Source organism: Anabaena sp. CCY 9402-a (genome assembly GCF_963920945.1).
GTDB classification, from domain to species: Bacteria; Cyanobacteriota; Cyanobacteriia; order Cyanobacteriales; family Nostocaceae; genus Trichormus; species Trichormus minutissimus.
In genome coordinates this window covers 1-57671 of sequence record NZ_CAWUDL010000031.1, presented here as the reverse complement: position 1 = coordinate 57671, position 57671 = coordinate 1, and the positions used below count along the sequence as shown (strand labels likewise).

The 57671-nt window shown below is 38.3% G+C and carries 56 protein-coding genes (1 of these 56 running past the window's edge); 15 read left to right on the top strand and 41 right to left on the bottom strand.

What is annotated here, in order from left to right:
• The 3 genes from ACM0OR_RS13525 to ACM0OR_RS13515 form a co-directional block, all read right to left on the bottom strand.
• Positions 1-408 carry the 5' portion of a PEP-CTERM sorting domain-containing protein gene (locus ACM0OR_RS13525; RefSeq protein ID WP_414576699.1) on the bottom strand. It extends 252 nt beyond the left edge of the window, so the window shows 408 of its 660 coding nt (coding positions 1-408); it begins with the start codon at positions 406-408; its stop codon lies off the left edge, out of view.
• 476 nt (positions 409-884) lie between these two features.
• A complete protein-coding gene (locus tag ACM0OR_RS13520) occupies positions 885-1472 on the bottom strand; it encodes a YdcF family protein (protein ID WP_414576698.1) in 588 nt (195 codons plus the stop codon).
• A 106-nt stretch (positions 1473-1578) separates the two neighbouring features.
• On the bottom strand, positions 1579-2118 hold the full coding sequence (locus tag ACM0OR_RS13515; protein WP_414576696.1) for a WcaF family extracellular polysaccharide biosynthesis acetyltransferase: 540 nt from the start codon (positions 2116-2118) through the stop codon (positions 1579-1581).
• A gap of 83 nt (positions 2119-2201) precedes the next feature.
• Here ACM0OR_RS13515 and ACM0OR_RS13510 point away from each other — a divergent pair, with 83 nt between their 5' ends.
• Both ACM0OR_RS13510 and ACM0OR_RS13505 read left to right on the top strand, forming a co-directional pair.
• Positions 2202-2423 (top strand): hypothetical protein, encoded by a 222-nt coding sequence (locus tag ACM0OR_RS13510; protein WP_414576694.1) that lies wholly within the window; start codon positions 2202-2204, stop codon positions 2421-2423.
• A gap of 805 nt (positions 2424-3228) precedes the next feature.
• A complete protein-coding gene (locus ACM0OR_RS13505) occupies positions 3229-4890 on the top strand; it encodes a hypothetical protein (RefSeq protein WP_414576692.1) in 1662 nt (553 codons plus the stop codon).
• A gap of 60 nt (positions 4891-4950) precedes the next feature.
• Here the strand turns inward: ACM0OR_RS13505 and ACM0OR_RS13500 are convergent, their stop codons facing one another.
• The 21 genes from ACM0OR_RS13500 to ACM0OR_RS13400 all read right to left on the bottom strand — a co-directional run bounded on the left by ACM0OR_RS13500 (position 4951) and on the right by ACM0OR_RS13400 (position 26323).
• Positions 4951-5391, bottom strand: a complete 441-nt coding sequence (locus ACM0OR_RS13500) for a YdcF family protein (RefSeq protein ID WP_414576691.1) — start codon at positions 5389-5391, stop codon at positions 4951-4953.
• A 132-nt stretch (positions 5392-5523) separates the two neighbouring features.
• Positions 5524-6519, bottom strand: coding sequence for an SGNH/GDSL hydrolase family protein (locus tag ACM0OR_RS13495; protein WP_414576689.1), 996 nt, complete (start codon positions 6517-6519; stop codon positions 5524-5526).
• Positions 6519-7304, bottom strand: coding sequence for a glycosyltransferase family 2 protein (locus tag ACM0OR_RS13490; RefSeq protein WP_414576687.1), 786 nt, complete (start codon positions 7302-7304; stop codon positions 6519-6521). The genes ACM0OR_RS13495 and ACM0OR_RS13490 overlap by 1 nt, the downstream gene beginning before the upstream one ends.
• A gap of 28 nt (positions 7305-7332) precedes the next feature.
• Entirely contained in the window at positions 7333-7980 is a 648-nt protein-coding gene (locus ACM0OR_RS13485) for a class I SAM-dependent methyltransferase (RefSeq protein ID WP_414576686.1), read from the bottom strand.
• Positions 7981-8069: 89 nt separating this feature from the next.
• Positions 8070-9272 carry a glycosyltransferase gene (locus tag ACM0OR_RS13480; RefSeq protein ID WP_414576684.1) on the bottom strand — a complete coding sequence of 401 codons (1203 nt, stop codon included), beginning with the start codon at positions 9270-9272 and terminating at the stop codon, positions 8070-8072.
• Between the two features lie 158 nt (positions 9273-9430).
• Entirely contained in the window at positions 9431-10780 is a 1350-nt protein-coding gene (locus ACM0OR_RS13475) for an O-antigen ligase family protein (RefSeq protein WP_414576682.1), read from the bottom strand.
• 11 nt (positions 10781-10791) lie between these two features.
• Positions 10792-11910, bottom strand: a complete 1119-nt coding sequence (locus ACM0OR_RS13470; RefSeq protein WP_414576681.1) for a glycosyltransferase family 4 protein — start codon at positions 11908-11910, stop codon at positions 10792-10794.
• 142 nt (positions 11911-12052) lie between these two features.
• Positions 12053-13000 carry a hypothetical protein gene (locus ACM0OR_RS13465; protein WP_414576679.1) on the bottom strand — a complete coding sequence of 316 codons (948 nt, stop codon included), beginning with the start codon at positions 12998-13000 and terminating at the stop codon, positions 12053-12055.
• 202 nt (positions 13001-13202) lie between these two features.
• Positions 13203-14330, bottom strand: a complete 1128-nt coding sequence (locus ACM0OR_RS13460; protein WP_414576677.1) for a glycosyltransferase family 4 protein — start codon at positions 14328-14330, stop codon at positions 13203-13205.
• A gap of 196 nt (positions 14331-14526) precedes the next feature.
• Complete coding sequence (locus ACM0OR_RS13455; protein ID WP_414576675.1) at positions 14527-15411, bottom strand: FkbM family methyltransferase; 885 nt, start codon at positions 15409-15411, stop codon at positions 14527-14529.
• 276 nt (positions 15412-15687) lie between these two features.
• Complete coding sequence (locus tag ACM0OR_RS13450) at positions 15688-16665, bottom strand: hypothetical protein (RefSeq protein ID WP_414576674.1); 978 nt, start codon at positions 16663-16665, stop codon at positions 15688-15690.
• Positions 16658-17548, bottom strand: coding sequence for a putative capsular polysaccharide synthesis family protein (locus ACM0OR_RS13445; RefSeq protein WP_414576672.1), 891 nt, complete (start codon positions 17546-17548; stop codon positions 16658-16660). Before ACM0OR_RS13445 ends, ACM0OR_RS13450 begins: the two co-directional genes overlap by 8 nt.
• Positions 17549-17612: 64 nt before the next feature.
• Complete coding sequence (locus ACM0OR_RS13440) at positions 17613-18563, bottom strand: glycosyltransferase family 8 protein (RefSeq protein WP_414576670.1); 951 nt, start codon at positions 18561-18563, stop codon at positions 17613-17615.
• A gap of 33 nt (positions 18564-18596) precedes the next feature.
• Entirely contained in the window at positions 18597-19250 is a 654-nt protein-coding gene (locus ACM0OR_RS13435; RefSeq protein WP_414576669.1) for a sulfotransferase, read from the bottom strand.
• 30 nt (positions 19251-19280) lie between these two features.
• Entirely contained in the window at positions 19281-20105 is an 825-nt protein-coding gene (locus tag ACM0OR_RS13430; RefSeq protein WP_414576667.1) for a glycosyltransferase family 2 protein, read from the bottom strand.
• A gap of 141 nt (positions 20106-20246) precedes the next feature.
• A complete protein-coding gene (locus ACM0OR_RS13425; protein ID WP_414576666.1) occupies positions 20247-21206 on the bottom strand; it encodes a polysaccharide pyruvyl transferase family protein in 960 nt (319 codons plus the stop codon).
• Between the two features lie 110 nt (positions 21207-21316).
• Complete coding sequence (locus ACM0OR_RS13420) at positions 21317-22564, bottom strand: ABC transporter ATP-binding protein (RefSeq protein ID WP_414576664.1); 1248 nt, start codon at positions 22562-22564, stop codon at positions 21317-21319.
• A 90-nt stretch (positions 22565-22654) separates the two neighbouring features.
• Positions 22655-23209, bottom strand: a complete 555-nt coding sequence (gene cysC, locus ACM0OR_RS13415) for an adenylyl-sulfate kinase (protein ID WP_414576663.1) — start codon at positions 23207-23209, stop codon at positions 22655-22657.
• Positions 23210-23306: 97 nt separating this feature from the next.
• Positions 23307-24149 carry an ABC transporter permease gene (locus ACM0OR_RS13410; RefSeq protein WP_414576662.1) on the bottom strand — a complete coding sequence of 281 codons (843 nt, stop codon included), beginning with the start codon at positions 24147-24149 and terminating at the stop codon, positions 23307-23309.
• 47 nt (positions 24150-24196) lie between these two features.
• Positions 24197-24625 (bottom strand): hypothetical protein, encoded by a 429-nt coding sequence (locus tag ACM0OR_RS13405; RefSeq protein ID WP_414576660.1) that lies wholly within the window; start codon positions 24623-24625, stop codon positions 24197-24199.
• A 348-nt stretch (positions 24626-24973) separates the two neighbouring features.
• A complete protein-coding gene (locus ACM0OR_RS13400; RefSeq protein ID WP_414576659.1) occupies positions 24974-26323 on the bottom strand; it encodes a glycosyltransferase family 4 protein in 1350 nt (449 codons plus the stop codon).
• Positions 26324-27511: 1188 nt separating this feature from the next.
• Between ACM0OR_RS13400 and ACM0OR_RS13395 the strand changes: the two genes are divergently transcribed.
• Positions 27512-29689 (top strand): GumC family protein, encoded by a 2178-nt coding sequence (locus ACM0OR_RS13395; protein WP_414576658.1) that lies wholly within the window; start codon positions 27512-27514, stop codon positions 29687-29689.
• Positions 29690-29712: 23 nt separating this feature from the next.
• On the opposite strand, the gene ACM0OR_RS13390 is transcribed toward ACM0OR_RS13395, so the two are convergent.
• The gene (locus ACM0OR_RS13390) at positions 29713-30534 is read right to left on the bottom strand and encodes a 2OG-Fe(II) oxygenase (RefSeq protein ID WP_414576657.1); all 822 of its coding nucleotides are present in this window, start codon (positions 30532-30534) and stop codon (positions 29713-29715) included.
• 307 nt (positions 30535-30841) lie between these two features.
• Here ACM0OR_RS13390 and ACM0OR_RS13385 point away from each other — a divergent pair, with 307 nt between their 5' ends.
• A complete protein-coding gene (locus ACM0OR_RS13385) occupies positions 30842-31738 on the top strand; it encodes a class I SAM-dependent methyltransferase (protein ID WP_414576656.1) in 897 nt (298 codons plus the stop codon).
• A 136-nt stretch (positions 31739-31874) separates the two neighbouring features.
• Here the strand turns inward: ACM0OR_RS13385 and ACM0OR_RS13380 are convergent, their stop codons facing one another.
• Complete coding sequence (locus ACM0OR_RS13380; protein ID WP_323266409.1) at positions 31875-32702, bottom strand: glycosyltransferase family 2 protein; 828 nt, start codon at positions 32700-32702, stop codon at positions 31875-31877.
• Between the two features lie 550 nt (positions 32703-33252).
• Positions 33253-33462, bottom strand: coding sequence for a hypothetical protein (locus ACM0OR_RS13375; RefSeq protein ID WP_237993427.1), 210 nt, complete (start codon positions 33460-33462; stop codon positions 33253-33255).
• A 239-nt stretch (positions 33463-33701) separates the two neighbouring features.
• Here ACM0OR_RS13375 and ACM0OR_RS13370 point away from each other — a divergent pair, with 239 nt between their 5' ends.
• The 3 genes from ACM0OR_RS13370 (at position 33702) to ACM0OR_RS13360 (ending at position 36815) form a co-directional block, all read left to right on the top strand.
• Positions 33702-35858, top strand: coding sequence for a Tex family protein (locus tag ACM0OR_RS13370; RefSeq protein WP_414576653.1), 2157 nt, complete (start codon positions 33702-33704; stop codon positions 35856-35858).
• Positions 35859-36100: 242 nt separating this feature from the next.
• Positions 36101-36496, top strand: coding sequence for a phage holin family protein (locus tag ACM0OR_RS13365; protein WP_323266406.1), 396 nt, complete (start codon positions 36101-36103; stop codon positions 36494-36496).
• Between the two features lie 127 nt (positions 36497-36623).
• The gene (locus tag ACM0OR_RS13360; protein ID WP_323266405.1) at positions 36624-36815 is read left to right on the top strand and encodes a YqaE/Pmp3 family membrane protein; all 192 of its coding nucleotides are present in this window, start codon (positions 36624-36626) and stop codon (positions 36813-36815) included.
• A 121-nt stretch (positions 36816-36936) separates the two neighbouring features.
• On the opposite strand, the gene ACM0OR_RS13355 is transcribed toward ACM0OR_RS13360, so the two are convergent.
• A complete protein-coding gene (locus ACM0OR_RS13355) occupies positions 36937-37737 on the bottom strand; it encodes a histidine kinase (protein ID WP_414576652.1) in 801 nt (266 codons plus the stop codon).
• Between the two features lie 354 nt (positions 37738-38091).
• On the opposite strand from ACM0OR_RS13355, the gene petJ reads away from it, so the two are divergent.
• From petJ to ACM0OR_RS13335, 4 genes are read left to right on the top strand one after another with little or no spacing between them, the layout of a single operon-like run.
• Entirely contained in the window at positions 38092-38424 is a 333-nt protein-coding gene (gene petJ / locus ACM0OR_RS13350; RefSeq protein WP_323266443.1) for a cytochrome c6 PetJ, read from the top strand.
• 43 nt (positions 38425-38467) lie between these two features.
• Positions 38468-39487, top strand: a complete 1020-nt coding sequence (locus ACM0OR_RS13345) for an aldo/keto reductase (RefSeq protein ID WP_414576713.1) — start codon at positions 38468-38470, stop codon at positions 39485-39487.
• A 45-nt stretch (positions 39488-39532) separates the two neighbouring features.
• On the top strand, positions 39533-39973 hold the full coding sequence (locus ACM0OR_RS13340; RefSeq protein WP_323266403.1) for a VOC family protein: 441 nt from the start codon (positions 39533-39535) through the stop codon (positions 39971-39973).
• Between the two features lie 10 nt (positions 39974-39983).
• Complete coding sequence (locus ACM0OR_RS13335) at positions 39984-40274, top strand: hypothetical protein (protein ID WP_414576711.1); 291 nt, start codon at positions 39984-39986, stop codon at positions 40272-40274.
• Between the two features lie 124 nt (positions 40275-40398).
• Here ACM0OR_RS13335 and ACM0OR_RS13330 read toward each other — a convergent pair whose 3' ends face one another.
• Positions 40399-42000: a peptide ligase PGM1-related protein gene (locus tag ACM0OR_RS13330; RefSeq protein ID WP_414576709.1), complete on the bottom strand. Its 1602-nt coding sequence runs from the start codon at positions 41998-42000 to the stop codon at positions 40399-40401.
• A 256-nt stretch (positions 42001-42256) separates the two neighbouring features.
• Between ACM0OR_RS13330 and ACM0OR_RS13325 the strand changes: the two genes are divergently transcribed.
• Entirely contained in the window at positions 42257-43195 is a 939-nt protein-coding gene (locus tag ACM0OR_RS13325; RefSeq protein WP_414576650.1) for a phosphoribulokinase, read from the top strand.
• Between the two features lie 98 nt (positions 43196-43293).
• On the opposite strand, the gene ACM0OR_RS13320 is transcribed toward ACM0OR_RS13325, so the two are convergent.
• Positions 43294-43569 carry a hypothetical protein gene (locus ACM0OR_RS13320; RefSeq protein WP_414576708.1) on the bottom strand — a complete coding sequence of 92 codons (276 nt, stop codon included), beginning with the start codon at positions 43567-43569 and terminating at the stop codon, positions 43294-43296.
• A gap of 274 nt (positions 43570-43843) precedes the next feature.
• Between ACM0OR_RS13320 and ACM0OR_RS13315 the strand changes: the two genes are divergently transcribed.
• Positions 43844-44023 carry a hypothetical protein gene (locus ACM0OR_RS13315; RefSeq protein ID WP_242039488.1) on the top strand — a complete coding sequence of 60 codons (180 nt, stop codon included), beginning with the start codon at positions 43844-43846 and terminating at the stop codon, positions 44021-44023.
• A gap of 218 nt (positions 44024-44241) precedes the next feature.
• On the opposite strand, the gene ACM0OR_RS13310 is transcribed toward ACM0OR_RS13315, so the two are convergent.
• The 3 genes from ACM0OR_RS13310 to ACM0OR_RS13300 form a co-directional block, all read right to left on the bottom strand.
• Positions 44242-44679, bottom strand: a complete 438-nt coding sequence (locus tag ACM0OR_RS13310; protein WP_414576649.1) for a DUF6918 family protein — start codon at positions 44677-44679, stop codon at positions 44242-44244.
• Positions 44680-44838: 159 nt separating this feature from the next.
• Positions 44839-45474, bottom strand: coding sequence for a hypothetical protein (locus ACM0OR_RS13305; protein WP_414576647.1), 636 nt, complete (start codon positions 45472-45474; stop codon positions 44839-44841).
• A gap of 229 nt (positions 45475-45703) precedes the next feature.
• A complete protein-coding gene (locus tag ACM0OR_RS13300; protein WP_414576645.1) occupies positions 45704-46834 on the bottom strand; it encodes a D-alanine--D-alanine ligase family protein in 1131 nt (376 codons plus the stop codon).
• Positions 46835-47045: 211 nt separating this feature from the next.
• Here ACM0OR_RS13300 and ACM0OR_RS13295 point away from each other — a divergent pair, with 211 nt between their 5' ends.
• Complete coding sequence (locus ACM0OR_RS13295; RefSeq protein WP_414576643.1) at positions 47046-47894, top strand: lysophospholipid acyltransferase family protein; 849 nt, start codon at positions 47046-47048, stop codon at positions 47892-47894.
• Positions 47895-48166: 272 nt separating this feature from the next.
• On the opposite strand, the gene ACM0OR_RS13290 is transcribed toward ACM0OR_RS13295, so the two are convergent.
• Positions 48167-48406, bottom strand: a complete 240-nt coding sequence (locus ACM0OR_RS13290; protein WP_190709134.1) for a hypothetical protein — start codon at positions 48404-48406, stop codon at positions 48167-48169.
• A gap of 308 nt (positions 48407-48714) precedes the next feature.
• On the opposite strand from ACM0OR_RS13290, the gene ACM0OR_RS13285 reads away from it, so the two are divergent.
• Positions 48715-51438 carry a cation-translocating P-type ATPase gene (locus tag ACM0OR_RS13285; RefSeq protein WP_414576641.1) on the top strand — a complete coding sequence of 908 codons (2724 nt, stop codon included), beginning with the start codon at positions 48715-48717 and terminating at the stop codon, positions 51436-51438.
• 81 nt (positions 51439-51519) lie between these two features.
• On the opposite strand, the gene ACM0OR_RS13280 is transcribed toward ACM0OR_RS13285, so the two are convergent.
• From ACM0OR_RS13280 to ACM0OR_RS13250, 7 genes are all read right to left on the bottom strand, one after another.
• Positions 51520-51690, bottom strand: coding sequence for a hypothetical protein (locus tag ACM0OR_RS13280; protein ID WP_323266396.1), 171 nt, complete (start codon positions 51688-51690; stop codon positions 51520-51522).
• A gap of 724 nt (positions 51691-52414) precedes the next feature.
• The gene (locus ACM0OR_RS13275) at positions 52415-53158 is read right to left on the bottom strand and encodes a cobalt-precorrin-6A reductase (protein ID WP_414576640.1); all 744 of its coding nucleotides are present in this window, start codon (positions 53156-53158) and stop codon (positions 52415-52417) included.
• A 65-nt stretch (positions 53159-53223) separates the two neighbouring features.
• A complete protein-coding gene (locus tag ACM0OR_RS13270) occupies positions 53224-53607 on the bottom strand; it encodes a DUF1636 family protein (protein WP_414576638.1) in 384 nt (127 codons plus the stop codon).
• A gap of 130 nt (positions 53608-53737) precedes the next feature.
• Positions 53738-54025 (bottom strand): PAAR domain-containing protein, encoded by a 288-nt coding sequence (locus ACM0OR_RS13265; protein ID WP_323266393.1) that lies wholly within the window; start codon positions 54023-54025, stop codon positions 53738-53740.
• 50 nt (positions 54026-54075) lie between these two features.
• Positions 54076-56043, bottom strand: a complete 1968-nt coding sequence (locus ACM0OR_RS13260; protein ID WP_414576636.1) for a VgrG-related protein — start codon at positions 56041-56043, stop codon at positions 54076-54078.
• A 70-nt stretch (positions 56044-56113) separates the two neighbouring features.
• Complete coding sequence (locus ACM0OR_RS13255) at positions 56114-56638, bottom strand: hypothetical protein (RefSeq protein WP_190709154.1); 525 nt, start codon at positions 56636-56638, stop codon at positions 56114-56116.
• Between the two features lie 79 nt (positions 56639-56717).
• Positions 56718-57671, bottom strand: a 954-nt coding sequence (locus ACM0OR_RS13250; protein ID WP_414576634.1) for a hypothetical protein, incomplete at its 5' end; no start/stop codon positions are given.

Below are 57671 nucleotides of genomic sequence, written 5' to 3'. Positions count from 1 at the left end.
TGTACCGCCTTTCAAGCTGATGGCGAAGGGTCCAATTAATGCTGGGTTTGCACTCCAAGTTCCTGTCTTCGCAGCAGAAAAACCATCAAAACCGACATTTGTTTGATTCCCATTCTGTTCATCTTTGCGAACAAAAGACCAGTTATAGTTTGTGCCAAACAGATTATTCAATCTACTCAATAATGGGTCGCCAGATCCTGTTACATCGTTATTAAAAGGCCAATCTGTGGAATTGGTTTCCAATTCACCTGTACAAGCTGTGGCATCAATCGCACCACCATTTAAATTATAATTAACATCTGAGGTTTTGCATACACCAATATTAACAGCATGAGCGGGTGCAGCAGAGGTAACAACAGCAACGCTAGCTCCTACTAACAGAGCAGAAAAAACTGAAGTATGTTTCATAATTCACCAAAAACTGAAAGAACAGCGTGTAATAAATATACGACTATCTTGACGGTAAATCAACGTATTTACATACAATCTTTATGAAATATTTGTATGGTTATAGTGTTGAATAGGTAAAATAATATTACTTATTTTCTATTTGCTATTAAGAAAATTCAAAAGTGATCAAATAGTCACTCAAATCGCTTCTGTTAGGCTTATTTCTTAAAACTATCCCTTGTGTTTGAAGCCAGTATAAAGATAACTTCAAGTAATTGTGAAGGTCTTACAATAAGAGTATAAGAAAATATAAGAGAAAGGTGGTAATTAGACACTCAACCACACAGCAAAAATCCGCTTACATAAGTTTGATAAGCTGAAGTCAAAGAATATCACCGCAGAAATTTAGTATTTTAGGCGCAATTCATCGCGTCTCTAAAAAATGATGGCCGTTGGGCTTATCTCAATTGTATGGATTGAGCAACTAACAATAATTAAGCTGAGAAACTTGCACCTGTCCTACCTGTGAAAATCCACAGTAAAGAACGCAAAACGTCACGAACAATTAATTCATCAGGTTCTTGAGGACGATTCGAGGCTACAGACACCGGGGTAAAAGCAATACCTTGACTACCTAAAACAATAAAAGCGATCGCCTTAGCCCTACGCATATGAAAATCCGAGGTAATAACAAATAGGTGCTGGATACCGTGATTTTTGAAATCTGAAACCAGGGTAGTAAAATTAGTGACGGTATCAACAGCACGATAATCTAGATAAACACGCTGGCGCGAAACACCCTCAGCATCAAAAATCTTTCGTACTAGCCGAGGTGAATCACCAGAAGAAATCCACACCTTTAAAGCCGGATACCACCGGGCGATTTCCGCCGCCGCCTGTTCCCTTTCCATCCCACCACCAAGAGAGAGTATAGCTTGGGGTTCAGGAGTCTGGTTGTAGGCGATCGCTAAACGAATGGGAATTAACAAGAGTAAAGACAGGATAAAACCTATCAACGCGTAAGACCAATATTTTGTCAACCTATACAATAAAAACTTCACCGATGCACCTTTCGTAATCACAACTTTAGCCGTAGATTTTCAGTCTACGGACAACCAGATAAAATTCATCATATGGGTCAATGCGGCCTTATTGTTAGTGGTGGGTTAGTATTACAATTTTTCATGATCACAACTTTCTTTCCTTAATTGGTTGCGCCGGATTCCCTGCATAAATAGTCATCGCCTCCAATGATTTAGCAGCCACTCCACCTAGAGTTAACACAGCACCTCTACCAACAATAACCCCAGGGCCAATTACTGACTTAGCTGCAATCCAACTACCCTCTTGAATATGAATTGGAGCAATTTTTAATTTAAAACTAAGGTCATTCCAGTCATGATTGCCGGTGCAGAGATACACACCTTGAGATATGCAAACATGACTTTCTATTGTGACATGAGTGAGGTTATCAATCCAAGCGTCTTCACCAATCCACGCATAATCACCGACAGTTAACCGCCAAGGAAACTTAACGCGCACTCCAGGCTTCAAGCGAACACCTTGACCAATTTTTGCCCCAAACCAACGTAGCACCAAAACTTTTAAGCCCGAAATGGGCAACCAACGGCTTTCTACTAAAGGTGATCCGAGAAAGTACCACGAAAGTTGTTTCCAAAAGGATGCGCCAGGAGTATAGTTGCCGACTGTATATTTATCTAGGTGCATTGAGGGATTGGGAAAGACAATTTTTGAAACTTGATTGTAGAATTTTACCGTGATTAGCTGTCATCAACAAGGGAAATTCAACATTGTCAGAGGGCTGTGCGATCGCAATGGAAAAAGTAGCAACTACCTATAATCAGGCTGATCTATCGACTCCCATACAACCTGTGAAAACCCACAGTAGGGAGCGAAACATCACAAGCAATATGGTAGGTCAATTCTTGGTAGCTGTTAGAGACTATATAGTAAAAGCGATATCTTTAAAATCTAATCGTAGCGATCGCTTTATATCTCTGCATTATGTATAGTATTTTTTTGATTAATTGACTTTATTTTTTTCACAAACTTATTGTATTTATGTAATATTTGATTTCAGTAACACCACTGAAGGCATTAACTTTTTTCAAGAATAGACTTATAAGCGTCAATGATACGAATTAAAGGCATCTACCCAACGATTTTATTCTTGAATTGCATGATGTTGTTAACAAAAATACTTGCAATTTTAAGCTATTAGTGCAACCAAGAATCCCAACAAGAGGCATGAAATAATTAATTGTTGTGCTACAACCACTAAGGAGCTAAATGTGCTATGGGTTAAGCAAAACTTATTCATATAGCAACACAAGAGTATAAATACTAATGAGCAAAGCTAACTATTTGCCAGACCTGCGTGTATCATACTCTAAGCTGTTGCTGGCTTATCCAAATTATTCTAAGTAGCTAACAGATTAGGCAACTATTGAGTAATAGTTTGCTTGGCAACGCTTTTCTCTATAAATTCACCACACCCCTTTTTTACCAGAGTTTTTATGTTATGGGGTGTCAAGTTTGCGTGAAAATATAGTCCGTTAATCGAATCTTACACTCAAAATAATTTTGGTTAGGGATCTTAAACTTTTCTTAATATTTTTTCCCTGCACCAAAGTTTCTAACTTCTTGTTAGCAGTTTCTATCCAGGAGCAACAATTCTCAAACAGCCTCTCAATCAGGCTAAATCTTGTTGGCTTTTAAGACCTCAAAACTCCATAGAGATTGTCAACTCCTTCAAGTTGAAGCGTTGCAAAAACGAACCAGTCAAATTAGTACTACCAGATCATCAGGAGACATTTAATGAAAAAGCTTCATCTACGTTCAATTAGTTCAACCCTTTCTTCAGCATTTATTTACGGCATGACGCTGAGTTTGGCCTTTAACGCCCCACTATATGCTCAAACTATCCAAATCAATGAGCAATCAACTCCCTTAGATCATCTGAAGGCTATGCCTCGACCCAAATTTAAACAAGGCACCACACTACTGCTTCCTTTGGGTCAATCAAATTGTGGGTTACATCCAGATATTCACACTGAGTTAGCTAGTAACTGGGGATTTGGACTTGAGATCAGCGATAGGAAATTAGACCAAGTAGCAAGGGCTAATCCTGGGCGATATCAACTGATGGTAAATCAAGCAAGTATATATAGAATCTACAATAACTATAAGGGTGATGTGGTAGGACTTCCGGTTCTACCTCCTAATACTTGGTTGCGTGATAAAGACGGAAATATCATTTTAAGGGGTAAACATCAAAATCCAATAGTAAGTCCAGCAGCACCAGATGAGGCATTCAAAATTATTGGTGATTATCTCGGTCAAAGGATAAGTAAATTTGAAACAAATGCAGGGCAACCAATAAAGGTCATATTAAATGAAGGTGAATCTGGGCTTGATCTTCCTGCATCCCTAGGTGGTCGAAACATGGCGCAGTTTTTGGGACAAGACGCGGCGGTACTAGCTGATTTTAATAACTCTGGTTTTACAGGGTGGTATGATTATGTGTCTCACAACAAAGCTCGACACGAAAGCTTAATAAAAGAAGCATTATTTAGCCAATTACAATCTAGACCCGTTTACTCCTTGTTTGGATCTGACCAATATGGTACTGAGCGCGGGCGCTGGGGTGGATGGCAAAATGCTATGTTTCTGTACGAGCATTTTCTCAATTCCTCTTTCAAGCCTTTAGTTTCTGACTATACAGCATCAGAGATGTACTATCATTTCCATAACTCCGGCTGGAGTGGTATACAAACTGGTAATCTAGTACCATATGATGCGTTGACACAAGCACTCAACAACATCTCTGGAGCGATCCGTTTGGGGCAAAGGTTCGCTTATCCTTGGGTAAGCATGGGATGGGAAGGACGCAAAATTTCCACCCCAGAAGAGTTTATGGGTATGATGAAAGCTTACTACACTGCGGGTGCTATTGGGTCTGTGGGTGGTTATTTTATATGCAATGGCCCCATATGGACCGCACTTTACCACAATAGAGCCATCGGCACGACAACTCCTACACTCATTCAGCAATATGCCATACAAGGTCATGTTCATGCACTATTCTCACATTTAGAAGAGTACTTGCGTAACGGCGACCTCCTGCCAGGCCCAAATCTGCATCCTTATAAAACTTCAACTCAAGTATTGCCAGCAATGGAATTGCCAGCAGAAGGAGAGACACAGGAAGTTCAAGTTGGTAACTGGAGTGCTACGATGCCTACCTCTCGCGTGCTTGCACGTAAAATTCGTGGTGAAGACCGTTGGCTAGTTATTGCTTGGGCTAATGTAGGTGATGAGCGAAATGTGAGAGTAAGAATTGATGACAAACTCGGTACTCAGACTTTACGTGCAAGGAAAGCTGGGACTATGTATATTTTCAAAATTGTAAATGGTCAAATCCAACGCACCCTTATAGATATTGATCCTATGAACCCGACGAAGAATTTGTCTTCTTAATAGATAGCTGTATTCTTAATAGATAGCTGCCGTATGACCTGTCGTATAATCTGTGCAAATTCAAAGTAGAGATTGCCCTAGATCGCGAATACTAGGAACGATACTTTCTTGTTTGAATTGATCTGATGATACGGAAATTGGAGTAAAGGCAATACCTTGGCTTCCAAGAATTAAGGTAGCGATCGCCTTGGCTCTAGGCATATGGAAATCCGAGGTAATCAGGAATAAATGCTGAATTCCGTGTTTTTTGAAATCTGGAATGAGTGTAGTAAAATTAGTCACTGTATCAACAGCACGGTAATCTATATACAGGCGGCTATCTAAAACGCCCGCAGCTTGAAAAATGGGTCTTACTAATTGAGGTGGAGTCCCAGAAGAAACCCAAACTTTTAAAGAGGGATACAAACGGGAAATTTCAGCCGCCACTTCTTCCCTATCTGTCCAACCACCAAGGGTGAGGATCGCTTGCGGTTGAGGGGACTGATGGTAGGCGATCGCCAACGTAAAGGTATGAAAAATATAAGAATAAGAATGAAACTAAAAATAGCACGTATTAAATATTTTTTACATTGGCTATATAAGCGTTTTTTCAGTGAACTAATTCCTTGATAAAAAACTTTATTTGATAGATGGTTACAAAGAACAACCTTGAATTTTTTTTTGACTACAAAGTTGTTTGTAAATTAAAGTAGCAACAGACTCGTTACCTTTTTCATTTAAATGAACTTCGTCTCTGTAGTAGCCATTAACAACATTTGTAGGTAGCTTAGACCAAGCTTCGTAAGTATCAAACAACGGTACTTGCAGAGACTTAAGCACTTGCATAAATTCTTGTTTATGGGGTGGAGTTATAGGTTGAGGAATTAAGTCATCACGATTAGGCGTAAACAGTACGTAAATAGGTATCTGTTTCTCTCGCACAATATTTACTGCCATTGTAAGACTTTTCATGTTTTCCTGAAATTGTTGATCTTTTTGCATTATTTCAATTTGAGGAATCTCTTTGTTAGAAACCGGATTTAAGTTCAAATCTCCAAGTAATCTGGGTATTATATATCGAGTCAAAGCTTCTTGAATTGCTAATAATGGAGGATGTTCTGGGTAGTTGGGATCAAGTCCAATACGTTCGCTTGTACTAGTTGGTTGAGTAATATCGTGCGTACCAATTTGCATAATTATTATATCGCTCTCAAAAGTACCAAATTTTTTTAAATACCCTAATTGATTACCAATTCCCCAAGAACCAGCAGAAGCATTTAAGACTTCAGCTAATTGTTCTGAAGTTTGTATTTTGGTTTTTAATAATTCAGTAATTATTTGTTTCTGGTCTGTAGGATTACCTCCATTGAGAACCGAATCTCCGAGCATTAAAATCCTGAACTTCCCTTGAGGCTTTTGTGGTGTAATGGGTGCAGAACGCTGAGAATATTGATTATATTTAATAATTTTGCCAAAGCGAAATATTTGTTGGTTTGGTTGAAAACGGTAGCCTGTGTAATTATCTGCTTGGCTTAAAACAGGATGACCTAGCCCCAATAAAAATCTTAAAGTAATTTCACTAGTTACTAAAGTAACGATTATAGAAATAATTATTCTAAATTGACGGGATTTTATGAATCTTTTATTCATCAGCTTTTAAAATTTTGATTATGATAAAATTTTTCATATTCAATTAAGCGGATTGATAATATGATTTCGGCTAGCATTCGCTGTAAAGCATAATACCACCCTGCCCATCCATCTAAGATTCCTCCTTTTAAAATTAAACAATAAAACAGGATAATAAAAGGAGCAAGAATCTTTTGTCTGCGGATGCGATCGCCTTTGCTCAGTTCATTGTTAGGAGTTTCTAATAGTTTATTGACTTCCAGTAGCATATAACGATCCTGCGCCCATAACCAACGGCTTAAAGGTTTGCGATCATCGTGGTGAATGTACCCAGAAAACATCCCAGAATTGCCTTCTACATAAACTCGGTGAGCGTGTCCATCATCTTTATAAATTGCCTTATCTCTTCTGTAGATTACCTTACGCGGTGGCAGGAGAGTACCACGCAAAGGTTTACCAAAGACACAATATTTAAATCTGACTTTGTAGCTATTTATGCCAGCTTCTGTTGTCAATACTTTAAGTTCATCAATTAATTCATTTGTGACAATATAATCTGCATCTAACGACAGTACCCATTCACTTGTAATTCTTTCTAGCCCATAGTTACACTGCGATGCAAAAGAATCAAATTTTCTTTGAAATATTTCCACTTGAGGATAAGAGTGGAGAATACTTAAAGTTTCGTCGGTGCTATAACTATCGATAACAACAATTCTTGTAGCCCAAGTGAGTTGTTCAAGTGTACGAGCAATGTTAGGCTCTTCATTATAAGTCAGAATAAGTGGAGTAATTTTTGCCAGCATATATATCAAGCAACTTATTAAAATCGAATCAATTCTTAACTAAAGTACTAGAACAAAGCATAGACTTCCAAAGATAGGGTAATCTACCACTAAATTTGAAAATAGTTCTATCAAATCCTTCCTCTTTTAGTAGCTTGGTGAGAGTGACTACAGAAAAGAATTTAATATGCCCACCATCCCATAGCACAGTATAGTGAGAATCCATTTTGCCCAAAATAGCAATAGCTAAATTTTTCCAATAGCCATTGTAGGGGGTTGTAATAATAAGACGACCTTCTGGTTTCAAATATCTTTTAGCAGCCCTTAGTAGTTCTCTAGGGTACAATAGATGCTCAATTACCTCCGCAGCAATAACTATATCAAATGACTGATTTAGATGGTTTTCAGGCAAATTATAAATACTTGCTTGTACGAAACGACAATCAGGAAAGTTTTGACTAGCTAACAATATTCCTGATTGTGAATCATCAACTCCAACCACTTCATATCCTTGTTGAGCAATTTTATGGCTCAGGTTGCCGCTACCACAACCCAAATCGAGTACTCTCAATTTTTGGTTTGGGTTGATTTTTTGCTCTGCTATCAAATCCAAAAGTGGAGATAACAAATAACTATGATGATGTTCGGCATTACTATCTGTGTAAGAATATTCGTATTTTTCTGTATTTATTTGCATGATATTTGTGACCTTTTTACTTTTTATAATTTATTATCAACAATCAGGTTAACATAACTATTTGGATTAAAAGGAAACCAATACGTCTGTTAAGGAATATGCAACTTTGTCCGGTACTCATCTTGTTTGATTATTTGGTTATATTTTTCAATTAACTGATTAGAAATATGATTCCATGTATAATTATTAGAAATTAGTTTTTGTGCGTGATCGCCCATTTTTTTAGCAAGCTGAGGACTATTAAAATAATCTTCTAAAGCATTAGTAATCGCTAATACATTCATATCTGGAACATAGCCTAGTTCGTTTTCTCTGACAACGGAAGCTAGAGCCACACCAGGAGTAACTAAAACTGGAACACCTACAGCTAATGACTCCAAAACTGAAACCGCAAAATTTTCAGAGTGAGAGGTGAGAACAAATAAATCTGAACCTTGCATTAATATATCTTTAGTTTCATCTTCAACAAAGCCCACAATCCGGGTGCGATCGCGCAATCCATGAGAAACCAGCAAAGATTCTACCTCGTCTTCATAATCAGGAGTTCCACTACCTGCAAGGATGAAAGTAAAGCGGTGATGAGCCAGATTAGCAAGAGCAGGAATAAGATAATCTAACCCTTTTTTATGATGCAACCGAGATAAGAATAAAATTACAGGTTCGTCTATTGGAATATTAAACTTTTGTCGTAGACGGTAACTAGCATCAGAAATTTGGTTTGGGAAGGATAACCCAAGGGGTAATACAAAATTAGCTGCCTGTAACCCCAGTAAAGACACTTCTTGCTGTTCTTTTTGGGAAGTAAAGTGAATCACTTGGCTTTTGTTAAGATTTGCTTGTTCTACAAATTTAAGATAAGTCTTTTTTTTACGTGTGCTTTGTTGTAAAGACCACTCACATAGTAAACCATGTGGAGTAACTATATAAGGGATATTTTTGCACCGGGCAATCAGCATTGCAATAGTAGATGGATATGAAAATAAAGCATGAATGTGTAACAAGTCATACCCAGAAACATTTTGCCAAAGCCATTTCGTCATTTTTCGAGAAAACGCAAATTCTTTGATTACCTTTATATCGGGTGAAAAACGGTTAAAAAACCACACTGGTACACGAGCGTACTCAAGGCATTTTTCTAATGAAACATCAAGTAAGCTATCACCATTATCGTTGGTAGTGGCAATCTCAGCATCGACATTGTTCATTCGCAATGCCTGAACCATATCTAAAACAGCCTGACTAGTACCACCACGAACTTTAGCTACAGAAGGAATAACGTGGAGAATTTTCATTCATTAATCAAGTAATCAGTAATTAAGTATCAATAGGCGTATGTTTTTTTCAGAGCGGATATTTTACTTTATAGAAAAACATTGCAATTTTACAGTACATATTAAAACCTTAAAATACATTTTAGCTATAAACGCAAATCATTTATATCTAGATGATATTATTTAATTCCATATAGATTAGCTGAAAAACCATATACCTTTTCTTGATAATTCAAGTCTAGTAAATATTTGCCTAATGATAAATAAAACATTAATGCAATTACAGGAAATGTAAGGTTTGCCAGTAAAAAAGGCTCTCCAAAACTTCCTACTAAAAGTGCCGTCAAGCCGGAAATCACTGTACTAGTATGGAGAAAGTAAACAGGTTTTGTAGTACCTAGATGATGAAGTTTAAGCATCATTTTTAAGCATTCTAATCCCATCATAGTTAGAGGTATCAATCCAAGCAATCCTGTAGTAGCGGCAATAGCTAACCATGAACTTTCACCAAATCCTAAACGTTCCCCAATTAAAGGACTACCAAAGAAAGGATAATTAAGGAAATTAGTCCACATTCCTTGCCAAGCACCTTCCCTTGTGTTCTCACCTAAGACGTATCTATTAGATAAAAAAGTATAATTATTAGTTAACAAGTCTGGACTTACAAATGAAAATCCAATACCTAAGATCAAACTAATGAATAAACAAAAGCGCAGAAACATACCTATTCTATTGCGATAAAATAGCAGAATTGAAGTTATGCCCATGAGCATACCAGTGCGGGAACCTGTTAAAAATAAAAAGTAGATGTTAACAACGAGAAAACCTATCCAAAAAAATTTCATCCAATCCCAACGCCTGCGAATTTCAATCATAAACATTAAACAAGGGATAATAATTGATAACAAAGTTGAAGCATGTATTGGGTTACCAGTAGTTCCCAGAAATCGTCCATGATGAAACGTCATAGCATACATATTAAATATCCCTTGGTAGGTGCAGATGGTCACAAATATTACCCCTGTCATTGCTAGAGAGCAGATGCCTAACTGAACATTGTTTTCATTCTGCAACCATCGAGAAGGCCCCAACTTTACCATTAACATCACTGCTCCAAAGGTAATTGCAGCTTGAAGGGCAAACATTATGTTTCCATAAAAAAATATTTTGAAAAAAATAACAACCTGAACTAATGCCAGATAAATAAGAGGTTGTGGTATTACATTTCGACGCCATCCATTTTTCGTCTGTAATGCCAGTAGCAAAAGCACAGCTAGCAAAAGAATAGTTAAAGGGCGACCCACATCACGCATCTGTTGCAAAGGAAAAACTAGAGGTGGTGATTCCTCTACCCATTTATCTTTAAACTTCCCTAGTGAAGCAGCATAACAGCATAGTGAGAATAACAGCCAACGTATTCGAGTTGAATGCCTAGCTTTTTCTAAAACTATTAGACCTATAAAAATACTTAATATTCCGTAAGGACTAAACAAGAAATTAAAAAGTTTATGAATATAGTCTGAGTCCATGCTTTAAAATTTTATGATAGATGTTCAGCAATCAAATTATTGGTGTTTTGCTTAACTGTTTTTAATTGATTTACATTGTGTATCACTTCTTGCCAACGCTTTGCCCAAATATTGGCTGCATAGGGCGCAGCTAACTGTTGCGATCGCTTGCCCCATGTGGATAAATCTGCATATTGTTGATGTAAAGTTAACATCGCCTTAGCCAAGGCTTGGGTATCTCCTTGAGGAATAATTAAGCCATTATACCAAGGACGAATGACCTCAACGGCTGAACCACAGGCATCGGTACAGATGATAGGTAAACCAGCAGCCGCCGCTTCTACTAATGCCAGTGGCCAAGGGTCAAATCTACTCGGTAATATAAAAGCCCCAGCTGACTGCCATATCTGTTGCATTTCTGTCGGCTGTAAAAATCCTCGATTATCAATTCCCGGTTGTCCTTGAAGTTGTGATTCTAATGGGCCTTGTCCACAAAATATTAACGTCCAAGGATTGGATATCTGGGATCTGTAAATTTGGTAAGCTTTTACCAGCACATCAACTCCCTTTATGGGAACATAGCGACCAACGAATAAAAATGAACGTGGCCATTCAGACTGGAGACGCTTTTCCCAAAGTGAAGACCAAGCATCATAGTCAATACCATAAACTCCACGAGCAATATTTGCTGGTTTAATTCTTAATCGTGAAGCATATTGCCAGCTACGTTCTCCAGCAACGACAACACTATCCATGCGTTGCAAGTAGGAGCGTAAAAACCAGGAAGCTAGGTGCTGTTTCCACGTACCCCACCAAGGAGTATCCATCGTCATGACTAAGGCTGTTTGACTGAATTCCGGGGCAAATGCCAACTGACGATACGGTTTATGTAACCAACCGCACAGTACAAGTACATTTGGAGATTCTGCCAACACCAAGCGGTTGATGAAATTGCTATCCTGCCTTTCTTGGAGATCCAAAAGCCTACAGGGAATACCCTGCATTAATTTGTCAGAAAATGCTGTTTCTGTACGAGCTTGGAAGGCGATGATAAATATCTCTATATCCGAACAAGATTGTAATTCTCGCCAGCAAGCTGCCATGTACCCAGAAATATCAGACCAGCAGAATACAATTTTTTTAATACTCATGTTTATATGGCTTTAGTCTCTCATAATAGCTATTCCCAATTAAATCAGATAAACCCTATCCTCTAAAAACTAGCCTGTAGCCTCCCAGATATAATCTCTGGACTCAAGAAGAGGTACAGCACTAAAATTGGGAATGCTATAGCTATCTGTAACGTTGAATTAAGAGGCGTAAAAAAAGCTTAAATTTTTCTATTAAATTTTCAGAAGGTAATGAATCAAATTTTAATATCTCTGGTTCTTTATTTTGATTAAATGAATCAGGATGAATAACATTACCCATAATGGGTTTAATCCAGGGTTTACCAGGTCCGGCAAAGTGAATCACTTTCGCACTACCAATAATTTCTTTAATATATTCTATGTCCTCAATCTTCTTGGCTCTGGTAAAATACCGAGTTTGGTTATTTCTAACATCATTTAAAGTTCTTTTTCTAATGCCGCTTACTATGGCAACAGAATCTGGAGAAAAAACTTTCACATTCTCACAAAGATGTCCAGCGATTAAAGCCCAGCAAGTTTGTTCACTCCACCAATTGGTTTTTCCTTTATTTAAAATAAATTTTTTGGTTATATTTTCAATAAAATCTAAGTCAATATTCTTAGGACGAAAAATTAAAAATCCGGCATTAAGCCCAGTCAATATTTTGGTCTGAAAAGCAACTATTGGATCAGCAGAATATCCTGGCACTTCATCTACACAAAAGGCAAAATCAGGTAATGTAGATGGTAATTTAATTGGAGCAGTTATGCCTATATCCGTATCAATACTAACAATATAATCATAGTTGTAAAAATAAATGGAATAGTCAACAATACGCCTATAAAAAACACACAATTCTCGCTGTTTAGAAATAGCTGGATACTTTTGTAAAACGGATGTTAATTTTGATTCATCTAACTCTGTATTAATAAATTTTCCCCCGCTCAAAAGTTCGATTTTGGCTTTTTGCTCTGAATTTAACGTTCCATCTGATACAAAGTATTTATCAAGTTCTGTTAAATAATACTTCCAAGTTCCAACGCATAGTGGAAACCAGTCTTGCTTACTAGAGTAAGCATTACAAAGAGAAACAACTGCTATTTTATTCATAGTACCTGGGTTAATATTCTTGGCTCTTCAGTTCATTTTATGGAACATCATAAAAAATCAAACCTAATCATAGGCTGCATCTCTTGCTGTGAGTGGCTTTTAGCTTTTTAAGACTTTCTATAAAACTGCGATTTTAATTTTTAATGCTTTACCATAAAACCAACGCAAGAACCATAATCCTTTCTGTAATATTAATTTGGTGTTAAGCAAATTTCTGTAAAGCAGTGATTACCCGGTCTGTACACTGTTGCCAAGTATATTGTGCTGCACGTTTGCGCCCTCGTTCTGCGTACTCTGCTGTTAGATGAGAATTTTCTGCAAAGTTTAACAGTATTTCCACTATGGCATCAGTTTCTTCTGGATTAACAATAATCCCAGCATCTCCAACGACTTCTGGGAGAGATGCTCTGTTTGCAACAATGGCGGGAATACCTACAGCCATTGCTTCGAGTGCAGGAATACCAAATCCTTCATAGAGAGAGAGTAATAAAAGCGATGATGCTCCTCGTAGCAATCGGGGTAAATCCTCATCTCCAACAAGACCCAATAAAGTGATATTGGGTAAAGTTTTAGCGGCTTCAACGTAATCTGCTTCCGATTCACCAGCTACAACAATATTTAAACTACTTTGGCTCTTGAACAAGGCTTCTGCGACTGCAAGGACATTGTTACCCCCTTTTTTCTGACGCAAACCACCGATTACAAGCGTATATGGTGCTTCCACGGGACGCTTTAAATTTGCTGGGTTAGTTGAGGCCATATCAAAAAAGGATTGATCAATACCATTACCAACTACCACAATCTTTTGTGGATCACCTCCTAATAATTCCACCATCCTCTGCTTAGAAAACTCTGAGACAGTGAACACAATCCGACATTCAGACAAAGCACGACGCACCCAACGTCCCCACTTATAGCGAAACAACTGATGCTGCCAAGTATGTGACCAAGGTAAATTGACTTCAAATGCTTGTACATCATGAATTGTCACAGCAACCGGACATTTTGATACTGGAATGTAAGTTTCCATCGGTGCGTAGAGCCAGTCTATTTGATCTGGTAAATATTTATCCATACGCGGATACCCGAAAAGCTTCCATGTTCGTTCAGTAGCATTTTCTGGTGTCGAGAAAGTGCGCTGGGGTAGGTTACGTAGTGGACAAAGAGGGTCAAGCTTACCATCGTTTCCCAACCACTGTTTTGAGAAAAATAACTCTAACTCTATTCCGTCGAGTTGTGCCAATCTCAGTAGAATATTATTCATGTGTCGCCCTACTCCTGTACAGGGAATGTAGGTACGGATAGGGTGAATATAGGCAGCAATTCTCATAAATTTTTATAACAATTGCCTCTAAAGGAGAAAAGGATAAATCAGTATATACTTCAAATCTGTAAGTATCACTCAATTTGAGCAGGCGAGCGCACTGAATCATTCAATGGAATCAAAATCAGGCGTAAATCTGGGTTGAAAGCGCAGTAACTATTTACACCAGATTCATTTGTTACAAATATTGTTCAAAATGGTATTACCTCTTGGAAGCAGGGATTAAACTGATGCTAGAAGTTTTTGAACTTTGTGCAACTATAAGACCATCAGGGTTCCAAGATTCACTGATACGATAATGATCTATAATTTTATACTCTGCCTCTTTCAGTAAAGAGATGCAATCTTCATGCAGAGAATCAGAGTGTGTTGATATGAATAAAAAATCGATAGCTTTTTTTTGCAAGGTTTCTTCTGCTCCTTGAAGCATTTCTAGCTCATATCCTTGAATATCGCTGTGCAAAATGCTGACCCGTTCTAAAGAGAACGATTTCATGATTTGATCAACAGTAGTTATCTTTAGATTACCGTCTTGATATTCATTTTTACCAATACCTGCTTGCAAAAATTCTCCTTTGAAAGAATTCATTTTAAAATGATACCTTCCATAATTTAGATGCGAAAGTTTTGGCTCTACCATTATGGTTCGAGCATGAGGTATTACTTTTTGAAACCATAGAGAATAATAAGCCCAATAGCTGCCCAGCTCTATCATTGAAGAATTTGCTGGAAGGCTAAGAATTATATCCCTAAACAATCTTTCCTCTTGAGGTTCATGAATACCCAAAGCACGTTGCATCAACTTTCCATGTGCATATCCCTGATAAGCTGTAGGAAGAACCCGAATTCCATTATGCATAACTAGCTTACCATTAAGCACTTTACCTGCATTACTCACTTTATCTAGTTTCCACCAATCTGGGCAATCTTCAAAAGGATTACTAGACTCATTAGCCATCCTGATTTCTTTAGTATCTCTCCTAACTAGAAAGTCAATGAAGTGAAGTAATCTTAGGAATCGATTTTTTAAAGAAAGGGTAAATGAATTTTGTTCTAACCATGCCATTTTTGACTTTACTTCAACCATGTGAGTGCCTCACTATTTCAAATATATGTATTTTCATTATTTTACCCGAATCTGAGCATATTTCTTACTATTTTCAGTGTTATTTTATTAACATTCAAGATTTATGATTTCAAAGTTATTTGAAATTCGCATAGTTTTTTGCTTTTTTAATTAACAGCAATATAAATTAAGACATTCAATTAGAAATTTGTTTTTAAAAGGTTTTTATTATTAATTTGTCATAACCACTCTGGGAAAGCTATTTTTATCTCCATAAAACTACCGGAATAACCTTATTTATTTCATAAGAAACTGGTTTTTAATTTGGTGATAATATGTATTAATGATTCTATTTCTACGCAAAGCTTCCTTTAAAATAATAATTGCTGGCAATAGTCTGTGTCTTGTATTATAAAGATTTTTATATATCAAAGATGATTTCAAAAATCTATATTTTTTAAATAGCGATCGCCTGGGCATAATAGAGTTAAATGATATACCTGCCCAGTGTAAGAGGATTACTTGCTTTTTATGATCTAATCCCCCATAGTCCCACAGATAATATTTTCCCTCCTGCCAGTAAATTTCTCCTGGTTGTCTTGCCCAAGCGTTTTGACAGATACCCCCAATTACTTCAGCAAGATGCCCATAACGAACTTGCTTGATATCGCAGCAGTAATTGATAAAAGCTTGATCGGTATTGCGGGGATTAAGCTGATCTCTTATTTTTAGTGCATCCTGTGCGAGTTGCTCAAACTCATCAATTGAAAACAGTTCTTTACGGGCAGCCCATCGGCCGGAGTTGAAGCCACGCCCACGTCCTTGTCTCAACAGTTCTTGACGAAATGCTCCCTGCTCGTAAACTTGATCAACAGCACAGTCGTAATGCAGAAAATCAAATTCTAGGTTTCTGACTGCTTCGATAAACGGTTGAAGATTGGCTAATACTACCTGACGGACATCTAAGTACATGAAGTAGTCTAGTGTCCCCCAAAAGGAGGCATAGCGGCGAAACCAATAAGGTCCCGTAGGTGTGTAGCCTAACTCAAATGCTTTACCGATCGCCTCTAAACGAGAAAATGATGAATCAGTATATACTTCAAATTTGTAAGTATCGCTCAATTTTAGTAGGCGATCGCACTGGTCATCAAACGGAATCAGAATCAGGCGTAGTTCAGGGTTAAATGTGCGGTAACTATTGAGAAAGGCGATTGTCCAATCGTATACTACATCATTGGCAGAAAAATAAACGCCAATATTTTCTGAATTAGCCATTGTTGGTGTTAGTCCATTTCAGTTTAAATTGAAAAATTTCTTCTTCAGTATAAAAATGCTTACAATATTTGGAATCATAAATATGATTTACAAAATCATTAGGAAAATTAATCATGTCAACCACTAGCTTATTAAGCTGGGCTGATGGTTTTTTATGTGTAACATTTGCGTTAGTCATCTTTTGTATTGGTAATTCAATAAAATCTTGTAGATTTACTAAAATTTTATGCTGATCTTTGAAATCTTCAATTCTTAGAACAAGTACATCCAAATCATCTCTAGATATAATTTGTCTTTTTGCTGGATAGTCGAAGGATTCTGTATAAATATCAATTCCTGTAAATTTCAAAAATTCATGATCAAACCATTCAACTGCATCATAAAAATTCATGCGATTTTTAATTATTAACTCACAAGCATCATTCGGACTAATTGTTAATAAATCTTGCTCTGTTAAACCATAAAGATGAGGATTTTGAAAAAATCCAGAAACTTTTTTTGCAATTGGATCACGAACTATGCTGATAATTTTAAAGCGTTTACCAGGAATAGATTTTAATTCTTGTATTTGTTTTGCTAGTTTGATACAGGGATGATTTTTACCTACTTCAGGTTCTGTTGCCTCTAGCCATTCACGAGATAAATAATGAGCATGGAAAATATTGGCAACTTTCAACTCTCTTTCAAGTGTTGCATTAATTGTGCTTGAGCCTACTTTGCCCATTGTGTAGACTATATAAATGTCGTTCTTTAATGACCAATAAAGTTTTGGATCAGTTATTCTGGATATTAATTTATGTACATTCTGCTTATTGATGCCATTTCTTCGTAAATAATTTGTAAATCTGTTCATATTTACTCCAACAAATAATAATTGGTTCATAGTAATTTTATGAAATTTTATCTTTGAGACGTTACCTAATGCAGATTAATTTCAATTAAAATTTTTATAAATTCTGATTATAAAAAATTTTATTAATGTTGTAGCTTGTACGAAAGTATAAACATGACCATGCAAAGTTTAGGAGAGAGGAAATCGTACATTGCTTGGGTTCGTGTTTAGATGGATACCAAGAAAAACTTTGAGATAGTTGCTTACTGTAATAAGTATAAAGATGGCGCATGGGGACATACTTTTTAGATGCCCAGGGTTTATCTGCTCCTGTGTAGTGAATAATTTTAGGATTTTGCATTCGCTTGGTTATCTCTTCATTTTGAGGCAAGCCTAGCAATTTCTCTTTATAAAGCCGTGCTTCTACATTCCAAACACCCGGTAAATGACAATAATTTTTCCAAAACACAACATTTAAAGCATCTTGATCGTTGTAGTGAAGCTTATTGGCGTTTTTAGTTGCCCATGTAAGAGTTAATTCACCATATCGGTTCTTACGCCAATGGATAGAATCTATCAATATTACACCACCATTGAAGTAAATATCTTCACCCTCAACATCAAAATTTTGTCTAAAAATATCCTGATAAGGAAACTGGACATGAGGGGTAGCAGCTATTGGTTTTTTTTCTAATTCCGTGTTAAATAACTCAACAATATCCCCTAAAACAATAAGGTCACAATCTAAATAGATAATCCGATCGCATTGTCTCAATATGTCCGCACCACAGAGTCGTGAATATACATTCAAATTAAGATGTTCTTGAACAATGGGCAAAGAGTTAAATAAACTAAGATCAATAGGTATAATTGATACTTTGGCATCAAATTGAGTACAAATTTGTTGAATTTTTTGAGTGTTTTGCTGAGAAATATCAGGTGAAAGAATATAAAATTCTAAATTTTCAGGACTTGATGAGTTTTTTAAAATTGAAAGTATTGTTACTGCACAGTAGCGAGCATAATTCTCATCAGCAGAGAAAAATATAGATATTTTATTGTTCACTGTAGAAACCGCTGTTAACTTTAGAATATCAATCTAACTTAATCTCAATTTATCTTGAGTACGTTGGACATAATAATCGCAACGACGAATAAACTTCTCCATAAATTTGTTGTGCTTACCACTCCTATAAGCTAGTTTTTGCAACCATCTAGCCTGACGAGATTCATTACCACGAGGATATTCTGTTTGCAAAATTGGTACATCTAAAAATTGGCAAATTTCCTCATAGGCATAACCTAAACTCAAATCAAGCACTAGTAGGTCGTCTCTATCTCGAAAATAATCAAAAACCTCTGAATGGAAGTTATAGTAACAAGCTCGATAAAGTTCTACATCGAAATTGCTTGAGCCAAAGAATTCTTGATTAAAAGCATCATAACTAGATTTCCATTCCCAGATAGAACTTCCTTCACTGAGTAACCATTCCATGCTTTTTAACCACCCCTCTACGGGCCTTGTAGTTAAAATAAATCCAGAACCAGGGCATAACCTATCTAACTTTTGGTAAAGCATAGGGATAGGCGTATCTACGAAACAAGTGTATTTGCTAAGGATTGAGTAATCATCATTTTCATAAAAACTGAACGGAAAATGAATAGATGGGATTTTTAGTTCATTTAAAGCAACATCTAGGGAAGTTGTTCCTGTTCTTGGTAACCCAATTCCAAATACTTTATTAAATCTCATAATTATCTTAATTAAACTGAATAATCTAAGTTAACTGGCTTTGATACCAGAAGTACCCCGCAATCTTCTTAATTGCAAGATTGTTGATTTAGGTAAAAATGACTTAATAATTACAACCAGTTTCCCAAAAATCTTGTAGCTTATCCATTCACTACCATATTGAATTAAGCGGTGATAGAACGGGACTAACCCTTTACTGAGTCTCCAGCGTTCATGAATATAAAGCATCAGTTCTCTAGAACTACCACTGCTACAATCAAACACACAAAAAAGAATATTTTGGCTGAAAAATTTCTTGCCATCTCGATACAACCGCGCCAGTAGATCATGATCTGCACACCAGGTATAACTTGTGTCAAAACCATATTCCTTTTGACACGATAACCTAACTATAGTAGCTTGATGAGAGGTTGGCATATAACGCCAAATTTCCTCAACTGGCTGAGGCATTCTTTGAAAATATCGTGTTTCTAAATTATCTACTAAAACTTCTTCAACACCTGCCAAAACTACATCAGTATCGCTATTTAAAGCATCAGCTAAACTGCTAAGGGAATTAGGAGCATAAAAACAATCGCCTGCATTCATGTACAAAATCCAATCGCCTGAAGCCATCTGTGCAGCTTTATTCATAGCATCGTAAATGCCCTGATCAGGTTCACTGATATATTCGCTTATGTGTTGAATATATTTTTGAATAATTACTTTAGTATTATCTTGCGAATCTCCATCAATAACTATGTATTCTATATTAGGGTAGTCTTGCTTAATAATACTGTTTATGGTTTTTTCTATTACTTTTTCAGCATTTCTAGTAACTGTAACTACAGTTACTTTAGTACAGTAGATATTCATTTTTTAATAAAGATTATGCAGTATGTGTTATTAATAATTTTGTTATCCATTAGTTTTTAGCTTGAAGACTAATAATTGAGTGTATTAATGATTAATTTGTATCATAAGTACAAATAACTGAATTCCGCAGTCTCCAAATTATTATATTCTGGGAATGAATTGATTTTTCCATTCACTGATATTGCCAATAGGAATTTTAATAACTGTTTTTTGATTTGAGTTTATCCAATTAGCGATGGCTTCTATATTCTCTCTAGACACAGTTGGTAAATTAGTGTCTTTAGCAATCTCCGTTGCTCTGTTATCTACAGAAATAATTAAAGTTCTTCTTTTGGCCTGCAATGCTCTAATACCAGCGTGTAATCTAGTACCTATATAGTCAACGTCACATTCCAGCAACAGTTTATCTAGTGCTTTCAAAGTTGGTTTTATATAAACTATCTGCTCATCTTCACCACACATATCTTTCATATATTTAAAGTCTTCAGGTTGTTGTATCCAAAAGAAAACCTTTTTATATTCATCTTTTAATAAATTAATTATTTGAAAATCATATTCTGGACATTGCCTGTATTTAGTAAAAGTTAATAATACAAAACTAGATTTTTTAGATGGAATATTAGAACAATGTTCTTCAGTTAAAGACCACATTGTGGGACAAGAAGTATTTATGACATTATCAATTCCAATTGATTTTAACTGCTTTTCAGTATAGCTATCTCTGACGGAATGGAAAAAATCTTTGTTGAGTACTTTATTGTAGAGAATTTTCGTATATAAATTAGGTTTTGGCTGATATCTCCACCAACCTACACCCATTAAAATTATATCCTTAATAAAAAGGGAATCCCACAGGCTTATTTTCCATTGATTGTAAGAGTTCATGTTAGATGACAAAAGATTTGTCCCTCCAACCATAACATATTCACTTTGTTGAATATAATTATAAGAAAGTTTGTTGATAACATCGTGTGTTTGTAATCTTATAAAGAAATCACCATTAAATATTTCATTTAATATTTTATTTACTGCATCCATAATAATTTGATCACCAAGATTTGTGCCACAAATGGATGTGTCTAATATAGTAATTTTTTTCATAAAACGAATATTTTATTTATTCTATAACTTTGGGAGTAGTTTAAATTCAAGAAAGGAGAAATTGATAAATTTAAAATTTCCCTTATCAAACGTCGACAAAAATAAGCATCCTAAAACCACCGATGTGGGATACAAACACTACCATATTTTCCATCAGCAATTACTGGATATCCTCTTATATATCCTTGTTCGACTTCTAAAATTGCTGCTGCTTCTAAGTGATCTTGTAACTCCCCTTCGCTTGTAATTGCCACATTTATTCTATAGCGTCCAGGAACTAACAGTAGTTCATCAATGTCACAAATAATTTTTTCTGGATTTGATGAATAATTTTCATCTTCACTCATGTGTTTTCTACTATTAAAGTTGGTCACAGGTTGACCATACTGATCATATATCGTAAAAGAACAAGACATTTGAGGCTGTTCATTTGTGACATAAAAAACAAAACGAGCAGGGCAACCTGTCGCTAAGGTAGTTGAGCAATCCTCTCCTGAAAATACATCAACTCTGGAAAGGCGCGTTTTGCCTTTACCTCTGCGATCAGTTCTTTCTAGTAAATTATTGGAGGCAGAATTTTCTAATTCTTGTAAATAAAGACTAACTGTCTCTGAAGTCGTACCATCTGCAATTACTTTTCCTTTTTTTAAAAGGATTCCCTTATCACATAAAGTTTGCAAAATTCCCAAGTTATGACTCACAAATAAAATAGTCCGGCCTTCTTGTCCAACATCCTCCATCTTTCCCAAACATTTCTTCTGAAATTTGATATCGCCAACAGCAAGGACTTCATCTACTACCAAAATATCCGGTTCTAAATGAGCAGCAACTGCAAAGGCTAAACGCACATACATACCGGAAGAGTATCGCTTTACAGGGGTATCTAAGAACTTTTCTAACTCAGCAAACGCCACAATTTCATCAAACTTGCGTTTAATTTCAAATTTACTCATCCCCAGAATTGCACCATTAAGATATATATTTTCTCTTCCTGTTAACTCTGGGTGAAAACCAGTACCTACTTCCAATAAACTTGCAACTCTTCCCTTAATTTTGATCTGTCCTGTAGTAGGTTCAGTAATCCTACTTAAAATTTTCAATAGCGTTGATTTACCAGCACCATTATGTCCAATAATTCCTACCCTATCACCTTGCTTAATCTCGAATGAGACATCTTTAATCGCCCAAAATTCTTCACCATGAGGATTCTCAACTTTGGCTTTGGGATTAATTAAACTTCCAATAGACTTGAATTTATTAGCAATTACGTCTCTTAAGGCAGTATAGCTTTCTTGCTGCTGATGCCCAATAATATATTTTTTGCCTAAGTTTTCAATACGAATAACAGTATCAGACATAAGTTAATAAGCAGGTATTTTGCTAGAGAAACATTAACTAATTAGTCTAGGTTAATGTTTCTCTCAGGAGGAAAAATAATCTATAGTTGCTTACAAACAAGCAGAAGACATCACTGCACTATTACACAATACTTCAAACTGGTCTATGACTTTTGCTACACTTTGTTCAAGAGATTCTTTGTTAGTGAAACATTCAACTTCTGGTTTTAAAGGAGGTTCATAAGGATCATCAATTCCTGTGAAAAATTTAATTTCCCCTTGACGCGCTCGTTTATACAAGCCTTTTACATCACGCTCTTCACAAGTAGACAAAGGTGCATTAACATAGACTTCAATAAAGTTACTACCTATTTTTTGGCGTACCTCCTGGCGCACATCCTGATATGGTGATATTGCAGAAACTAGCACTACTACTCCGTTACGGGTTAATAGCTGGGCTACAAAACCAATGCGTCTAATATTTTCATCTCTATCTGCCCTACTAAAACCTAAATCTCTAGTTAGATTTTGACGGACTATATCTCCATCTAACACTTCAACTTTTAGTCCACGAGTACGCAGACGTTGTGCTACTTCAGAGCTAATTGTGGTTTTACCTGCACCACTTAGGCCTGTAAACCAAATTGTTGCACCAATATCCTTCATTTGATTAACTCCTGTGATTTTGATTAAGATATATATCTCTGGCTGAAATATGAGGGGGTTACTAAGTAAAAATGAGGTTTTACAACTATCAGCCCTCCTAAATTACATCGGCAAACTTCCGTTCCATCTTGCGGAAATACCAAATACCACTAATAAAGAGCCAAAATACTAATGCTAAAGACAGGATAAAACCTGGTAAATATATGTGTGATTCACCACCCAAAATTGCCCACCGGAAACCATCTATCACCCCAACTATTGGGTTTAATGAGTAGATAAGTCGCCATTGTTCTGGCACAACGCTGCTGCTAAAGCCAACGGGTGAAATATATAAACCAAACTGCACAATAAAGGGGACAATATACCGAAAATCACGATACTGCACATTTAAAGAAGCTAGCCATAAACCAGCACCCATTGAAGCAGCAAAGGCAACAGCAATAAAGAATGGTAGTGTCACAATTCGCCAACTTGGTACAAAGTTATACCAAGCCATGAGAGCCAGTAGGATCATGCCAGAAATCATAAAGTCCACAAAGCTGACTACTACTGCACTTGTGGGTACTACTAGGCGAGGGAAATACACCTTTGAAATTAAATTGGCATTGCTGATTAAGCTGTTGCTACACTCTGAGAGGGAATTGGCGAAGAATTGCCAGGGGAGCATAGCTGAAAATACCAAAATTGGATAAGGCGCACCCTGGGAAGGTAACTTTGCTAATTGCCCAAACACGATTGTAAACACTAACATCGTGAGAAATGGACGAATTAATGCCCAAGCGATACCAATTGATGTTTGCTTATATCTAACTAAAATGTCACGCCAAGCCAGAAAATAGAATAGCTCTCGGTAACGCCACAAGTCCTGCCAATACTGCTGCTCTGTACGTCCAGCTTCAATCAATAACTCTTGCTTGGCAATACTTTTTTGACTATTCATACTTATATAGTTACTAATTGAAGATAAATATAAAATTTATCTCACACTTAACTTACACTCTGAAAAGCATTGAGAGTTTGACAGCTAACTTGTCTAGAATTTCTACGGGTAAACTCTCCCACAGAAGGATTACCATAAGGATCAATCACCCCAGTTACTTGCTGCCATAACTCCCTAGGTGCTAAAGAAATCTCGTAGGTGCGATCGCTACATTGCCGAACATGATACCAGTTTTTTTGCTGGCACTCTTCGCACCAGAAAGCCTCTAACCATTCTCCCTGTATGGGAACGGCTGTTTTATTGGCTATTAACAGCGATGCGGCTCGCTTACTAAAACCCCGTTGCTGTAACTGACCAGCTTGGTCAGCAAACATTTTATATTTTTGACTCACGCTATCAACATAGCACCCATGAACAGGGCAGTAGATAGCCCGCTTTTTGGAACGTTTTCGATTTCGGTCACACCTTCTCTGCAATTCGACCTCCCAATATAAATAAACAATTTGAACCGGGAAGGTTACGTTTGGAGGGACTGAGATCAAAAAGACCATCAAAGCCCAACTCCTAAAAACTAGCACCCTGTATTTAGAGAAAGTATTGGATTTTTTCCTTACTAAGTTGTTACTTGATTTACATACAAGCTTTTTCAGAGCAAGGATTTAGATAAACAGGGTAACAAAATTAAAAGGTGATTTTTAATCTCTTAAGTTTGTCTTGTTACCTGTATTTCTCCTTAATAAATTATACCATGAATGGGTAAGTTCTATACATGAACTTCTTTGAAGTATAGATGAAAATTATGTAATCACTAGATTTTCATCAGCTTACTTGCTATTAATTTGAGGAACGGGTGTAATCTCATCAGCAAACAATGCCTGACGCAAAACCTTCAGGTATTGCTGAGAAATAACTTTCGGTGTAAAGTGCGATCGCATATACTGACGACCTGCTTTACCCATGCGCTCCCCTAACTGTTGGTCACGATTGAGCAAGCGAATAAATTGCGCCAGCCCATGACCATCACCATTATCGAATGTTGCACCACAGTCAGCTTCGGTAATTAATTGCCTCATATATGAATAGGGAGAACAAATCACTCCTATTGGTCTTCCGGCAGCTAATGCTGAGTAAAGCTTACTAGGTACAACTAAACTTTCACTGGATGGGTCAATACTCACTAAAGATAAATCACAAGCCGTGAGAGAATACGGCAAAACATCCTTGTCTTGATATGGTAAAAATGTGAAATTTTTTAGCCCTAGTTGATTTACTTCCTGAATTAATTCTTCACGTTTTGCCCCGCCACCAATACACATAAATTGCACTGGTTCATGTTGCAGTTCTATAGCAGCTTTCAAGATGGTATCAATGTCATGACATCGACCCATATTGCCAGAGTAAAGCACCGTAAATTTATTAACTAAGTTATACTTCCAAGCAAACCAGTTTTCTTGCTTGGCTATCGGTACAATTAAATCCGGGTTAGCCCAACTGTGAATTACAGAAATTTTATGATCTACTTGGGGACAGTTCGCTACAACCCTCTGTTTCATCGCAGGGCTAAGAACAACAATCCCTTTGGCATTTAACCAGACTCGTTTATTCATTGCCTGCCAAAGTCGCACTACCCAGTTACGCTTGGAAACAACTCCTAGTGCGATCGCAATATCAGGATAGAGATCATATATTATGCAGACATAGGGCAATTTGAATAAGAGATTGGCTAAGTATCCTATAAATGGCAGAAATGGTGGGGCTGTAGTTACCAATAATATATTGTTACGCCGCCAGGCTCTTAACAGATACAGTAAAGCCCGTAAGGTATACAAGACACCATTAACAGCTTTACCACGAATTCTGCCTGGCCAAAGTTGAGCAGTGCGCGATCGTTGAATTTTAATCCTCTCCACACGCTCAAAACATGGAGCGGACTGAGAACTAAAAGCATACCCAGGCTGACTTGTAAAAACCTCGACATTGACACCTTGCTGTCCCAAGTTTTTCACGAGTTCCTCAATCAATTGCCCCGTAGCAGCATAGTCTGGGGGAAAAAATTGGGTAACTACAGATAAATTAATGGGCTTTTGAGCTTTTAAAGAATGCTCAGATGTATATTCTAAAGGAATAGAAATGGATTGCGATAACTGTTGGTTAATCCATTCGTTGAGCTTCATCGATGTATCCTAGAACTGTAAATTTTGTTGACGATACCACCGAACTACTCAAGCCATTTATTGATTTACATGAATAAAATTATACTTTATTACATGCAAATACTTCTATGTGATGTAACTGACTAAATCTGTAGTTAATTTAGTCTTCACATATTTTTCTAAAACAAGGGAACACAGTAGGGAAATCTCAAATAACGGTACTAGTTCCAAAAATAGACACACACTACTTTGGTAACTATCTATCCAATCAGAGTAAGCAGTAGAAAAGGCTCAAAACTTGATGTTTTCGGTATTTAACTACTCAAATCAAGCAGCGATTAATGTCTACTCTCCGACAGCTAACTCGCTAAATTTCTAGTTTAGAATGATGATTCTAAGTATTTTTCTTTCTTGATCTGATCATTTTTTACTTTTATTTTATGTTTACTATTTGTACAACTTGATAATACATAAGCGTTTTTACGGTGATACTTTTTTGACAAGAACAAGCATATCATGTTTTCTATTAGACAAGTATTCTTTATTGAAAATTCATTTTTATACAATATCTCTCAATCAAGTCTTTACAAAAAAGTCTAGTATTTTCCGCGCATAGATAGTTTTATCTATTAATTTTAAAATTAAATACCTATGCGGGAATCCTAGCCAGCAATGATTTCAGCACCAAGCCCAAAAAATCATAAGTCATAACTATACAATCCACACATAACCAAAATCAGCTTGAGAAAACTAGAGAAAATTGCAATTTTCTGCCCCTGTGGAGGCAGTTTTAGGTCTTGTCACCGCAATTTTAATCGTCTGCAACAAGATTTCAGCTTCCAACTACCGAGACTAGCCACTAGCAACATATCAAGAAATATGAAACACTCTTCTTCTCTCTTCCTTGTCCCCTGCGCCCTGTGTTTCTTGAAAAAACTATACTTGTATACTTAAAATGAAGGTATGATTATTATCAACAATCTAGAAAAATATTTGCGCTTTTTAAAAATGAGCATAGTGTAAAAAATCATAAATATACTTTATGGTTTGTTTGCACATCTTGAAAGTAATGTAGTTTTTGCGATATTGTATATTTAGCTACAGACTTTAGAAGTCCTGCTTTTATTCTTACCGACAGACTCAGTGGATACTATTAGTTAAAATTGAAGATTATATAGACACCTCAAAATTTATTTCTCAATATAATATATGGATAATCAGTCTTACAAAGCGGCAAATTCTAACCATAGTAACAACTCTGCACAGCCCTTTTTTCAAAATCTACCCGTTCCTGTCAATGAAGAGCAAGGGGAGGAATGGGACTATCAAGAATTTTTGATTCTTTTACAGCGCAGAATGGTAGTCATTGTAGGCATAGCTACAACTGTGATGATAGGTGTAGTTATTAACTTGATATTAAATCCTAAACCGCCACAATATGAAAGCAGTTTTCAAATGCTTGTTGAACCTGTTACTGATGATACCAAAGTAGTTGATATTGTTAAAGAAACTACCCCATCTAGCCAATCTAATAAATCTACTTTAGATTATGATAGTCAAATTCTAGTCCTCAAGAGTCCTCAACTAATTGCTAACAGCATTAATCAACTGGTAAAGGATTATCCAGACATTAACTATAAGGATCTGATCCAGTCTCTTAGTATTGTTCGCATAGGTGAAACGAAGATTCTCCAAGTTAGTTATCGAAGTAAAGAGGCACTGGAATCGAAAGCAGTATTAGAAAAAATTGCTCAAGAGTATTTAGAATACAGCCAGGAGAAAAGGCAAACTAGACTACGTCAAGGAATACAATTTCTTGACAAAGAACTACCATCTTTGAGAAATCGAGTAGAGCAAATTCAGCGAGAATTGCAGATTTTTCAACAAAAATATAAATTTGACACCCCAGAATCCCGTGCCGAGCAAATTGCTCGACAGACTGCTGATTTAGCGCAACAAAAGCAAGCACTGCAACTACAGCTAGAGCAGGCTCGTGCCAATTCTGCTTTTTTACAAAGTGAAGAAGGTAAGAAAGCAGTGCTGGATAGTTATCCCGTATATCAGGCATTAAATAGTGAGTTGCGCCAATTAGATATTCAAATTGCTACTACATCAGTGCTTTTACAAGACGAAAATCCCAATCTCATTACATTAAAAGAGAAGCAGGAAAAGCTAGTACCAATAATACAGCAAGAATCGGAGCGATATATACGAACCAAGCGAGCAGAAGCAGCATCTGCTCTCAAGTCTCTAGAGGTTAATCAACAAGCACTAGAAAAGAGCCAACAAATCCTAGAGCAAGAACGCCAGCAATTGCCAATCTTATCACGAAAATATACCGAACTACAGCGCACATTACAACTTGCAACTGACAGTTTAAATCGCTTTTTATCTACCCGCGAAAATTTGCAAATTCAAATTTCTCAGACAGAAATGGGTTGGCAGTTGATTAAAGAACCTGATCTGCCAACAATTCCTGTGGTTTCTTCCGGTATTATACGTGATGTCATCCAGGGGTTTGCTGTCAGCATATTCTTGGGTATCGGTGCTGCTTTGCTCATGGAGAAACTCGACCATACTTACCATAATGCCCGTAGCATCAAGGAGAAGGTAAAAATTCCTTTATTGGGAAGTATTCCCTTTGAAAAAGAACTGCAAAGTAGTCAAGCTCAAACCATCAAACCACAAAGCCCCATCATTAAAATCTCAGATTCACTTCCTGAAACTGTTAGCGGAGTAAGCACTCTAGCAGCACAAGACTATAGCAATTATTCCACAAAATTTTTAGACGCCTTACGAGTGCTTTATACAAATATTCAATTACTCAATTGCGATCGCCAACTCCGCTCTATTACCGTAAGTTCAGCTATGCCAGGTGACGGTAAATCAACAATGGCTTTTTATCTAGCTCAAGTAGCTACAGCTATGGGGCAAAGAGTATTACTCGTAGATGCGGATCTTCGCCAACCCAAGATTCACACCCTATCAAATCTTAATAACCTATGGGGATTGAGTAGTTTACTTACTTCAAATTTGCCAGTAGAAGAAGTAGTGAGACAACTACCTACCATGAACGCACTATCTGTTGTTACGTCTGGGCCCGTACCACCTGATTCCGCCAAATTGCTCTCATCAGAAAAAATCAAGCGGTTGATGACAGATTTTCATAATACATATGATTTAGTGATTTATGATACTCCTCCTTTAGTTGGACTCGCTGATGTTAACTTGATAGCACCCCAAACCGATGGGATTTTGATGGTAGTGAAGATTGATCAAACAGAACGTTCTGTATTTGAGAGAGCTATAGCTGACCTCAAATTTGCTCCCATGAATGTTTTAGGGATAGTTGCTAACGGACAGAAAAGTAATTTAAACAGTTATTAATCAACTAAATAGCCTCTAATACTCTACTTTCTGTAAAAATGAGGCTTTTTAATTCCATGCTTAAAGAGCTTACGTACTAGATTACGTAAACTAGCATCTCCTCGCAACACTATATCTCTTAGTTGTTGTTCTGGGCGGCCTCGGAAGGAAGTTACGTGATAATATTTTTCTGTTGCAGCAGGTTTTGGTGAAAAGTAGTAGTTTGATACACAACACCGCCGACCATGATGATTAATAGGGCTAACTGAGTGCAAGGAAGTTCTATTTGTAACCATAATCACTAGGCGATTAAATTTGCTGTGGATAGTTCTACAAGGCTGTTTTAAACCTTCATCCCACAGTTCTAGATTCCCACCATAGTCTTCCTGCCAATCGGGTGTAACATAATACAGCAGATTTAAAACACGATAATTATTAATATCTTTATCATGGGAATTATCCAAATGAGGATTTAAGAAGCACCCATATTCCATCAGACTAAAGCCGGCAGCATAGAGGTATTCATCTGGAATTAATTTTTCAAAGCCAGTGATCTCTGCAATTAAATTTACAACTCTGTTATCTTGAAAAGCATAAATAATTTCTTCTAAAATTGGGTTGTATTTATTTAATTGTATGCCTACGTATTTATGCTCTCGAATATCTTTTAACTGCAATAAATGTTCTTTTTCCGGAAAAGCATTATAGATTTCTATGACATCCTTTTCATTTAATAAGTTATCTATATAACAAGTGTTTATCCGCTCTTTTATCGCAAAATCATCCATTAAAGCGGATTTAGACTGTTCAAGTCTAGTTAAAATTTGCTCAACATAATGATTCCGTAGACTATTTTTGTGTAACATTTGTAATCTATCCTAGTGGTGTAAATAAATTTACATCATTTTACTATCTTGATAAAGATATAAGCCACAGAGTGCTTAACGTATTCAGCGAAATTTGCAATCTTTAATTATAGGTATTTTGCCTGATGAAATTATGAACTATCTTTGTGTTTTTTTGCCTAATCCATAGTTATTCATTTATGTCAACTAGAATTATACATAAACTTGTTGTTATTTTTAAATAAAGTATGGCTAATGACAAAAACAATTTGGTATATTCTTCTTATCACCAGATAAATCAGTAAATATACGCCTAAATTCTTAGTCTATGTTAAAACAAGCGATCAAGAACTGCTCTCAGTATTTTTCTCGTCCAGAGGAGATTGAGAGATGGGATGAAGATATTATTGTTTGCAAGATTTTAAATCCCACTCCAGCAATTCAAGCCAATAGCTACTACTTTGGACATCCACAATGGGGGCTAAATTATTTTGACGCGTGTCATAGAGATGAAAAATTTGTGGAACTGTGGGGAGAAATTATTGGTAGTTGGCATGGCAAAGTAGTTGTGGATATTGGTTGCGGCCCGGGTAATGTCTATGCTTCTCTAAAGGATGTTTGTGGTGAACCTGAGTTATTAATTGGTGTAGATGTTTCTCTCGGTGCTTTAAAAATAGCCCATCAACTTGGATACGCAGCCATTCTAGCCGATGCTCAAAATCTACCTTTGGTTTCTGGGTTTGCTGATATTGTGATACTAAATGCGTCTTTGCACCATTGCGATGATATGTCCAAGGTTTTGCAGGAAGCTGCTAAGTTGGTGCGTCCTGGTGGACTGTTAATCACAGATCACGATCCCCAAAAAAGTGCTTATGAGTTCAAAGGTTTAGGTTCGCTATTATGGCAATTGCGGTTGCCAATTTATAGATATATGAAACGAGGTGGACATTCCTCAGCAGAGGAGCAATCCTGGGGTTTGGCAACAGAGGTACATCACAGGGCCTGTGATGGTGTCACATCAGAGATGTTCTATGAGTTGCTAGAACCGATGGGGTTTGCAGTTAAGGTTTATCCTCATAACCACACGGTAGGGGCAGAAGCGTTAAAGGGCAACTACGGTAAGCCATTTTGGAAGTATCGTCTAGCTCAGAAATTATCAGGTATAGACCCCAACTCCCCAGAGGCGGCATTGTCTTTGATGTGTGTTGCCACTCGTATGGATTGACAAGGGAATAGCAAAAAATTGTGCCAAAATACTAGGTGTTATTAGTGTGCGTTGGTAATGATTTCTTGGTATTTCTACGTTTTCTCTCACTAACGCACCCTACATAACATAGCGTTATTTTTTCTTTTCACGATCTTCACTGACGTTTTAACTTCTCCCTTTCAATCAGACGAATTGCCAGGATAGTTTCAGCTAAAACACGCTGAAATACGTAATACCAACCATGCCAACCATCAAAAATCCAGCCTTCGATAATCAAGCAATAGAGAAAGACCATCCAAGGAGCTAAAATTTTTCGTCTGCGGATACGGTCAACCCAATCAAGTTCGTTGATGGGAGTTTCTAGTATTTTCTTGGATTCAAGGACTGTATAGCGTTCTTGTGACCATAACCAACGACTAAACGGTTTGCGATCATCGTGGTAGAGATAAGCAGATAGTACAGCTGATTGACCAGTCAGTTGTAAGACTTGTGTATGTCCATCATCGATATAAATAGCTTTACTTTTTTGAAACAGGACTTGGCGGGGAGGAAGTATTCGGGTGTTGCGAACGGGTTTGCCAAATATACAGTATTTGAATCTGGCAAAGTAGCCATCAATTTGTCCATCGACAGATAAGCCGGACATTTCAGAGATTAACTCATCTGTAACTATATAATCTGCATCTAGAGAAAGTACCCAAGGGGACTGAACTTTTTCTAAACCATAGTTCCATTGTTGACCGTGGGTATCGAATTTACGTTGAAATACCTGGACTTGTGAATAAGAGTTAAGAATTTCTAGGGTTGTATCGGTACTATAGCTATCAATAACTATGATTTGTTTTGCCCAAGTGAGACACTCAAGTGTGCGTCCAATATTGGGTTCTTCATTATAAGTAAGAATTAGGGGAGTGATTTGCTCTAACATGGATACACTTATTCCATCAGAATTAGACCAATTCTCTGTAGTAGGTGTTTGCATAGGAATTTAGATATAGGAATCCGATGTGATGGTTGAAATACGGGTAGTGTAGGTTTTGCCAACCAAAAGCTAGATGCTGTGGGCTGCATTACTTAAAATTTTTCACATACGATTTGATTTAGGATTCCGATAATTGATGTAGTTAGAAGTGGAGTCTTTTGATTGGATAGCATACATAAGCTGGAATTTGGAGATTTTTGATCAATCAGATGATTCAGTGTAATCCATAAAAGATGACGAAGATTAAGTGTTTGGAAATATTTATAGTAAATTTTAGTAAAATTTTATACAATTTTTTTAATAAAACTGATGATGTTGGTGAATGTTTTTAACCTGGATTTGCTTTTAAAGATGTTAAATATGCGCTAACAGCAAGATTACTATTAGCGATTCATTATACTCAGTGCTGAGTTCTGAATAAAGTAAAAAGTCCAGGCTTAAACCTCGCTTTGCTATTAGCATTTTCAACTCAGGACTTTTCATTAGTATTGAAGAAAGACTGGAGTTGTGGCGATCGCTATAGCTATAATTTAGTCTTGCTCTATTCAGCTTAATTTTTTTGTTTTAAAAATCTGTTGGTGCTAGCTAACACCACAATCAGTAGGAACAACTGTATTTGCCAAGGTGCTAAAATCAAACTCAAAATCAAACTGAGGATGGTAAACAGACTGATAATATAGCCGGTTTCATCATGACACTTTTGTGATATGTAACCAGTTGCTAAACCTGTAACAAGAGGAATCAGAAAAAACAAAGGCATTTTTATTCACCTCCACAAATGAAAATGTAAAGCTTTAATCAAAGCAGATAGAAATTTTTTTCTAATTGTTGTTAATATTACATCTTAGTTGATGGCATCACAAGAAATTTCTTAAAACAACTACATATTTTGTTAAGATTACCCAGTTACATAGTAATTTAGCTTAACACTCAGTGCTGTTACTGGCACAACCATTTAGCATATTAACTTTAGGACTAATATTTTTCCTGAGACACCCGATGCAAAACATTCCACATATACTGGCAACTGAACTAGAACTCAAACCTCATCAGGTAGAAAACGCGCTAGAACTTTTGGCAGAGGGTGCGACAATTCCCTTCATTGCACGTTACCGGAAAGAACGCACTGAAGAAATGAATGAAATCCAATTACGTGATTTAGCTGATAGGTATACTTACTTAACGGAATTAGAGGAAAGGAAGTCAGCCATTGTAAAAGCGATCGCAGAACAAGGTAAACTGACCGACGAATTAAAAAATAAAATCTCATCTTGCTTACAAAAAACAGAACTTGAGGATTTATACTTACCATATCGCCAAAAACGACGCACCCGCGCGACTATCGCCAGAGAGAAAGGTTTGCAACCTCTGTCAGAATTGATCAAATCTTTAAATGTCAAAAACCCTGTTTCTGTCTCATTACAGGCAGAAGCAGCAAAATATATTTCGGAAACTACAGGGGTAAAAACCACAGATGAAGCGTTAAAGGGTGCAGCTGATATTCTAGCGGAAGAAGTAGCCGAAAAAGCGAATTTACGTGCCTATATTCGTGATTATTTCCTCGAAAATGGCGTGTTTATCTCCCGCATTAAAGATAGTCACCCTGAAGGTACAACTAAGTTTGAAATGTACCGGAATTATCAAATTAAAGTCAAAAATATTGCACCTCATAACCTGCTGGCTTTATGTCGGGGTGAAGCGGAGGAAGTATTAGACTTTAATCTTACCTTTGATGAAGATTTTGTCCTTTCCCATCTAGAATCCCAAGAAATTAAAACGAAAGTCCGAGAAATTCGAGATTTTTATCAAGCGATGCTAAAAGATGCTTTTAATCGTCTGATGAAAACTTCTCTGATTACAGAAGTAATTGCTGAAAAGAAAACTTATGCAGATATAGAATCAATCAAAACCTTTGAAGCAAATTTACGAGAATTATTGCTATCTGCACCGGCAGGAATGAAACCAACCTTAGCTATAGATCCGGGATTTAGAACTGGTTGTAAAACCGCAATTCTCGAACAAACTGGCAAATTTTTAGAATATCAAGCGATATTTCCCCATCAAGCTGCTGAACAGCGTGCTAAAGCTGCTCAAACTCTCAAAAAGTTGATTGAAAAATACAAAATTGAGTTAATTGCTATTGGGAATGGTACAGCTTCCCGTGAGACAGATGAGTTTGTCGCGCAAGTATTACAAGCACTAGACCAGAAACCCGTAAAGGTCATAGTCAATGAGTCTGGTGCATCTATATATTCTGCTAGTCAAGTGGCAATTGACGAGTTTCCCGATTTAGATATTACAGTCCGTGGTGCTATTAGTATTGGTCGGCGGTTACAAGACCCTTTAGCTGAATTGGTCAAGATTGATCCTAAATCAATTGGTGTAGGACAATATCAGCATGATGTTGATCAAAAGTTGTTGAAGAAGAAATTAGATGAGACTGTAGAAAGCTGCGTTAACTACGTTGGCGTGGACTTAAATATGGCATCGAAGGAACTATTAACTTTTGTTTCGGGGATTACACCCACAGTTGCTAATAATATTGTGGCCTATCGCAATCAGTATGGAGCGTTTAAAAATCGGAAACAGCTGATGAAAGTACCGAAACTGGGGCCTAAAGCCTTTGAACAAGCGGCTGGGTTTCTTCGCATTCGTGGGGGAGATAACCCTTTGGATAACACAGCAGTGCATCCAGAAAGTTACCAAGTAGTGGAAGCGATCGCCTCTGACTTAAACGTACCATTAAATCAAGTAACGCAAATTGCCGAAAAACTGCAAAAGACCAACTTAAAAAAATACGTCACCGATACCGTTGGCGAACCCACACTGCGCGACATTCTCAAAGAACTAGAAAAACCAGGTAGAGACCCCCGTGCAGAATTTAAGTACGCCACCTTTAAAGAAGGTATTAAAGAAATCAGGGACTTGCAAGAAGGAATGGAACTAGAGGGAATTGTCACCAATGTCGCCAACTTTGGCGCATTCGTTGATATCGGTGTCCATCAAGACGGCTTGGTGCATATCTCCCAACTCGCCGACAGATTTATAGATGACCCCAAAAAAGTTGTCAAAGTGGGACAAGTGGTAAAAGTGCGGGTTTTAGAAGTTAATGAGAAATTAAAGCGTATTAGTCTGTCGATGAAAGCAGTGAAGTAGGGGACTAATCAAGTCAAAAGTCATAGACGCGAAAGCGGCTACTCTACGAGTTCTCCGCAGGAGTACCCGAAGGGTAAGTCAAAATTAATTAACTTCTGGGGATTGGGTATAAAAACTTATTGACTTAAATCATCCCTTTGGAAGAAACATAATCTATCTAGCAAGAGATGCTTTATTTAAGGCATTATTTGAAGATAGTAGAGGAAATTTGAAATAATTTTCTCTGATTTTTAGGTGAAAAAATGTTGGGAACTTTTTTAATAGCTCTAGCTACAGCACTTAGCTTACTAATTGTGGATTTAGTTGTGCCTGGTGTTAACATTGCTAATTTTCCAGCCGCTTTAATTGCTGCTGTGGTAATTGGTTTAATTAATGGGTCAGTCAAACCAATTATCTCAACTCTCTCTTTACCCCTCAATTTCTTAACTCTAGGAGCATTTTCTCTAGTAGTTAACGGTATTTGTTTCTCCTTAGCAGCCGCACTAGTTCCTGGATTTAGTGTTCATGGTGTGATTGCTTTTATTTTGGGGCCTGTAGTCTTATCTTTGGCTAACACATTCATTAGCAAGTATTTCGCTGAAAAAAATCTAGCTTTGAGTCCAGATGTAGAAACTCAGGGTGAATTGCCATCTAGATAACAATAAGTATCAGTAGCAGTGTTAATCAAATTAATTCTCTATCTCAATAGATAGTTCCTGAGATGGAGTTAGTAATTTGGTTGATTCAAGACAATGTGAATAAACTTGAAAAATTAATAGCAATCTCATGAAATTATTACGTTTTATTCTCGGTTTGTTAATACCACCTTTAGGTGTTTTCTTGACTGTTGGAGTTGGTCCAACTTTAGTGATTAATATTTTGCTCACCCTTTTAGGTTGGCTTCCAGGTAGTATTCATGCAATTTGGGTAATTGCTAAACATGAAGAACAAATGAATACCGGAAGAGGTACTTACTAAAATTTGGGTTTTAATTTGATTAATTGCCAGTCAGTAGGCTAATTCCTAACTAACTCATTCGTAAAAAGCAATAACCCCGATTTCTTGAAGAAACCGGGGTTTATGATGTAGAATTAAAAGCCTATTTATGTACAATTTCTTGATCTTCTTTGGTAGGCTCTTTATCTTTGAATAAATCAGCAGTTGCTAGCAATAACTCTCGCAAGGTTTGTTTAAGTTGACGCTCTTTTCTAGCTATAGCTGTACCAGCTTCGCCTAGCTTATCATCTAGCTGCGATCGCTTCTCCTCTACCTGTGTAGCCAGAGCCTCTGCTTGGGGTCGAGCCTGACTATACCAGTTGTTGGCTTCATCTAGATAATGTTTAACCTCTTCAGAACGTCCCCCATAACGTGCAGCTACGTTAGCACGAACAATAGCTAGTTGTGCTTGCAGTTGAGCATAACGTTTCTTTAAGAGTCCCACTTCTTCACTATCTTTGATGGCACTAATAGCAGCGTCAATGGTATTTTTAGTGGTAGTAGTATTTTCCTTACCAGTTTCTTCAATATCTGCTAAAATTCCATCAACATCTTGCTGGAGTTTTTCTTCTTCGCCATCTAATTGAGCTTGGAGTCTTTGCAATTCTGACTGAGTTTTAACAATGGCTTCATGTCTTTTAGTATTTACTCCTTCTATTGCACCTTCTATTGATGCTGTAACCTCCTCTTTAAATTCTGTACTTTTCTCTTGGAGGTTTTCAATTACAGTTGAAACAGCATCTCTGACAATGGCACGAATTTCTTGAGAACCTTCTTTAAACTCAGAAGCGGCTTGAGAAACAGCCGATTTCACAATTTCACGAATGCGTTCAGTTCTTAACTGACCAGTGGCTTTTGCTTGTTGCAAATCTGATTGAATTTGCTCTTTGATATTATTAGTCATTTTCTACTCTAGTATTTAGATAATTTGGATAAAATTCTTCAATTATGGTCTTCTATAGTCATTATGTCACGAGCTTTTGAGTTTAGTAACTTCCTTTAGATAGAAACTTCCTCTTTATCTCTTCATACAGAGTAATATACTAATCCCGTTTGATTTTTGCAGAAAATTAAGTATTTGTAGGGTGCATCACATTGTCGCCAACACACCCTATGTCTCCGTTCAAAATCAAATATTAATCCTATATTAAATTATTCATAAATGCCAAAAATTTTAAGACACTTATATGAACGATCGCCTATGTATGAGAAAATAAGTATCGATTGATATTTAGGATAAATAATGGTGAAGATATATATTAACAAAATACTTACATTAGTGTTTATCATGTTATTGATGACTAACACTTTTACTTTGCCTGTGAATGCCGCAGATATAGCCAACGGTGCAAATATCTTTAGTGTTCACTGTGCTGGTTGTCATATTAACGGAGGTAACATCATCAGGCGAGGTAAGAACTTACAGAAGAAAACACTAAAAAGATATGGTATGGATTCTCTAGAGTCTATTACAGGCATTGTTACTAATGGTAAAAGTAATATGTCAGCTTATAAAGACCGCCTCACTGAGCAAGAAATTCAGGAGGTTGCTGCTTATGTTTTAGAACAAGCAGAAAAAGGTTGGAAATAACAAAGTTATTAGTTATTAGTCATAGCTTAAAATTCTGAAAAAAATCATGTTATCAGCAGAAAGTAGGTTACAATTTACCCCAGATTTAAATATTTGTCGGATATTAAATGGTATGTGGCAAGTATCCGGCGGACATGGCAGAATTAATCCTCAAGCTGCCATTGAAAGTATGTTCAAATATGTGGATGCAGGTTTTACTACTTGGGATTTAGCAGACCATTATGGGCCAGCAGAAGATTTTATTGGTGAATTTCGTCGTCAGCTAGCTGCTACCCGTGGAAAAGAAGCTTTATCTCAGGTACAAGCTTTTACAAAATGGGTTCCTCGTCCTGGGAAAATGACGAAGAAATTTGTTGAGGAAAATATTGATATTTCCCTGAGAAGAATGGATGTAGAATCTCTGGATTTGATGCAGTTTCACTGGTGGAAATATCTAGATAAAAACTATTTAGATGCTCTCAAATATATGGCGGAACTGCAAACTGAGGGTAAAATTAAACATCTGGCTTTGACTAATTTTGATACAGAACATCTGCAAATCATTACTGAAGCAGGTATTAAAATTGTTTCTAACCAAGTGCAATTTTCTCTCGTTGACCGCCGTCCAGAAGTGAATATGATCAAGTTTTGTCAACAGCATGACATTAAACTATTTACTTATGGCTCGCTTTGTGGTGGATTTCTATCAGAGAAGTATTTAGGTAAACCAAAACCACGCAGCTTTGATTTAACTACAGTCAGCTTGCGAAAATATAAAAATATGATTGATGGTTGGGGTGGTTGGGAATTATTTCAAGAGTTGCTATCTACCCTGAAAGAAATAGCTGATAAACATGGAGTCAGTATTTCTAACGTCGCAGTGAGATCCATTTTGGATCAGCCAGCCGTTGGTGGCGTAATAGTTGGTGCGAGGCTGGGAATAGCGGAACATATAGAAGATAACGCCAAAATATTTAGTTTGTATTTGGATGCTGAAGATAGCGATCGCATCAACACTATATCTCAAAAATCACGGGACTTGTATCAGGTGATTGGTGATTGTGGTGATGAATACCGGAAATAGAAGGTGACAGGGGAAAGGTGACAGGTGACAGGTGACAGGGAGACTATGAAAAATTTTCTGGCTGCTGGTAATTTGCGGAAGGTGCATCACATTGCGCTGAATGTTAAAGATATGCAAGCTTCCCGCGATTTTTATGGAACGATTTTGGGATTGCATGAACTTACTGGCGATGAAGTCCCGACTACCTTAGTGGAACTAGTAGCAGAGGGAAAAGTTGCCAACTTTGTCACTCCCGATGGTATGGTCTTGGATTTATTTTGGACACCGGGTTTAACACCACCGAATCCCGACCCAGAAAAAAGTTTCACTAGAGCATATCACCTCGCCTTTGACATTGATCCGCAATTATTTGAGCAAGCGGTGGCAGTTTTGGCAGAAAATCAAATTAAAATTGCTTATGGCCCTGTCAGTCGTCCTACTGGTAGAGGGGTCTATTTTTATGACCCTGATGGTTTTATGATTGAAATTCGTTGCGACCCACAATAGTAAGATGCCAATATCGATATTTCAGGTAATTGAAGACGTAATCACCAAACCACCCATTCCCCACGAACCACATAAACAATCTTTGAAAGCCTGGGCGATGTATTGTCTACGAGATAGAGGCTTTATCGTTGTCTATGCCCAAAATGCCGACTTTGCGATTGAACCCAAAGGTGCAAACAAGCTTTATTTTAAAGTCACAACGAATCAAGCTGATGTAGATGATGCTTGTAATTGGATAGTTTGGGATAGTGCAAGTAAAAATGCCAGCCTGATTCCAGCACAGAGTAAAACTAATTCGTAATTCGTAATTCGTAATTAAGAAATAGTAGAGACGTTGCAATGCAACGTCTTTACAGGGTTTATTATTTTGGCAAATTGTCTTTCCGAACTGTATTGCGCATACTCCTTGGTAAGACGCAAAAAATCTAACTATATCCATCCCACGCGACGGGGAAAGTGTAATCTGAGAACAAGGAGAAATTTGGTGTTTCGCTGCGGGTTTCTTCATCGAGAACTTTGACAACTTTGTTATAGATGTCTTCTGCTTGTTGGGGTGAATCACCAATGCTAGTTAATCCCAATTTGCCAAACTGGGATAGACAACCCATGAGATGAAAGACTGTGCCGGTTTCTGTGCAGCTATCAAAATGTAATCTATGGTGGGCGATGATATCCATTAAGTCGTTTGGTAATAATCCCCGATAGCGGTCTTTTTGTAGGTTGTCTGTGGCGATGTAATATTTGGGGCGACCTTGTTGACTATAAAATAACCCGGTAGATAGGTCATAACGACCATTGGTTAATAATTTCAAGGTCATGAAAGGATGAGTAGTACCACCTTTGCGGAGGTTAATTTCAATTGCTTGGATGTCCCATTTACCGTTACCTTGGTCAACGGTAATGAAATCTACACCAAATCTTTCTAAAGCACCTTTTTCTGCAAGTTTTCTGCCAACTTTTAATCCTAACTGCTGCAATTGCAGGCGGTAGCTTTCATCGGCTGGGAATCGACAGCCGAGATAAATTTGTCCGTCTGGTCCGCCCAGAATTTGGTCGTGGGTGGAGAGGATTTCAACTTCTCCTGTGGCGGTAATCCGTCCTTGAACACTAGGCGATCGCTTGATTTCTCCTTCTACAAATACCTCTACAATTGCCCCTAATTCGGCAATTCGTCCCGCAAAATTCAGCCAATTTTCTTGTTTGGCTTGAAAGCGCATAGTAGAGAAGCGATCGCTAATTGCTGCTACTCTTTCAGATGGAGTTCCTTTTCCTGGTGCTAGGTGCATGATGGGACGCAAATCTAGCAGTGCATTTCCTTCTCCTGAAATCCCCTCATTTAATTTGACTACCGTCCGTTGTAATGTCGGTTGGCGTTCCCATAAATCACTGGTTGCTATAGCTAAATCTTGAGAATTCCAGACTAGTTCACTACCATCTGGATGGGGAACTCCACTTTCTGCAAATATTTGCCGACTACCGCTTTTTGTCCCCCAGATTTGTAACTCTGGCGCAGCCGCATATAATGGCACATCTAATTTTAAGGATAATTCCGCTTCTAAATTGGTGGAGTTATAGCAGACCATCAATGATTTTTCCAGTCTGATAGCTTGCCGAATTCTTTCTCTTAATCTCGGACGTTCTAAAATTTTTTGACTCAGGGGTTTGGGTGATGAATCATAGGTAGAAAGTAAAAGCAAGCGATTGCGCGCATGAGAAAAAGGGATACCAGGCAATAATTGTAAGTAGTAATCAATAATACTGGGATGTAACGGCATTGATGTGACATAAATTAACCTAGTCCGGGGATTTCTTAACCGCATCAATGTGAAAAGTAATCTTTCTTCATAATGTTCAAAGCCTTCAACTTTTTGGATTTCGCGCTGGTCGATACTGAGGGAAGGAATGACGATAATATCCGCCTCACCAGTATCAAATAGTTCGATAGTTTTCCAGCGATCGCACAAAGTTAATTGCAGACGGTGAAACTGATCAATTTGTTCTAATTCAGAAACATTTAATGTCACCATATTCCCTACCCTGTCATGATCCCCAACACTGTCTACTACTCTGGTATATCTCAAAGCAATTGCCATAAGGCAAATATGAAACACTTCTTTTATTTGGAACTTAGTCAAACGTCAAGAAGCTTCTTCCCAATCCCCAAGATGTATAGAGATGTTGCACAAATGTTCGTGCTTGATTGACTTCGCCAAAACCCCTTTAAAATAAAAACACATTCTCTGCGAATTGATTCTTAAACTTGCTTATATCGGGGGGGTATGAATGAGCCGTCCAATAATTCTTGGTATTGTTGGTGATAGTGCTGCTGGAAAAACTACACTCACTAGAGGAATTGCTCAGGTACTAGGACCGGAAAATGTCACGCTGATCTGTACTGATGATTATCACCGTTATGATCGCAAGCAACGTGCAGAAACCGGTATTACAGCCCTTCATCCCGACTGTAACCATTTAGATATTATGCAGCAGCACCTATCGCTGCTACGCACAGGACAGCCAATTCTTAAACCAGTTTATAGTCACAAAACTGGGACTTTCGAGCCGCCACAGTACATTAAACCCAATAAATTTGTCATTATCGAAGGTTTGCTTGGTTATTCTACCCGTGCAGCCCGCGATTGTTATGATGTGAAAGTTTACCTTGCGCCTCCAGAAGATTTACGCGCCAAATGGAAAATTAAACGGGACACTCTTAAACGAGGCTACACCCCAGAACAAGTATTAGCAGAATTAGAAAAGCGTGAACCCGATTCAGATCAATTTATTCGTCCCCAAAGACAATGGTCAGATATTGTCGTGAGTTTTTATCCACCGGAAGGTGCAGACGATGAAACTAACGGACACCTAAACGTGCGTTTGGTCATGCGTCCTACAATTCCGCACCCAGATTTTACCCCCATTATCAAATTAACCAATGGTAATTCTGGGTCAGCCATTCGTCTCGGATTAGACCGGGATATGAGTAAACCCGTAGATGTTCTAGAAGTTGACGGTCACGCCACCTTAGAACAGGTGAATAAATTAGAGCATATTATCTGTTCTGATATGCCTCACTTAAGAAGTATATGCGATCGCGAGAGCAACCCAGAAATTGGTAAGATTGCCGGCACAACCGGGGAAACACTGCAAAGTTACCCCTTGGCGTTGACACAGCTAATTATTACTTACCATATGCTCAAAGCGACACAGATGTTTCAATAACAGAGATTATTTGTGATCAATTACATCCTTTTAGAGATGATTTTTGGTGGCTCAGATTGGTGTGATAAACCCATATTGTATGGGTTAATTTAGTTTACTTAGTCATTACAAAAGTTATCTACTCTGATATCGCGCCAAATATCAGAAACTTGCCATCCAGAGTTTCCAACAGATTGAACTACAGGATAGTTGCTTTGTGGAATATAATATGGCTCTCTTGCTTCAGCTTCAGTATATAAATTTGGTTTTTCGTCAACTATTGGTTCTTGAATATCAAAATTATCAGCATGAGGATTTTGCTCTTCAGCTTCTTCCATCATCTTAATCTTCTCCAGGAGAAGTTTTTCTGATTTTTTGATGAGTCTTATATCCATTTGAGTTATATCCATTTTATTTCCTCAGTTTGAAATATTGACAGAAAAAATTGCATCTAAACGCCGATTCTTGGAGAGATAATCAAGTTCTTCAAGAATCATGATATAGATCCGTAAGAAAGTTTTATGAACTTAAGTGTTGAAAAAAATACCCAAGGAAATCTAGGATACAGCAAATTTATCGAAAATAGGTAGTATTATTTTGAGATTTTTTTTAAATTCAAGATAAAGAATTACAACAAATCGGCATCTGCTTGCAGGAGTATTTACCACGATGCCATGTCAAACCATGTGCAATGACTGTGCCTTTCATGTCCAGACACAAGAATTAATAGAGTGTATTCACCCTGACGAAATCGGGGTTAACTGCTCTACTGTCATTTTTTGTAGTTCATTCCAACCTGCACAGGAAATTGATAGTCCTTGTGTGTCCTTCGGCAGCGATCAAGAATAATAAAAACTTGGATATATTGATTTTCTCCAAGTGGAGATAAAAAATCTTTCAATATTCTACAAAAGCAGCTAACACAGCACCAAACTAATGCAGTAGAAGGCTATCTTCATAATCATCAAATGGGGTGCAGGCGCAAAAAACTGATAAACAGTAAACAGTTATCAGCCCTAATGGTGTTTGATAACTATTCACTCTTTTCACTGTGCTTGTTTTTTTAATTAAGCTTTTGTATATTTCTGAATTACCTTAGCTAAGTCTGGTACAGCTTCCTCTACGTGTTGTTTAGCTGAACCGCGCAATTTTTCATATGTTCCGCGCACGATGGAACGACTGCTATTCTTAACTCTAGTATCGGTGACACTGAGTAGTGCGTCTGCCGTGCGAGAACGACTACCAACTAAATGTGCAACTGGGTCGCCTTGCTGCATACCCTCACTCCAAATGGGATCGATTGCACTGAAGCATGGCGGTAGCAGCTGTTCGACAACGTAAGGAATATACCCAGGTTTAACTCCCTTAAGGGCAGCAAAGGCAGTTCTCAAGGCAATACCACTGATACCAGACTTGGCTGCAAGCTGGGACTCTATCATGTTGCAGCAGTCATTTACAACCATAGCTTTCTTGTTAGCGTCTAAGAGTCCATCACTCAGTCCCATTTTACTCCTCCTTGATTTCTCTGTGTCTGATGTTTATTCAAACATTTTTTCTGACAAGCAGGAAATTATAGAAAAAAATAGTATTAGAGCAGGGGTCAGCCCCTGCGGGAAATTCAAAATTGAAGCCGTGCGATGGTCTATAACTACAAAAAGAGTATATTAATATTTCTGTAACAAAGCAGATAAGGAATTATGCTTACGCCAATCAACTAAATCGGCTAAAGATTCCTTGCCCCTATCTAACGGATGCTTATGTTCCGGCGGTAGAATGCTCATGATAGGTTTTTTTCTAGATGCCATTGGCGCGAGTGGTGGCAATGGTTGTATCGATGCAAAAACTGATTGAGTATTTAAAGTATGCCTGGCCAATTTTTGCTGGCGGGTGGGTGTTAATGAAATCTGAGCAACTGGAACGCGTTTTTTGACAACTGTGGGACGTTTTTGAGGCTGGTTCACTAACCGGAGAATTACCCAGCAACCACTGGCACAACTGAAAGCGATCGCCACTATCATCCATAGTGGTATGGGATTACTTATATCTGGGTTTGTGGTAATGGGTGCTTCCACTACAGCCGGGACTGATTCTGATTCTACCTGTTCCACATCACTCACATGGATCAGGTTGTACACGGCAAGGGTAGCAGATCCTAGACACGTTGCTAACAAACCGGTCAATAACAGCAAAGGATGACGTGTCAGCAGAAAAATGAAAATGTTTGAGCTACTTTTTGCCGGCTCTACTTTGGTTTTTTTAACCTGGGTTAGCTCATGCTGTACGCTTTGACTGTTTTCCATGATCAATTACAGATTGTTTCCCCTCTAGTCAATAAATTGTACTAAAGGGGCGAGCTATCAGCTATCCGTAGCCAATTTTCAGATTCTAGTAGCTTTTTTGTGCCATTTAGGCTACAAAAAGGTGACAGGGGACAGGGGACAGGTGATAGGGGGTAAGGGAAGTAGGGGAAGTCGGGGAAGTAGGGGAGAAAAAGACAATGCCCAATGCTCAATTCCCAATTCCCAGTGCCTAAGAATCTTTTAATTTTGCACTTTGAATTGACTCATGTCGTTCTAAAGCCAACTGAATCAAGCGATCTACTAATTCTGGGAAGAGAACGCCGCTATGAGACCACAGTTGAGGATACATACTAGTAGCTGTGAAACCTGGTAGGGTGTTGATCTCATTAATCAACACTTCTCCTGTGGCTTCCACATAGAAAAAATCTATTCTGGCTAACCCAGCCGCATCAACGGCGGCGAAGGCTTGCACAGCCAATTCCTGAATTTTACGGCTGATTTCGTTGGGAATGGGTGCAGGTATCAGTAAATCTGCTTGCCCTTGAGTATATTTGGTTTCATAATCGTAAAAATCGCTGTTAAAGGTAATCTCTCCTACGATAGAGGCTTGGGGTTGATCATTACCTAAAATGGCACACTCTACTTCTCTGGCTGTCACACCAGCTTCCACAATAATTCGACGGTCATAACTAGCGGCATTATCTAAAGCTGCTTCTAATTCTTGACGCGATCGCACTTTGCTAATGCCCACCGATGAGCCAAGGTTAGCAGGTTTCACAAAACAAGGATAGCCGAGCGCGACCTCAATTTCGTCACATAATTTGGGGAAAACACAAGGATTTGACCATACTTGCGCTCTAGTGACAGCTTGATATTTCACTTGGGGTATGCCTGCTTGCTCAAAAGCCATTTTCATGGCTATCTTATCCATCCCCAAAGCCGAACCCAAAACCCCAGAACCGACAAAAGGAACTTGCATTAAAGTAAGTAAACCCTGAATCGTACCATCTTCCCCATTGGGGCCGTGCAGAATCGGAAACCACAAATCTACTTCTGCTACTTGAGAGGGTGATTGCCAACGGTCAAGAGCTGGTATTTTGGTATGAGATCCTAGATCCTCTGATTCTCCAGATGAAGAGTTAGGAGCGTCTAACAGAGGTACACCGGATGTCAGAACTTCGTGGGGGGCTTCTCCTGCTAACCAACGCCCATTTTTTTGGATATAAAAAGGCAGTATTTCATACTTATTAGCATTTTCTGCGGTACTCAGAGCTTTAGCGATCGCCCGCGCTGAACTGATGGAAACTTCATGTTCCCCAGAACGTCCACCAAACAGCAGTCCTACCCGCAACTTACTCATTTTCAATACCTCTACACTCCTCACGCAGATAGCCTATCACCGAACCAGGCAAAATTAACAATTCAAAATTCAAAATTCAAAATTCAAAATTCAAAATTAAAGGCAGTTGAAATTGGGGATGCTGCGAAGCAGTATGGGTTTAATTCTCTCCTCCTCTCCACTCCATCAAAAACTGCTAGGATTTCCTTTTTGCCTTTGCTAAAATGCCTAAATGTTACCAAAGCAACATCCCCAGAACACCAAACCCGGATGGTCTTTAGAGGAAAGAGATCCAAAGTTCATCCAATCCCTGATGCCCTTCTTGGGCTTTTTGTACGATTATTATTTTCGCGTGCAGACTAGCGGTTGGGAAAATATCCCAGCACAGGAAAAAGTCTTAATTGTTGGTTCTCACAACGGAGGACTAGCCGCACCTGATATGTTGATGATGATGTATGACTGGTTTCGCCGCTTTGGTGTAGAGCGACCAACTTATGGTTTGATGCACCCCAAGGCTTGGCAAGTAAACAAACAGGTAGCGCAATTAGCAGGTAAAACTGGGGCTATTATGGCTCATCCTAAAATGGCTTATGCGGCTTTGCGCTCAGGAGCAAGTTTGCTAGTGTATCCTGGTGGAGCGGAAGATGTGTTTCGACCGTATAGTTTACGCAATCAAATATATTTTGCGGGACGGCAAGGATTTATTAAATTAGCGTTGCGGGAAAATGTGCCGATTGTACCTGCAATTTCCTATGGGGCGCACGATACGCTGATTGTTTTAGCTGATTTATACAAGGTTATGCAACGCTTGCATGAGTCGGGAATGCCTTGGTTGTTTGATATTGATCCCGAAGTATTTCCCATTTATGTAGGTTGGCCTTGGGGTCTAGCCATTGGCCCTTTACCTAATATTCCTTTCCCTGTACAAATTAAAACACGGGTTTGTCCACCCATTGTATTTGAACGTTACGGACGGGAAGCAGCAAGCGATCGCCATTATGTTGATCAATGTTATGAATTAGTTCTCAGTAAGATGCAGCAAGAGTTAGACCAGTTGGTATTGCTCCATAAAAAATCCTGAATAAGTTAGACAAATCAAGTGACTGGTAACTGTTGATGCCCAATTACGTTAGCGTAGCGGGGCGCAGCCCATTACGAATTTTAAAATGTCATTTCGTTTGATTCTTTTATTTAGTTTTGAGCATGATGCAATACGGTTCAGTTAGTCCTAAAAAATTAAAATGTGTAGGTGAGGTTGAGGAACGTAGACCCAAAATTTGCAAGTAGTGTTGGGTTGCACAAAACCTCAACCAAAGCTATGAATACTCTTATCCAAAACGTATTGGAGTAGGATTAACTCTTGCTAAGACGCTGTGTTAGAAGTTGTTTAGCTCTATCTGCTAGCTTGCAGTTTGTGTCTTTTGCTTCTTGGAAGAAATTAGCTAAATCTCTATCACCAGACTCATTAGCATCTTGAATGTATTGTTCATAAATTGCTGCACCTTCGAGAGTGTGGTACATAATACTAATCAAATCAAAATGTTCATTTCTTGTGCCTGTACTACACTCGGCTTTATTCATTACTGCTGACATATTGATACTCCTAACCTTTGTTTTCAAATCAATGACATTAATACAAGGCTAGGTAATAAATTCATGTTTTCCTTCATTCCCAAGATATAGTAATCAGCTTTGATGTTGAGGGTGTGGGGAATAGGAAGAAACTTTTTTAAGTTGTACTTTGAATCTCATTGATCGGAAACTGAATACTCACACTCTCTAAGGAGGGATTTCCAGGAAAATCCTTACTTCTGATAGATAATCAAAATAAAAAATAGTAGTTAAGTAAAAAAAGGCGTATGAATTAAAAATTTAGCACTTTATCAAGTAGAGCGACATTCATGGCGGAGCTTCCCAATCAACCTTGGACTCTTACTTTAGAACAAATCCTTGACGAGCTTGATGTCTCCACTAACCAAGGTTTGACGGAATCAGAAGTGGAAAATCGACGCAAGCAGTATGGTGAAAATCGCTTGCAGGAAGCAAAAGGCAAGAGTGCTTGGCAAATATTTATAGAACAATTTAAAAGTTTGATTATTGGCATATTAGCTGTAGCGGCTGCTTTATCATTTGCCTTTAGTCAATGGATTGAAGGCATTGCTGTACTCATAGCTATTGTGATTAATACTGCTATCGGTTTTTTCACAGAATATAAAGCTATTCGCTCAATGGAGGCACTACAAAAACTTAGTAGCACTACAGCCAAAGTTCGTCGCGGCGGTAGATTACAAGAAATCCCATCTGTAGAATTAGTTCCAGGGGATATTGTCATTTTAGACGCTGGGGATGCGATCGCAGCTGATTTACGCTTGCTTGAGGCGGCAAATCTCCAAGTTAATGAGTCATCCCTGACTGGAGAATCAGTCCCCGTAGGTAAAAGTTTGCCGCCGTTGTCTGGAGATATTCCCCTCGCAGAGCATCTCAATATGTTGTACAAGGGTACGGCTTTAACTCGTGGTTCTGGGGAAGGGGTAGTGGTAGCCACTGGGATGAAAACTGAGTTAGGCCACATTTCCGAATTAGCACAACAAGCCGGTGCAGAACAAAAAACCCCCCTAGAAAAGCGTTTGGATGAGCTAGGAGAGTGGTTAGTTTGGGTGACAATCGCCATCGTGATTGTCGTGGCGATCGCAGGAATTGTTGCCGGTAGAGATATATTTTTAATGGTAGAAACTGCGATCGCTCTAGCAGTGGGAGCAGTACCAGAAGGCTTACCAATTGTAGCTACAGTCGCCTTAGCGCGGGGAATGTGGCGCATGGCGAAACGTCATGCACTGATTAATCAACTCTCGGCTGTGGAAACTTTAGGTGCAACTAGCGTCATCTGCACCGACAAAACCGGGACACTCACCGAAAATCAGATGACTGTCCGCCGCATCATGATTGACGCTGGTGAAATACAAGTGACTGGGGAAGGTTTAGAAACCAAAGGCGCATTCCAACGTCATAATGAAACATTTAATCCTAGAGAAAATCAAGTTCTCCCAGCACTGTTAGAAGTTGGGGTGTTGTGTAACAACGCAGCTTTACAGCCAGAAAGCTCAAATGAAAGCCGGGTAGTAGGCGACCCGATGGAAGTGGCGTTGTTAGTTGCAGGCGCAAAAGCTGGGGTGCAGCGTCAGCAATTGCTAGAACAAATGCCAGAAATTCGGGAAGAAGCCTTTGATCCAGACTTGAAGATGATGGCGACAATTCACCAATTAGATGGTCAGTATCGATTTGCTGTCAAAGGCGCACCGGAGGCTGTCCTGCAAGCTTGTTCTTGCATCCTCACCGACTCAGGAAAAGCACAAATGACCGAGACAGCACGACAGCATTGGCAAGAACGAGTCAATCAATTAGCACAACAAGGTTTAAGAACTCTCGCCTTGGCTCAAAAAACTACTGCTTCCGAGAAAGCCGACCCCTACGAAGATTTAATTTTGTTGGGAATTGTCGGTTTATTAGATCCTCCCCGTGAAGAAGTCATACCAGCAATTAAAGAATGTCAACAAGCGGGAATACGAGTAGTGATGGTGACAGGCGACCAACCTGTAACTGCCAAAAATATTGCGATCGCTGTTGGTTTAACCAATAATCAACAAGCTGATGTAGTTTTAGGTCAAGACCTGAGAAATCCTGAAGAACTATCCCCCGAAGCAAGCCAGCGTATCGTGGAAGCCTCGGTTTTAGCTAGAGTTAGTCCCGAACAAAAGCTGAATCTCATTCACCTACATCAACGTCATCAGGCTGTTGTCGCCATGACCGGTGATGGTGTCAATGATGCGCCGGCTTTGCGAAAAGCTGATATCGGTGTAGCAATGGGACAAAGAGGAACGCAAGTCGCCAAAGAAGCGGCTGATATGGTACTTCAAGATGATGCTTTTGCTTCCATTGTGGCGGCGGTGGAACAGGGACGAGCTATTTTTAATAACATCAGAAAATTCACTATCTATTTGCTATCTGGTAATGTGGGCGAGATTATCTTAGTTAGCATCGCCTCATTATTGAATGCACCTTTACCCCTGCTACCATTACAGATTTTGTATATCAACGTTGTTAATGATGCCTTCCCAGCTTTGGCCTTAGGGGTAGGAGAAGCAGAACCAGCTTTAATGAAACGTCCACCCAGACCAGCAAACGAGCCTATTTTAGCTCGTCGTCATTGGCTAGCGATCGCGGGTTATGGGTTAGTGATTGCGGCGACTTTGGCGGGTGCTTTTATTCTGGCGTTTATTTGGCTAGGAATGAACCAAAAGCAAGCTGTAACTATTACATTTATGACCTTGGGTTTTACGCGATTGTGGCACGTTTTTAATATGCGCGATCGCGATTCTGGGTTATTGCGTAATGAGATTACTCGCAATCCTTATGTGTGGGGTGCGCTGGTTTTTTGTACAGGATTGCTGCTGATTGCCGTTTATGTGCCATTATTGTCAACTGTCTTGCAAACGACTGATCCTGGTGTCAATGGTTGGCTGTTAATCCTGGGAATGAGTTTTCTACCTTTAATTATTGGGCAAGTCGTGAAGTTAATTAATAGTCAAAGGGGAAGACGAAAAGTGATGAGATCACATTCTAGATAATCTATACTCGCTCAAGATACATTAAATCTTGAGCGAGAGACAAACGTTCACATCACTGGTTGAGCCAGTGGTTAGGCGAACTTAATCATATGAACGGCGACAGTCGTAGCAGTAACGGCAGTAATATCTATCCCGTTTTTTGTCTCCGCTATATTCTTCTTGATCGCCACCACCTTGTCCACCAGCAATGATTTGCTGGTCTGCTGTAGATAAATCTACAAGTAAATCAGATGTGATAGTTTGAATTGACATGATTGTTAGCCTCACTTACGTACATAGGTTGACAGAACCTATAACCTTATATATAAATATGTTCTTTCCAGATTAAATTAGCCTCAAGCTAGAAATTAAATAGATGAGTTTCTCGCTTAAGACCGATGCACATTTATTGAGAAAAGCTGTTAACCTATCTGTCTACAACACGCTCCGGGGTGAATCCCAATACCTCTCGGTTAAGCTTATTTATTGCCAAAATTAGTGGAGGGTAACATGGCTAAAAACCTGAGAACTTCGTGAGTAAAATCATTTTAAGTTTTCTAACCGAGAAGTATTGGGGTGAATCCTACGGATACGCAACGCTACCGCAGGGAACTTAGCAATGGTCTCCAACTAACCGTTAAGTATTTTCCATGACAAATTTAAAAACCTGCCAAAATGGCAACCTAAGTAAAATTTAACAAGTTAAATTACATAGAAGATAAACAACTTCCAAGGTGTTGTTATCAAGGGCTAACCAGTTATCCACATTTTCAACCAGCCATGATGCAGGTAAATTATTTATGACTAATTAAACTTGGCATTTGCTGCAAAAGGAATATCTAATTTGTACAGGTTTTGCCATTGACTCATAACATTAGCCCCCTAAATGAATGGCAATATCTGTAAAGATTTCTGAACGCTACAGCAGCAAATGACAGAGTGGGAGATGAAAGCGATTGATATGCTTTCTCCCACTCTTTTTTTATTGGGTATTTTTTCAACCTATTTGATCTAGCAGCCAGGTCACTGCACCATCAACATCTGCCACTTGCTCCCCTAGTGGTATGGGGGGACGATTGATCATCACAACCTGTATACCTAGTTCCCGCGCGGCGACTATCTTAGGGTAGGTAGCGTTACCACCGCTATTTTTGCTAACTATAGTGTCAATGTTGTGCTGAATCAGGATTTGTCGCTCATTCTCTAAGGCAAAGGGGCCGCGATCGCACAATATCACTCCTGATGGAACTAAAGCATCTGCACCAGGCGGGTCAATCATCCGCATCAGAAACCAAATATTCTTTAAGTGGGCAAAAGCTCCTAACTCTTGTCTACCGACGGTTAAAAATACTCTTTTTGCTTGCTTTTCCAGAACTTTGGCAGCCGCTTGATGATTATCTACTTCTACCCAGCGATAACCAACTACTTTCTCCCAAGGAGGACGAATTAACATTAACCTGGGTATATTAACTTGATTTGCCGCCGCCGCCGCATTCCAGGAAATCTGACTGGCGAAGGGATGGGTAGCATCGATGAGTAAGTCAACTTGCATCTGACATAAATAATTAGCTAGTCCAGACACACCACCAAAGCCACCAATCCGCACATTCCCCTCTGGGACTGATGGTTCACGAGTACGACCGGCTAAAGATGCGATCGCTTCAATCCCTGGAATTTTTGCAACTCTGGCAGTTAATTCTGCTGCATCTCCAGTTCCACCCAGAATTAAAACACGATTCATAAATTTGGGAATTGGGAATTGGGTAATTCCCAGTTTTTAATTTTTAATTGATTTTTCCCTACTTCTCAGGATAAAGATGGAATCTTGGCCAATATTCCTTTTTTTAATGGTTCTGGACGTTCTGACCAAGGTAGTAATCCATTTTCTTTAGCATAGTACTTACTGGCACATTCAAGCACAGCAGATATACTATCATCAACTACTAAATCCCCAAATAAATAAGTCAATTTACCTTCAGCCGCAAAAGCCACTACACAGGAACGGTTACAAGCACTCATACATTCAACTGCTTGGATAGGAAACTGATTACGTAATTCCCAATTTTCCGCCAGATTTTGCAACTTATTGAGAAGTTTTTGACCACCACTTTCACCGATGCGTTTACCATCTTGCCAAACACTGGCGCAAGTTGTGCAAACAAATAAAGTATGAGAAACACTAGTAACCATCCGTACCTCGCACGATGTGTATCAATAATAATTATACTTCGGCGGACATTCTGACTTAAAAAGTGAATTTATTTTTGAATGGTTAAGGGAATCTCTTCTGCCCTCACCCTCAAGCATAGCTACTTGTTTCTCACCCGCCAATTAATACAGTTGGCGCACCTAAACCTATAACTGTAGTTAGTGGTATACCTGTCACCGTATTCACCCCAGCTACCTGAGAAGTAATTCGTGCTGCTGGTCGTCCAGCAATTAACACAGTAAAAGAACCCATAACAATACTTCCTGTAACTACAGGCCCCACCACTAAATCACCAACACAAGCGGCGGGTAAACCCACAATTAAGACGTTTGGTACACCAGGTGCAGTAATGGGATCACCTGTAACAGTTATATCGGTCAGTCGTGCTGCTGGAAACATAGAAGATTTGGGATTAGGGATTGGGAATTAAGGAGAATGACTAATGTCTATTAACAATTAAGGCGAATTATGCCGCCCATAATGCCTACGGTGGCTGCACCATTAATGCTAACTGAAGCACCTGCACTAGCACTAATTGAAGCACCTGCACTAGCACTAATTGAAGCACCCGAAGTTACACTCAACGAACCACCAGATTGCACACTGATAGAACTACCAGCTTGTACACTAATTGTTCCAGCAGTTTTCATTGTAATACCACTAGGAGTTAATTCTATACTAGTAGCTCCTACAGTAAGGGTAATTTTTTGAGTTGCAGTGAGAGCAATTTCACCACCATTTACGCTGATTTTCTTAACTGTGCCAGTAGTTCCAGATTTAACTGTAATATCACCTGTAGAAGTTAAACTAATTGTTTTATTACTATCATCAGCGCGATATTTGTGACCGCCAGTAGTCTCTAATTCGACAAATTTCTCACTATCATTTAACCGAAAATTATGATCGCCAACAGTTTGTAGATAAACACCTTTTTTAGTGCCTTTATCTTCTTCTACAAATTGTAGTTTATGTCCTACACGGGTTTTAAAAGTTCTGAGGCGGACTTTACCACCAACAATTGTGTCATTTACTGTTTCCGGTGGTGCATCTGTGCCATTCCACACCCCACCAATCACATAGGGACGATGAATATCACCATGTTCAAAGGCTACTAACACCTCATCATTAACTTCTGGTAAACAGTCAAAACCTCTACCCGGGCCTGCACCAACACTTACAACTCTGGCCCAATTACTTTCATGTTCTTCTGTCAATGTGGGGAATTTAACTCTGACTCGACCCCAGCCTTTGGGGTCTTTATTATTACTGACAATTCCGACTAAGAGAGTTTGTCCTGGTTGCAGGTGTGTTTGTGGTGATAAGGTGGCAAATAAGTCACCGGGACGTAACCCCCGCACACTGAATTCTGTGATATATTTACGTTCTTGAAATAAATGACGCGTTTCAGTTACATAATAACTGCCACTGTATTTCCCCATATCTGTGAGTTTGATAACTCGCCCTGTCCTAATTTGCGGATTACCTTCACCTTTAGCATCTGCATAGACGAATTCTCCCCCAAGTTCGTTACATAAAGCCTGAGCAATTTTTTGTGCTTCATTGCTACTAAACACAGGCTGGTCTACGACAATCATCTTGGGTTGAATACTAAATTTAGTGCTGGATAGGCTACCTTTACCGTTGTCTGTGCTGGTGATTACCTGTTCTGTTGATGCTGTCGATACAATTGGTCGTTTTGTGGTGTAATCCCATCCCCGCACTTCTACAGAACTCACTTGTTCAGCACTGGTAACACGGACGCGAAAGCCGTGAATGTCTTCGAGCCATTTGAGGGATAAAGCCTGGTCTTGTTTAGGTTGACGAAAGTTGAGCTTCCCATCTTGCACATATAATTCAAAACCTAAGCGGGCTGCTCTTTCCCGCAAGAATTCCATGTTAGTTTGATTTTCTTGAAAGACATAATCATGAACAATAGTAGTAGTGGTAATTGTGCCGGATGCAATGCCAGTTTCACCTGCAATTTGGCTGACAATATCGCTATCAGTCACATTTTGGAAGGAGCGATTATAACGCCCACGATGTAAACGGTGAGAAACATCATAACCACGAATCACAATAGGAGCTTGAGATTCGCTAGTAAACTCAGTTTCTATGCCAGTAATTTCCCCTTCTAATACATACCCTTGCTCCGCTTCTTGAAAATCTACGTTTTCTGTGGTGCTGGAAACAAACCCGATTTTAATTTTTTTCCCAATAGCAAATAAGCTCTGATGTTTCCAATTAGTCTCTTGCGTCAGTCCAGGAAAATAATCATTGCGGATAACTATGGTAAACATCCCTGGTAGATGCAGACTCTCTTCTACAGAGATTTGCAAAATGTCTTCAACCAAGTCTTTGGAAGCATTAGTACCATCAATCTGCAACAGTGGTTCGGGGATGTAACGGACTGCGGGCATAATATAAGCAGAGTGGGTTTTTCATAGCCTATGAGGATAACTATTAGCAGACTATTACCCAAAGGTCGAATTAACTGCGCTTGCTGCGGTTGTCGCCGTTGCGGTCTACACTACTAGGTGCGCCCATCCCTGGTTGGGTAATTGATTCGTCTACTTCTTCCAGAGTCAGGTTAATTTTGGCTCGCACTGGTGTGCCGTCTGGTAAAAATAAGGTCAGGCTGTAATTAAGTGATTGGACAAAGCAACGGATGTACTGTTGATCACCCCAGGTAAATATATACACTGGTGGACGTTTTTCTTTACCTGCTCCAGCTTCAGCAAAGTTGACAGCTTTTTCAAATTTTTTCAGGTGAGTGAGAACGCTTGTACCTGCTTCGTAGGTATCAAATATGATGTTATTTATAGTGAGTTTGCAAGGCTCTGGGTAAGCAAAACTGACTTTGGGCAATCCTCGTCCAGTACGCGCACCACTACTTTTGGTTAAATTTATTTGTTGCGAAAAATCTAGCTGGGTAGGATTGAACATAAATTCAATATCTGGTGCAGCTTGTTCTGTGGCAATTAGTTTGGCTTTGACTAAACGAGTGGTACTCATGGCTGATGAATTGATAAAAAGTCAGGAAGTAAGAGAGTAGGAAAGAGTAACTATTGATTAATAAAAATTTTTACTTGATTTACCAAGGTAAACGTCCTGAATAGTTGTTACCTCGGCGTTCTCGTTCTATTTCTAAACGTTGTCGGAGTAATTTGTATATTTCTTGTGCCAGTATTTCTAGGTTTTCGGTTTCTTCTTCTGTTGAATCGTTGTTAGTCGATTCTTCAGTGTAGGAATCTTCTGTTTTTTGTATTAGTGTGAAATCAAAAGGATTAGTATATGTCTGAATAGACTGATTTTTTGAATTATTTTTTGGGAAAGAATTAATTCCTGTTTGAGATTGCTCATTACCTGATAGGCTATGAGATAGAGTTCTGTCCACCGTAGGCGATCGCTTAGATGTAATAGGTATAACTTTATTCCATTGCTTTTTATCTATTTGTGGTTGAATAACTATTTTTTCACTATGATTTGTAGCTGACATTTCCATTTCATCCATTAGTTCAGCAAGACTAGACCATGAATTGGGTATATTTTCAGTTGGCGATTTTTGAATCTTATGTTGTGAAATAGAAGTGTTCGGTAATGTATTTTGTATATCTGTCGATGTATCTTCTGCCAAATTAGATGTAAGTAAGTTGGATGATTGAGATAGTGGTTTTAAAATTGAGAGCTTTTTCAAAGCCTTAGGTAATTGTGGTATGTTTGTATTTCTTGATTGAATAATTTTTGGCTCATTTTTTGTCTGAATGACTATGACTTCAGTATTTGGTGCGCTAGCGAAGCTTGTCGAAGGTATCGCTGATTGTGAAGATATCTCCGCACTAGGAATTGATTGATTATTATCTAATTGCGGTTGAATGACTGTGGCTTCAATCTTTGATACTGTCGCTGGCTGTGACGATATTTCTGGACTGGGAATTGATGGATTATTATCTAATTGCGGTTGAATGACTGTGGTTTCAGTATTTGTTACTAACTCCGGTTGTGGAGATATTTCTGAACTGGGAATTGATTGATTATTATCTAATTG

Coding starts and splice junctions, on each gene's coding strand:
- ACM0OR_RS13360 (WP_323266405.1), top strand. CDS start 36,624: ATGAAATTATTACGTTTTATTCTCGGTTTGTTAATACCACCTTTAGGT.
- ACM0OR_RS13435 (WP_414576669.1), bottom strand. CDS start 19,250: ATGAGATTTAATAAAGTATTTGGAATTGGGTTACCAAGAACAGGAACA.
- ACM0OR_RS13480 (WP_414576684.1), bottom strand. CDS start 9,272: ATGAAAATTCTCCACGTTATTCCTTCTGTAGCTAAAGTTCGTGGTGGT.
- ACM0OR_RS13505 (WP_414576692.1), top strand. CDS start 3,229: ATGAAAAAGCTTCATCTACGTTCAATTAGTTCAACCCTTTCTTCAGCA.
- ACM0OR_RS13420 (WP_414576664.1), bottom strand. CDS start 22,564: ATGTCTGATACTGTTATTCGTATTGAAAACTTAGGCAAAAAATATATT.
- ACM0OR_RS13290 (WP_190709134.1), bottom strand. CDS start 48,406: ATGTCAGCAGTAATGAATAAAGCCGAGTGTAGTACAGGCACAAGAAAT.
- ACM0OR_RS13365 (WP_323266406.1), top strand. CDS start 36,101: ATGTTGGGAACTTTTTTAATAGCTCTAGCTACAGCACTTAGCTTACTA.
- ACM0OR_RS13340 (WP_323266403.1), top strand. CDS start 39,533: ATGAAAAATTTTCTGGCTGCTGGTAATTTGCGGAAGGTGCATCACATT.
- ACM0OR_RS13295 (WP_414576643.1), top strand. CDS start 47,046: ATGTTACCAAAGCAACATCCCCAGAACACCAAACCCGGATGGTCTTTA.
- ACM0OR_RS13395 (WP_414576658.1), top strand. CDS start 27,512: ATGGATAATCAGTCTTACAAAGCGGCAAATTCTAACCATAGTAACAAC.
- ACM0OR_RS13330 (WP_414576709.1), bottom strand. CDS start 42,000: ATGGTGACATTAAATGTTTCTGAATTAGAACAAATTGATCAGTTTCAC.
- ACM0OR_RS13485 (WP_414576686.1), bottom strand. CDS start 7,980: ATGCAAATAAATACAGAAAAATACGAATATTCTTACACAGATAGTAAT.
- ACM0OR_RS13280 (WP_323266396.1), bottom strand. CDS start 51,690: ATGTCAATTCAAACTATCACATCTGATTTACTTGTAGATTTATCTACA.
- ACM0OR_RS13380 (WP_323266409.1), bottom strand. CDS start 32,702: ATGCAAACACCTACTACAGAGAATTGGTCTAATTCTGATGGAATAAGT.
- cysC (WP_414576663.1), bottom strand. CDS start 23,209: ATGAAGGATATTGGTGCAACAATTTGGTTTACAGGCCTAAGTGGTGCA.
- ACM0OR_RS13310 (WP_414576649.1), bottom strand. CDS start 44,679: ATGGGACTGAGTGATGGACTCTTAGACGCTAACAAGAAAGCTATGGTT.
- ACM0OR_RS13305 (WP_414576647.1), bottom strand. CDS start 45,474: ATGGAAAACAGTCAAAGCGTACAGCATGAGCTAACCCAGGTTAAAAAA.
- ACM0OR_RS13450 (WP_414576674.1), bottom strand. CDS start 16,665: ATGGCTAATTCAGAAAATATTGGCGTTTATTTTTCTGCCAATGATGTA.
- ACM0OR_RS13390 (WP_414576657.1), bottom strand. CDS start 30,534: ATGTTACACAAAAATAGTCTACGGAATCATTATGTTGAGCAAATTTTA.
- ACM0OR_RS13260 (WP_414576636.1), bottom strand. CDS start 56,043: ATGCCCGCAGTCCGTTACATCCCCGAACCACTGTTGCAGATTGATGGT.
- ACM0OR_RS13455 (WP_414576675.1), bottom strand. CDS start 15,411: ATGGTTGAAGTAAAGTCAAAAATGGCATGGTTAGAACAAAATTCATTT.
- ACM0OR_RS13265 (WP_323266393.1), bottom strand. CDS start 54,025: ATGTTTCCAGCAGCACGACTGACCGATATAACTGTTACAGGTGATCCC.
- ACM0OR_RS13445 (WP_414576672.1), bottom strand. CDS start 17,548: ATGAACCAATTATTATTTGTTGGAGTAAATATGAACAGATTTACAAAT.
- ACM0OR_RS13385 (WP_414576656.1), top strand. CDS start 30,842: ATGTTAAAACAAGCGATCAAGAACTGCTCTCAGTATTTTTCTCGTCCA.
- ACM0OR_RS13320 (WP_414576708.1), bottom strand. CDS start 43,569: ATGGATATAAGACTCATCAAAAAATCAGAAAAACTTCTCCTGGAGAAG.
- ACM0OR_RS13275 (WP_414576640.1), bottom strand. CDS start 53,158: ATGAATCGTGTTTTAATTCTGGGTGGAACTGGAGATGCAGCAGAATTA.
- ACM0OR_RS13470 (WP_414576681.1), bottom strand. CDS start 11,910: ATGAGTATTAAAAAAATTGTATTCTGCTGGTCTGATATTTCTGGGTAC.
- ACM0OR_RS13495 (WP_414576689.1), bottom strand. CDS start 6,519: ATGAATAAAAGATTCATAAAATCCCGTCAATTTAGAATAATTATTTCT.
- ACM0OR_RS13410 (WP_414576662.1), bottom strand. CDS start 24,149: ATGAATAGTCAAAAAAGTATTGCCAAGCAAGAGTTATTGATTGAAGCT.
- ACM0OR_RS13490 (WP_414576687.1), bottom strand. CDS start 7,304: ATGCTGGCAAAAATTACTCCACTTATTCTGACTTATAATGAAGAGCCT.
- ACM0OR_RS13255 (WP_190709154.1), bottom strand. CDS start 56,638: ATGAGTACCACTCGTTTAGTCAAAGCCAAACTAATTGCCACAGAACAA.
- ACM0OR_RS13355 (WP_414576652.1), bottom strand. CDS start 37,737: ATGACTAATAATATCAAAGAGCAAATTCAATCAGATTTGCAACAAGCA.
- ACM0OR_RS13425 (WP_414576666.1), bottom strand. CDS start 21,206: ATGAAAAAAATTACTATATTAGACACATCCATTTGTGGCACAAATCTT.
- ACM0OR_RS13430 (WP_414576667.1), bottom strand. CDS start 20,105: ATGAATATCTACTGTACTAAAGTAACTGTAGTTACAGTTACTAGAAAT.
- ACM0OR_RS13285 (WP_414576641.1), top strand. CDS start 48,715: ATGGCGGAGCTTCCCAATCAACCTTGGACTCTTACTTTAGAACAAATC.
- ACM0OR_RS13325 (WP_414576650.1), top strand. CDS start 42,257: ATGAGCCGTCCAATAATTCTTGGTATTGTTGGTGATAGTGCTGCTGGA.
- ACM0OR_RS13315 (WP_242039488.1), top strand. CDS start 43,844: ATGCCATGTCAAACCATGTGCAATGACTGTGCCTTTCATGTCCAGACA.
- ACM0OR_RS13515 (WP_414576696.1), bottom strand. CDS start 2,118: ATGCACCTAGATAAATATACAGTCGGCAACTATACTCCTGGCGCATCC.
- ACM0OR_RS13475 (WP_414576682.1), bottom strand. CDS start 10,780: ATGGACTCAGACTATATTCATAAACTTTTTAATTTCTTGTTTAGTCCT.
- ACM0OR_RS13400 (WP_414576659.1), bottom strand. CDS start 26,323: ATGAAGCTCAACGAATGGATTAACCAACAGTTATCGCAATCCATTTCT.
- ACM0OR_RS13270 (WP_414576638.1), bottom strand. CDS start 53,607: ATGGTTACTAGTGTTTCTCATACTTTATTTGTTTGCACAACTTGCGCC.
- ACM0OR_RS13460 (WP_414576677.1), bottom strand. CDS start 14,330: ATGAGAATTGCTGCCTATATTCACCCTATCCGTACCTACATTCCCTGT.
- ACM0OR_RS13465 (WP_414576679.1), bottom strand. CDS start 13,000: ATGAATAAAATAGCAGTTGTTTCTCTTTGTAATGCTTACTCTAGTAAG.
- ACM0OR_RS13300 (WP_414576645.1), bottom strand. CDS start 46,834: ATGAGTAAGTTGCGGGTAGGACTGCTGTTTGGTGGACGTTCTGGGGAA.
- ACM0OR_RS13375 (WP_237993427.1), bottom strand. CDS start 33,462: ATGCCTTTGTTTTTTCTGATTCCTCTTGTTACAGGTTTAGCAACTGGT.
- ACM0OR_RS13370 (WP_414576653.1), top strand. CDS start 33,702: ATGCAAAACATTCCACATATACTGGCAACTGAACTAGAACTCAAACCT.